The organism is Streptococcus sp. SCPM-O-B-15294 (M123), assembly GCF_058200455.1.
This window is the reverse complement of sequence record NZ_JBYQGU010000002.1, coordinates 170822-228492: the sequence shown is the minus strand read 5'-3', so window position 1 is coordinate 228492 and position 57671 is coordinate 170822. Positions and strand designations below refer to the sequence as shown.

The window sequence follows — 57671 nt, the reverse complement described above, 5'->3', positions numbered from 1 at the left end:
AGACGACATACAAGCAATTCAAAATATAATAGAAATTTATTTAAAAGGCAGATTATGAGCTTAGAAGAAATACGTGATCTGCATGGTGTCCGTATAGCCTATTTTGATAAGGAACTGTGGCATAGGCACGGCATTTATGTAGATGAGATAAAGATAGTATTCGTTAATAAGGCACTATCTAGTGAGGCCCAGAAAAGGGTCATATTACACGAATTAGGGCATCTAACTCATTCGAGGGGTGAATATACCATCAACCCGATAAAATGCGAGAATGAGGCCAATAGGACCATGATACACGCATTATTAGAGGAGAAACTGAGTCATGTAGATAAGGAGGATTTTAACTATTTACATTTTATGGAGAAACATAAATTAAAAACAACCACAGATGAACTGATGGTCATTGATGAATTTTATAGATTAGTGGGATAACTCAAAAAGGAGAAAAATATGGGATTATTTGGTGGTATTAAAGAGCCTAAAATATCAAAAGCTCAAATTTATCTTGAAGAACGTGGAGTGACAAACCTATCTGAAGAAAGTTTTGTCCAGGTAGAGAAGGTGATCAATGACCTATCTGGTAACGGTCTGATAAAAACGGGTATGGCTCTTAGTTTTGCAAAAGCCGAAGAGCAAGCAAAAGTAAGTTATCTTTCGGCGTTGGTAGAACAAAATTGGATATTGATTAGTCAAAACCAACAGATTATTGACGAACTGAAAAAGCTAAATAGCAAGTAAAAACAAAAAAGCCCCGCGCTCAGAAGTTTGGCGACCGAGAGCGTGAGGCAAGTTACAGGAAAAGATTGTCATAGAGATACCCTCTTATGATGTCTTTTCTTATACCCATTTTAACAAGAAATGAGGTAAAATTCAATGGAAATTAAATCTTACAAAAAGAAAAATGGCGAAACTGCCTACAAATTCAGAGTCTATGTTAGTAAAGAAAATGGAAAGGACAAGTATGTGAAGCGTCAGGGTTTTCAGACAAAAGCCAAGGCAAGAGCAGCACTTCTCCAGCTTCAAGACGACCTCGAGAATAGCGAGGAAAAAAGAAGGAAATCACTGTCAAGGAAGTCGCTGAAAAATGGCTCAAGGAATATGCTGACACCGTACAAGATAGTACCTACATCAAGACAGAACGGAATATATAAAATCATATTTATCCAACTTTAGGAAATCAAAAAATATCTTCTCTCACTCCTCTTCAGCTTCAGGAGCAGGTCAATGCTTGGTCCAAGAAACTTGTTTACGGACGTAAAATGAGAGGCTTGATGAACAATATTTGTAAGTATGCCATCCGACACGGATACATCTCAACCAATCCGGTTGAGAGCGTAACGACCCTTGTCAGAAAGCAAGCAGATACAGACAGCGATTTTTACGACAAAAATGAGCTAAAATCTTTCCTCAAGTTAGTATACCAAACAGATGAATTGAGAAAGAAAGTCCTCTTTCGTCTTCTAGCCTTCACAGGGGCTCGAAAAGGGGAGGTTTTAGCCCTCAAATGGGAAGACTGGAACAATAACACTCTGAGCATAAACAAAGCTATTACGAGAGGGTTTGACGGGGAATCCGTCGGTGCTACAAAAAACAAAAGTAGTAACCGATTGATTAGCTTGGATAAGAAAACAAGTGAGCTCCTCGCAGAGTGGAGAGAGATGAACCCTACTACTACTTATATCTTTGAAAATGAATTTGGAAAACCAATACCAGGATCACTACCACGGAAATGGCTACAACAAATTGTCAAAGATTCAGACATGCGCCCAATTAGGATCCATGGATTCCGGCACACACATGCCAGCCTATGTTTTGAAGCCGGAATGACACTCAAGCAGGTCCAGTACAGACTTGGGCACTCAGACCTAAAAACAACTATGAATATCTACACTCACATCACCAGAGAGGCTAAGGATGATATCGGTGAGAAATTCGCAAGCTATATTGATTTTTAAACAAATAACATATAAACAGACTCTTTGGATAAAAAAGGGTCTGTTTTTGGGTCTGTTAGTTCCAAAAAGGTTCAAAAAGAAATAGAAAGTATAAAACAAAAAACGTTGTTTTTACAACGTTTTAGAAAGTTTTAGAAAACTTTAGAAAGTATATATGGAGCCGGTGGGAGTCGAACCCACGTCCAAACATCTGCCAACATATTTGTCTACAACCATAGGTTATGTATTGCTTTAACAGCTCCTCGACACATAACTCAAGCCAAGAAACTGCGAGTCTATCAATCTCTTATCAAACTGCTAGACAAAGTTTGATCGTATCTCGCTAAAATTAAGACCTGTCATCAGACGCGAGCAATCCGAATCGGGTCACGCCTGCTGGTTTTTAGGCAGCTAGAGCGTAAGAAGTGTTATTTTTTGCAGTTATATTTAACTGAGCGTTTACGTCGCCACACGAGTCGCAAAATATGCCTCATAATGCCTGTCGAATCCGTAACGACCCCAAAATGATATACTCAAGTGTATCATTTTTTGGATAAAATGGCAAAAGAAAAAGAGGAATTCCTTCCTCTTTCATTCTTATTGTAAGTTCAATTTGAATTTTGTTACATAATGAACGGTAAAGTACATCGCTACAATTTTTACTAGTTCATAGATATAAGCCGGAATAAAGTTAACAGCCAATACATCACTAAGGGTATCATAATAGCCACTTGACAGATATGAAAGACTGGTTAACTCCACAGTAGGAAACATTCTTCCAATGATGCTAAGAACAACCCAAAGAATAAAACCAAAGACAAAGGCCATTACGACACGATGATTAATAAAAAGTTGGCCCAGTGAAATCGCACAATAGAGCATCAAAATCCCTGAAATGGTTGCTAACAATTGGAAAAACAAGGTTTGCCAAAACAGAGGGCCACCAATACGTTCAAGAAGTAGACCAAGCACCTCAAAGATATTCTGTTGTTGAGAAAGTCCAATTACACCTAGGAAAATAACCAAAGAAAGGACCAAGCTAATAAAACAGAAGATACTCCAAATCAAAGCAGAGGTAGCTTTTGCAAGTAAAACGGTATGAGAGCTAGTTGGCAAAGTCCAGGTCAAATAACCTTCTCGACCAAAAATATTATTGTAAAAACGACGAATAATAATGATATAGTTGGTCAAGGTCAAGCCAATGTAACCCGCAAAAATAACCAGAACAACAATTCCAACAATCGTATAGGTTGTATCTGCTGTATAACTTGCTGCGCCAGTAATAACACTAGAAGCTAATAAACCAGCAAAAATAGCGAGAATAGCAAGCACACCCGAAATAATGAGATACCACTTATAGGTTGCTTTTAATTCATATTTCATTAATTTCCCAAACATAAGAGCCTCCTAATACATTCTAAATTGTTCACGGAAGATCTCATCAATCGATTTACCGTATTGGTTACGTAAAACAGTTGTGTTTTCATGCAACAGAATACGACCTTGATTGATAAAGAGCGCTTCATCCAAGACTTGTTCAACGTCCGCAATCAAGTGGGTTGAAATCAATACTGATGAGTTTGGACGACGATTTTGAATGATGGTTCTAAGAATGTAGTCACGCGCAGCAGGGTCCACTCCACCAATTGGTTCATCAAGAATGTACAAATCCGCTTCACGGCTCATGACCAAAATTAATTGAACTTTTTCTTTATTCCCTTTAGAGAGTTGTTTCAATTTTTGCTCTGGGTGCAATTGTAAATCGTTCAACAATTGATAGGCACGTTGCACATTGAAATCTTTATAGAAGTCTTGGAAGAAACGGAGAGTCTCTGAAATCTTCATATTCTCATCCAAATAAGTTGTATCTGGTAAATAAGAAACGACTTGTTTGGTTCTTGCAGACGGCACTTCACCATGGATGTAAACATTTCCCGAAGTAGGTTGCAAAAGCCCATTCACTAATTTAATGATGGTTGTTTTACCACTTCCGTTTGGTCCTAACAAACCAATGATACGACCCGGTTGAATATTGACACTCACATCATATAAGGCAATGTGCTTACCATACACTTTTTGAACATGGTCTAAGTAGACCAAAGGGTACTGATTCATAATCTTCTCCTTAATTTAATAATGATTCTATTATAACCTTACTAAGAAGTGATTGCAAGATATAATCGTAAAAGAAGATATAATATTCGTACTATTTGACATCCAAACTATCTTCGCAAAAAAAGAGGAACATCCATTCCTCCTTTAAAACAATTTTATTTAATTCCTAGAGCAATTCGCGCATAGCGGCTCATCTTCTCAACTGTCCAAGCTGGATACCAGACCAATTTCACATCGACCTTGGTCACTTCTTCCATTCCTGTTAAAGCATCATAAATCTGATCCGTCAGCAAGTCTGCCAATGGACAGCCCATGGTGGTGAGGGTCATATCGATTTCTGTTTCACCAGTTTCACCATCAAACCGAATTTCGTAGACCAAACCAAGGTTGACAATATCTATACCTAATTCAGGATCGATGACCTGCTCTAGATTTTCAAGAATACGGTTTTTAATTTGTTCGATTTCTTCTGTCGTATAACTCATTCTTTACTCCTTCTTCACTCAGTTCAACCCCAGGAAGAATTATTTTGTTTACAGCAAGCCCTAGATTCAAAGGGCTCTAGAAAAGGGCACCCGGACCTAGGTTGCTTTCCCATTTCTAGGCGACCATTAAAAAGGGCCACTGGACCTGGGCCACTCTCTTTTTTTTTGGTGGCCGTTAAAAAGGTCCCCCGGACCTGGGTCGCTTCTTCATTTCTAGGCGACCGTTAAAAGGGGCCACTGGGCCTGGGTCGCTTTTTTATTTCTAGGCGACCGTTAAAAATGTCCACTGGACCTGGCCACTCTTTTGTTTTTGGGTGGCCGTTAAAAAGGTCCCCCGGACCTTTTTAATCCTCTATAAAATCACGTAATGGTTTGCTTCTGCTTGGGTGGCGGAGTTTGCGGAGGGCTTTGGCTTCGATCTGACGGATCCGTTCACGGGTCACGTTGAAGACATTCCCCACATCTTCCAAGGTCCGCATTTTTCCATCATCCAAACCGAAACGGAGACGAAGCACATTTTCTTCCCGGTCTGTCAGGGTATCGAGGACTTCATCCAATTGTTCGCGGAGAACCACTCGAGTGGTGTAGTCTACTGGATTTTCAATTACTTCGTCTTCGATGAAATCTCCCAAATGGCTATCGTCTTCTTCCCCGATTGGTGTTTCAAGAGAAACAGGCTCTTGGGCAATCTTCAAGATTTCGCGCACCTTATCAGGCGTCATATCCATGCGTTCAGCGATTTGTTCAGGCGTTGGGTCTTGTCCCAATTCTTGCAAGAGATTGCGTTGCTCCCGAACCAATTTGTTAATGGTTTCCACCATGTGGACAGGAATTCGAATGGTACGGGCTTGGTCTGCGATAGCACGAGTGATAGCCTGACGGATCCACCAAGTAGCATAGGTAGAGAACTTGAACCCTTTGGTATAGTCAAACTTATCAACGGCCTTCATCAAGCCCATATTTCCTTCTTGGATCAAATCCAAAAATTGCATTCCACGACCAACGTAACGTTTCGCAATGGATACAACCAAACGAAGGTTGGCTTCTGCCAAACGTTGCTTGGCTTCCAAGTCTCCTTGTTCCACTAAGATAGCCAATTCTTGCTCTTCTTCATTGGTCAAAAGAGGAACGACCCCAATTTCTTTCAAGTACATCCGTACTGGGTCATTGACCTTGGCAGAGTTGCTTCCAAGCAATTCCTCATCCGTCAACTCTGGTTCTTCCTCTTCATTGTTCAGGACACGCGCACTTGGATTTCCTTCCTTATCCGTGATGGAAATCCCTGCATCTTGAATCCGTTGCAACAAATCATCAATCCCATCGGCATCCAAGGTAAAAGGAATGACCAATTGATCATTGATTTCATCATCTGTTGCAGTACCACTTTTCTTATGACTACGAATAAACTCTGCAATTTGGACATCTAAAGTTGTGATATCTTTTTGTTCTTTCGCCATTCCTACTCCATTCTTCTTTTTTGAGCGATTAAGCGCTCGAGTTCCAATAAAGCCTGATCCGCATCTCCGCTGTGAGAGGCTTCTCGGACTTTCTTTCCTATTTGTTGACTTTCTTTGCGAAGAAGCTCCCGTTTTCTCGTTTCTTCCACTTCTTCCAACTCATTCTCCGCTATTTCATCCGGTAAATTTTCTTCTAACATCAGATACCAGGCCCGTTGCACTTCCTCTGTCTGCTCTGACAAATCCTGCGATGTCACTTCTCCATTTTGACAAAGAAGTTGGTACAAGGTCTGTAAGGCAGGGGTATCAAATGAAAAATCTGTCCGAAGACGATATTCATTCAAAACATAAGGAAAAGCATTCATCCGATGAAGGAGATGATTCTCCGCCCGGACCAGACGAGGCAGTTGCTTTTGGACAACAGTTGGACTAGCAACTGGATCCTGGGCCTGAACTTGTCCTTGCTCCTGACGTTGGCTACGCATCTGAAGGCGACTAGCATTAACCGTCTGTTCTACCTGCATATAATCAAAGTCGACCAAGAGATCGGCTAATTTATAAATATAGGTATTCTGTGCCGTTACAGATGGCGTCTGAGCAATTAAGGGAGCCATTTTTTCGACAAATTCAATCTGCGCCTGCAAATTTTCAATATTATCTGGCTTCCAATAATCCATGAGAAACTCTACGCGACTGAGACGTGTTTTTTCCAATAAATCCGCCAAAGCCTGAGGAGAATTCTTATTGAGATACTCGTCTGGGTCCATCTGATCAGGAATTTGAACAACCTCTACCTCCTGTTTTTCCAGGACCTCCAAAGCTTTTGCTGTCGCCAGCCTTCCCGCCTTATCCCCATCATAGGCCAAGATAACCTTTTTGGTAAATTTGCTCAGATGAGCCACATGTTCCTGCGTGAGGGCTGTCCCCATAGAAGCAACGGCATTCTCAATCCCAGCTCGGTAGGCTGCGATGACATCCATGAATCCTTCCATCAGATAAAGCTCATGGTTCTTCTTAGCGACCTGCTTGGCCTTGTCCAAATGGTAGAGCTCATAACTCTTGTTAAAAAGGAGCGTACCGCGGCTGTTCTTGTATTTCCCCTGAGGCTTTGCTCCCTCAGCTGATTCACGCCAGAGTCGACCAGAAAAGGCAATGACTCGGCCAGTATCATCCGACAAGGGAAACATGATGCGATCTTGAAACGCATCATACATGATCCCCCTATCACTAATATGAAATAAACCTGAGTCGGCCAGAATATTTTCTGAAAACTTCCCTGAAACACTCTGAAGCAGATAATTTCCTTCTGCTGGTGCAAGCCCTATTTGAAAATGCCGAAGAACCTCATCATCAAGGCCTCGATCATACAAGTATTGCCGAGCCTCTTCACCCATCTTTGTCGTCATCAGGATGGCATGATAGAACTTGGCAGCCTCTTGATGGATTTCATAGAAGGGCTGTTTCTCATCTGCTTGTTGGGGCCTAGACTGACTTGGAGGAAGAGTCTGGACACGAATGCCCACCTGATCTCCGACAATTTGAACAGCTTCCATGAAGGAGACACCACGATAGTCTTCGATAAACTTAAAAACATCGCCTGAGCGACCACAACCAAAACAATGATAGAATTGTTTATCCTCGACCACATTGAAAGAAGGCGTCTTTTCACCATGAAAAGGGCAGAGACCTAAAAAGTTTCGTCCTGCCTTTGTCAATTGAACGACTTCTCCGATTACATCTACAATATTCACACTGTTTTTTATTTCTGAAATCAGTTGTTTGTCAACCATAAACAGTGCCTCCATTTTACCATAGAATATCATTAACTATTTTAAACTAATTTTTGTCAATTGTAAATCATCCGCATTGATTTTCACCCGATTTTTCCACATTTTTCCTGAGTTTTGAAAGCCTCCATTTTTCTTAAATCAACTTTTTAAAAAAATTTGAGCATATTTATTGAATACGAAAAAAATTTTAGTTATACTATGCTCTGTAAAATTTATTATGAAAGGACATATTTAGGATATGTTAAAAGATTTGAAAGCTTTTCTCCTTCGTGGGAATATTGTTGACCTTGCTGTCGCAGTCGTTATCGGAGCTGCATTTGGAGCTATCGTAACATCATTTGTTAACGATATCATCACTCCACTTATTTTGAACCCAGCTATGAAAGCTGCTGGTGTTGAAAAGATTGCACAATTGTCATGGAACGGTGTTGCTTACGGTAGCTTCTTGAGCGCTGTTATCAACTTCCTTGTTGTTGGTACTGTTCTTTTCTTCGTAGTAAAAGCTGCTGAGAAAGCTCAAAACCTTGGTAAAAAAGAGGAAGCTGCTGAAGAAGAAGCTGCTCCTACTCAAGAAGAGTTGCTTGCTGAAATCCGCGACTTGCTTGCAAACAAATAATCAGATAAAAAGATCCGATCTTCTAGCTAGAAGGTCGGGTTTTTTATCTTCAATTTTTCTAGAGAAACAAAAAACAGACCGAAGTCTGTTCTTGTATTCAATTAGAATTTTTTACGTTTACGAGCTGCTTCTGATTTACGTTTACGTTTTACAGAAGGTTTTTCATAGAATTCACGTTTGCGTGTTTCTTGAAGAGTACCAGCTTTAGTAACCGCGCGTTTGAAACGACGAAGAGCATCGTCAAGAGATTCATTCTTACGTACTACTGTTTTTGACATGTTTTTCACTCCCTTCAAGTTCAAGATCTATTCTATTCTACACGGAATTCTGTAGATTGTCAAGAAAAAGTTAAAGGAAGTATGCGGTAGAATTTTTTAGAATGTTCATCCATGGCTTATGAGAAGAACTTGTAACCGAGTTGTAAACAAAAAGACCGAACAATTTTTCTTGCTCAGTCTTGACAGTGATACATTTATCCTGTATCATTAATTAAAGACTGAGTAAGAAGGTGAGGTTCTTACTCGGTAAGGCGGAGGTGTTGACGCACCTTCGTCTTTTTTTATTCGATTAAGTTAGTTAAATTATAACACACCTAAACCCACTAAGCAAGTATTTTCTTCAATTTTGTAGCACAAAAAGCCTTTCTTTTGAAAGGTTGTTTTTATATAACTTGTTATATATCTTTTTATCTATTTATTTGTCCAATAAGCTCGTAGACTTTCCTTTTTACTCAACTTATGAAGGCTATATTCTCGCTCAATTTGATTTAATTTTATCTTGAAAGCTCCAGCTGACAATGATTCTAACTCAACTAATTTTTTATAATCTTCTCTCCAGGAACCAAAAAATAAGTCTCGTAGTTTATCCTCGTAGCTAAGTACAATGATTTGGCTCATGGTTTCAGCTCCCCAAACTGTCCAGTACATACCACGTTTCTTCATTCGGTACGTAATCTTTCTATGTTGACTTTCCATAATGCCTATACCTGCATGACTGAAGCCTCGTAGCTCTGCTGGTTTAGTGTACTGAAAATTATTAAGCAGCTTTCTTTTAAAATCTTCAAAAGCTTCCAGTTCTTCTTCAGTCAAAACCAATGCTTCAGTTGTATCAAGAACTGTACGAAGCTTCCCTTTGTCATGTTGCTTAATCGCTTGAAAAGCTCTATCAAGAAGCTCCTCTGAATAGGGCTTGAAGAACTTTTTTAGTTTCTGGTTTACGTGATACTCGTCCCAAAAATGCTCATGTAGTTTGATTTTTAGCGCCTTAGCAATCTCTTTAAAAATATAGGGTGTATAACCGTGACCACCATCAGAATTAGTGATCAGCAATGTTTGGTCAGTTATCTCATAAGTATTGTAAAGGTAATCCAAGACTTGTTCCCTAACTAAGCGATTATCCAGGGCTACAAATTCCTTTTTATCCTTCAGTTCAAAGCGGTTACTCCCAACTTTATGACTTCCTGTATGCACTACGAAATGAGACAAATCATAATGACGATTATCTGTATCGACATCACGTGCCTTTACCATAACACCATCACCTTCAATATAGATAACATCGACTTTTTGTTTGTCTCGATTAATAGACTCCTCATAGAAACGATAAGCTGCACGTTCTTCAAGCAGCTTATCACAAAGCTTAACGGCTTGAACTACTGTAGGCTTAGTGATCGTAATGTGATAAGTCAGTTGAATAACCTGCGTGACTTTATCATAAGGCATCATCGTAGATAATCTAGCAATCTGATACATAAATTCCCAGGAGAATCGAACATTCTTCTTTAGTCCTAGTTTTTCATCTACTGGAACTACCCATTTATCCCCCTTCTTCCATCGACGGCGACGGAAGGTAAATTCCCCAAACGTAAAAGCAACTGTACGTTCCATAGAATGTACACACGTGTATCCTCTAGCTTTCATAACTGGGACCATCTGATCGTCATACTTGGTCACAAAGTCATAAAAGTTAATCGCATTTTGCTCAGATAGCTGCTCCTTCAGTTCTCTTTCATCAAAGGTCGTCATTTGCCCTCTTCCTCTCCTTTAATTTTGAAATAACGAGCCTTATTTTATAGATTCAGCATTTTCTTTTCAAATATATTTTAATTCTGAATTAAAAAAGCCCTTCCAGCAGATGATGGAAGGACTCCTACGTTGAACCATTATTTAGTTTTTAGCTTTTTAGCATCTTTAATGGCTCTTATCTGTTCATCAATAAACAGCCCAGTGATGAGGGCAAAAGGGAGACCTATTAGCATAAGAATCCCTGTTTCTAAAAAGTCTGCAATGAACGAAAAGCCGCCTGAGAAATGGACTCCTATAGCAATGATGATAATTGGCAATACTAGAACAGGAACAAACTTCAGTGCTAGCAATCCAATAACTAGCAAGAAGAACATATTTAAACCAATAGACTGATAGAAGATATACAGCGCTATTGCTGCTATCAACCACCAGAAAGTTTGAACAAATTTTTTGATGGAAATAAAAATAATCATAGTCTTTCTCCTTGGGTCATATATGGAATAAGCCTTATCTTTCCTGATTCTTGAGCTTCCGCTGCATCTTCTCCCATTCCTGGACAATTACTTTTTCCAGATAATCTGAAGCTGACTTAGCTCCATGGAATGCGACAAGCTCTTCAAGCTTCTCATAACGGACATCATAATGCAGCGAAAATGGATAACGCCCTTTTTTATTATAGCTCTCAGGAGCCTTTTGAGCTGCCGTTGTGCGAGGCGTTGGAACACGTCGCTTAGGTGGTTCTTTTTCAAAATTATCCCTTAATTGAGCAAAGCGATTATCAGACATTAGGCAACCTCTCTTTCTAGTACTGTTAAAATGTTTTCATAGACATACTCTATATTATCATAAAATTTCTGGTGATCTTGTTTTTGTTTAGCAGTCATTTGTTCACGTTGTTCAAAAACACTTTGGTTAATGACTAAACTTTTGGCCACCAGTTCTTTTTTCTGAATGGAGCCCAGATAGGCTTCATCTTCCTGGACAACATCCAAAAATTGTTTGCAGGTATCTGTCACATTATTACCGTAGTACTCGATTTTATTACCAATGAGATAAGCATCAGCTTTCACATAGCTTTTCTTTGTGATAACTTCAACAGCTTCACTCTTGATGTAATCGACAAACTTCTTAAGAGCCAACCAAGCACGAAAACCATTTGTGGACGCATCCGTTACTCCTAAAACAATATCTGAAACAGCAATAAAGTTTGCAGTCACTAGGCTTTCATCATTGTGAGTATCAATCAAGATAATATCAAATTGTTCAGCTAACTCTTCATAATGTTCACTGAACCACATAAACAACTGAAGGTATTTGTTATTTCGACTGGCTAAATCTAACTGTTCATCTGTTAGTCGTTCATCTCCACGAATCAAACTAAGGTTATCATTGATCCGACAAATTTCATATTCCCCGGTTGTAAAAATATCATAGATTGTCTTTTCACTCGTTACATCAAAGGAATGCGTTAAGTTACATTCTCTAGCTCCATCAATTAACAAGGTACGCTTATTTTTGACACGTGACAACCAGTCTCCCTCATTGTACGTGTGGCTACTTTTTCCACCGCCCCCTTTATCGAGGTTCGTTGTTTGAATCTTCATAAAAACACTCCCTTTACTTGCGATTAGTTATATAAATTGTTATATAACTTCTTATATCTCTATTTCATCTTATACGCTAACCTTTGTCAATAAAAAATACACAAAAAGTTATATAACTTTTTGTGTATTTTTTATTCCCTATCCATAGGTACCACCAATATTGCCGCCAACATAGGATTTCAGCTGAATTTGATTAACTGTTGTATTGAAATTTCCTACGAAATAGCAATTATCTTCTCCATCCTTTGTCAGAACAATCAGAAATTGAACAACATCTTCATTTTCAGATGGCATCACTTCTAGTTTAGATGATTGGTATTCATAATCATTTATCAGAAGAACCATTGCAAGGGTTTGAACCATTCCTGCTTGACTCATTGAAAGATGATTTTCTAAAGTACCTTTGACTTTTGACAGATGACCTAATTTCTTAATATCACCAATAGCTTCATCAAAGGCTTTAAGGACTTGTTGCTTCTTTTCCTCGCTACTCTCTGAGTAAGGGTGTTCTAACTTCAATTTAGCTGTTCGATAGTTCTTTTCGTCCGCTGTTTCTTCTTTAGGAGGATCTGAATCCTCTTTCTTTGGTTTATTTGAGACTTGCTCTGTCTGAGGAGGTCTATGAGTACTTTCTTTAAACTTAGAAAATATACCGAATCCTGCCAAGGCAACTAATAGAATAACAACAAAAACCATAATGATGTTCTCCTTAATCCAATTAAACATGATATTCCTTCTTTTCTTTATTTGATTTTAGGTTCTTTATTATCAGGGTAGGCGTAATGAAAACCATCTGACTTTTGTGTTGATGGACTAACAACACGATAGTTCCAAGTATCAATTACTCCATATTTATTGATTCCTGATAAAGGAGTGTTCTGTTCGACAATCAAGATGGAACCATCTTCAAACACATGACAGACAATCCCTGTGTGATTAGCTGCTGCGTTAGTCGAGAAGATCGCACCACGTTTAGGACTCGTTTTCGTACTATTTCCAAATCGAGTACTTGCCCAGGAGCTTGCCTGTCTATCACCATTACCAATAACAGTTCCTGAACCACCCCATATCTGATTTCCAAGACTAACCGTGAGATCCACACATTGGCCTGAATGTTCAACCCAACCAGTTGGCCCTTTATAGGTTAGTCCATTCTTCGATGGATCAATAATATACTGCTTCAAACTATCTGGAAGATCATCTGGTTTATAACCCCAAGCTGTTGCATCAGCTGGAACTGTTCCTGTCCCATCTGTTGCGCTTTCTGAAGAGGAAGAATCACTACAATCTGAAGAAATATCGCTGTCGGTAGAAGTATCAGATGGGGCGTTGCTACTGTCTCCAGGTGAAGATGCTGTCGCTTTGTAAGGCTTTTCTCCATGAGCACTAATCGCTTCCTTATCCAGCCACTCATACTGTTTTCCAAGCGTATTATACATATCAACAAGCTTGGTTTTATAGGTGCCATCAGTAGCCCAGCCACCATCTGCGATAGCACTTAAAGTTGCCACACCATCTGTATTGTTAATAGCCTTCGTATAAAGGGATTGGTGAGCCATAAACTCAGCCTTACCGACAATACCAGCATCATAACTTGCAAACCAGGTATATGCGCCACCTGTTCCATCTCCGACGTTGGCCCCAGGCTTCGTTCCTGAAAGGTCAACACTATTTTCACCATAAGTTGCAAGCGTGACAGGGAAATTATCCTTGCTAGAGGTTTTAACCCCTCCCATATTATGGGCTTGCCAGAAAGATGTTCCGTTAGGGTTAGAGAAGTTAAAGCCATTCTCAATCATCGTCTGCGTTATCGATGCAGATGGTAGAAAGCCTCCAGCTTTCCAGGAGAGGATATAAGCTTCTTTATGTTCCTTAACAAAAGAATCAATTGAACCATCACCTGAGGAGACAGATGTGGTCGTTGACGTTGACGTAGAAACTTCTGTTGAACAATCTGAATTAGAGCTACTAACAGCCCCTAAAATTCCTGCTAGTATCGATACACTTACGCTGATGACAAAGACTAGGGAGACAAGAGGAAGTAGTATTTTTAAGTAAACTGCTTTTTTCATGTCTTACCTCGTACTACCATAAGCCAAGAATCGTTTTTAAGATGGCATAAACAATTAAGAAAATAACAAAGCCAATTCCAATTTTTTTCAAACTTCTTAGAAATTCTTGATCACGTGCTTTCTGTTCTGCTAAACGATCTGGATCAGGTTCTTCTTCAGAAGCAAAATAGTCCCTAATTTCCTGATTCCTTACCTTTCGGATAGTGATGTAATTATTTATAGCCTGCTTTCGTCTTGCGATTGGTCCTAGTTTTTGTGGATCCTTTTTTGACATGTCATTCCCCTTTCTATTGGATACCGCCATAGCGTTGTACTTCAGGAGCTAGAAGCTGCTGGTTGAAGACCAAGTTCCCGACACCTGCGATATTCATAAACAGTTGTCCTTTCGTCAAACGTGGCAGCGTCTCTAACTCTGACTGATTCATAGACCCAGCCAAGGCATTGGTAAGTAATGGAATACTTGTTTCATCTGTCTGAGCAAAAACACGGTATTGCATCAGTCCGAAAATACGTTGAACAGCTGTCACGTATGGATCTTTATGGTTTCCTACTCCAGATTCAAAGAGAATCCCCCTCAGAGAGTTAACTGATAGAACAACACCTGCAAAGTTTTCTCCCATGGAATCAATCATATCTGCCAGTAATTCAACGCTGCTTTCATACTTAGGATTGATCAATGTTTGCGCCTCACTGATATTAACGACATAGTGTTCCATATCCATCTCAGTAAGATGAGAATTAGATTTTAGGAGCTGCTTACAGCGTTTACCATTGTTGACAATATCGGCTGAAACTAAGGACAATACTGAAAAGATTTGAGCATTGAGCAAGTGAGGGGTGCCTTTAAGTCCTGAAAAATCAAAGGTTACTACTTGCTCTGAAGAAATATCTTGAAATTCTGTTGTTCCTTCAAACATCTCCGCATTCGTTGTGAGAAGCTCATTAAAGGTATTATAGATACGATTAACAGATTTAATTGCGATTTCATCAGGCTTCCCTTGGCTCATTAGACTACGCTTATAGTCTTCCGCATACAGAATAAAATCAGATAGAATAGGATATTCTTCATTTACTAAGTCCGTAGCCTTTAGCTTTTCTGGATTCAGCTTAGGATTACGTGCCCATAAGCCTTCTTCAATATAAAATTCATTCAGCATACTACCGAAAGTTGTTAGGTCATCACCTGTTACTTCACTGTTTAGTAGCTTGAAGATGCTCTTGAGTTTCTGGATATGAAGGTTATAAGATTTCTTCTTATCGATCTCTGTTCCTTCCTCGTTGGTAACCGTTGGAAAAACTTGGAAAATGTTGATACGGTTAGCTTCACCTGATAAATCCAAGATAACCCCATGTTGCTGTCTTGTTTGCTCCAGGAAAGCACCGTTAGCATCAAAGTTACGAATATAGTTCCCTTTGGCATAAAGACCGTCCGTATGCTTCAAAAGGAATGAGCGTTGGCCCATCTTAGGGTTCCCTGAAATGATCATAAATGAGCGAGTTCGGCGTTCATCACGTTCTAGGAAGTTGAAATTGACAGCTCCCTTCGTCGGTGTCCAGCCCATATAAACGCCTCTTTGATCCTCTAGCTTAGTGTGATTAAAGAAATAACCACCTGCTAGATCATGTGCTCTAATAGGAATCCCACGTCTGCGATTAGGCAAATCTATTTGATACTGTGCTGGGATAAAAGGGGCATGATATTCAAAATCCAACTCCCCTGAGAGAATCGTTGACTTAAAATTTGACGTCTTATCTTTAATATCCTCAACTTTTTTAAACAAATCTTCTTTAGTTGAGGCAGAGGAATAGTTTCGGACGTACATTCCTAGCATCGCAATATTTTTCTTCGTAATATCACGATCCAGCTGAGTCAGATCCTTGATTTCATCTAATTCTTGTTGGTTATCAACGATTTTACTGTTACCTGTAATACGAGTTGATTTTTCTTCAATGGCATCTTTAATTTCTTGCTTCAGTTCTTTATTATTTGCTCGATAGAGGGACAAGAAAGAACGTGTCCCAGGAATCAACATCAAGTCAGATAACCAGAAACGATCTAAATCTTCTGACGGGTACTCGTAAAAATGAAGGGCGGTATGATAACCGTCACCACTCATCCAGGAGCGGTCATCTTTTTTAAAGTCAATATTTCCTTGTGGTTGAATGCGACTGAGAAAAGCAAGATCATAGCCTTGTGCTTTCAGCTGTCGTTGTCTGCGCTTTGATAGTTCTGGCATGTTCTCCTCCTATACTTTTTCATTCATGTTGTTAAACTGCTTGATAATTTGTTCTTTCTTAACCCTGGTTATTTCTTGAGGAACAAAATCATTATTTCCATAAGACTTAGCCTTACGCACCAAATCATCTAATTCTGTAGTCGTCGGTGCAAAGAGCCATAGAATGAACTCAGTGTTATAGATCTCCTGTTGGATGCTCTCTTCTACCTGAATTTCATTTCTCAGCAGCAACTCCCGATCATGCAGCTGCATATAGCGACGTGAATCAGGCAAGAGCTTGGCCATTTCCTGACGAACCAGACTTAAATGGTGACGTAGATCCATAATCTGAGTATCTGTATTAGTTGGCAAAGTGGTTGTCTCAATCTGAATATCAGTATTAAAGTCAGTCAACCATTTTTCAAAATTATCAATCGTACGTCGGATCTCGTTATATGAAAGTGAACCTAAGTCTTTTCCTGGTATCTCCATCAGTTGAAGATAGCCATAATCGACCAATTGAATGTAGGCTTGACGATTATCAATAATTGATTTGACATCCAGCAACTCTACACAAGAATGGAGATCAAAATATTCTTGACTTTGCTTTTTTTCTTGCTTACGTCCCAATTGTCGCTTGACTTCAGGCTGGGATTGATTTTGTTTAATCGCCATTAACGTTTAACTCCTCTCTGGTAATTTAGGCTGATATAACGTTTGCGTCGTCTCCTAAAAAAGAGAAACATGCTTTGCCAATTCTTCTTCCCACCATTGGTTGGCAAAACCAGATAAAGACACATCAGCGGTGTTAATAGTATGAAGGCTATTAATTGTGGCCATTGGCTTGTAGGAAAAATCTTTGTTCCTACTGAAAGAGCAGCAACCGCAGAACCTCCTACAAACACAATATCAGCCATGAAAAGACCTATGATTTTTACTTTGGCATAGATGTCACGTGGGACCCCATATTTTTCATCCATCTATCCATCTCCTTTCTCTTAATAGTTCCATCTTAAGAGATAATGAAAATTCTTGCGTTAAGGGGACAAACCATCTCCAGCTGAGAGTTTCGAATAGTTTTTATATAAAAAGTTATATATCTTTGTATATAAAAAAGAAGCCTCAAGACTGAGACTTCTTCACGAAATTGAAAAATTCTTCTTCTGAAAAAATAGTAATCACTTGTCCTTCAGCTATTCGTGATAATGCTGCTTCATACTTCTTAGACCTCCTGTCTGGCTCAAAGAGATCTAATTGTTTGTGGCCAGCAAGTAAGACATCCGTTTGACTGGAGACATAGTTCTGAACGACAGCTCCTCTTTCTTCTAAAAAGGATATGACATCTTGTCTTGTCATTGGACGTAGACTTCCTGTAACCACAACAACCTTTCCCCTAAAATCAAGCATAGACGTTATTCGTCACTTTCATCGATTTCTGCACCTTTAATGTGACTTTGACCCTGCATCCGCTGACCTGCTTGCTGCATTTGTTGGTTCATATAACTCATTTGGTGCATTGATTTTTGAAAGTTCTGCTTGTGTGAAGGGGTTCCTTCAAACTTTTTCGGCGTATCTCCTGTAGCGTTTGGAAACGGCGGATTATCTACTGAAGGTGTGGGATCACTAACCCCACTAAACACTTCACCAGATGGTTCTGAAGAAGGTAATGTAGGATCTGTAATGCCACCGCCAGCTGGGCCAGCATCTGAAAGTGATTCAAAGCCAGCCGAAGCATCTGGATCAAATGGTGATACAGGTTTGACTTCTTCTGGATAGCTATGATCTTTCAGACCTCTATAGACAGCATCATGAGCAGCCTGTTCTTTTTGACCTAAGTTATCAGCTACGCCACCTGCAAAGTCTTTTACTTTACCGACAGCTTCTTTACCTGCAAGGTCAGCAGCACTGAACATATTACTCAAACCGCCTTTAGCAGCATTCACAACACCTTGATCTTTGACAGCATTCCATGCTCCTCGAATACCGCCTCCAGTTGTGGCTAGACTATTTCCAATAACTTTACTTCCTGCTGTAACAGCTCCAGGGGCTTTTTTAGCCATATCTATACCAAAGCCACCAATACCCATCATACCATGACCGATAGCTCCTGCTCCAGTCGCAAAGGCATTACCCATCATCATAGCTCCGAGTAATTGTTGAGCTGTATCACTGTGGCCAGTTGATACACCAAGCCAACGTTCAATCATCGTTACCCCTTGCATAGCTGCAAAGAAGATACCGATGTAAACAAGCGAAGCTGCAAGACATTGTTCCCACATATTAAGACCATCAAAGAAGCCACCTGATAGCTTCGTAACCGCTGATACAGACAAGGTTGGTAAATCACGACAGATTTCAAGAGTGACACGCATAATCACTACTTCAAAGAAAATACCTGCAAGCGCTCCTCCCATGGTACGGAGAAGCTCTTTATATTTCTTAGAATTGGATAAAGACGAATATCCCTGAATAGGAGAAATCAGACCTTCAATGAGAATATCAAAGACTGACTTAACAAATTTGATGGACATAGCAATCAACAAGACAATCAGGATAATGTATTGCATGAACATTCCTATCCAGTTGACATGATAACGCATGTAGACGTGCTCAAAAGCGTTCAATTGTCCCACGATACGGTGTTCAGTTATAGTTTCAACTCCATTTTGATTAGCATTCAATTTATGCAAAAACAGACCTTTCATCCCACTATGCTTATCTTCAAACTCATCAAGCAGCTTTGTATTAGTTGTCCCATAAGTTGCTCCAAAATCAATTCGTGTCGCAAAGTCGGTTGTATCTCGCTTATCTGGACTATCCGTAATATTATTGACAGGTGTTGACCCCTCTCTAGGAGGCTTTATATAACCATAGTCATCCAGCGGAAAAAGTTCCGTTGAAAAGTCGTTGTCAATCAATACTTTGAGATCAACGATATTATTCTTCATCGGCTGGATAGCTAAAGAAGAATACTGCTTACTACCATCTGGTGCCTCACTGGATACCGTTTGGATATTCATAGCATCCTGCGCAATGGTAGTAGAAATGGTTGTTAAAGCTAAAGGCAAGACTGACGTTACCATGGTTACCAAAAGGAAATTGGTAATCACACCCTTGTACTTCACGGGTTTAGTGAAGACTCCAGTTATCGCCGAAACAACGAGAATCAGGCTAAAGAGGGTGGTCCCAAGAACCTGAAACCAGAAGAAGAATTTGCCTATAACCGTGTTACTATCCCCTAAATAGCCAAATAATCCAAAGAGCTTAAACATATTATTAAAGACATGTTCAAGGCTAGCTGTAATCGAGTATAAGGCTTTAGCGATAGCGCCAGGGATATAAGCTAGAAAGGAAAGAAATGCTGGGGTAGAGTCCAGGTAGTTACTCCAGTACGAGTAAAACTGAGCCACTTTCTCACCATTTTCGCCTGTAATATCACCATTCATATTCTTGACCTCATTAACGAGGTCAGAAAAGGTTTGATATGACAATAAAGATACCTACTTTCTATATAAGATACCTTCATCGTAAGGGATAATAAAAATTCTTGCGTTAAGGGGACAAGTCACAGGAAAAGAAAAAAGCCTCGAAATGAGACTTTTAAAATTTTATTCACTTTCTCCTGCAAAATCGAAATATCCACCCTCTACTGCGTAATCTCTACGTAGTTCTATGATTCTTATTTTTTTCCCACCTTCAGATAAAACAATCTGATAAAAAGAATCAGAATTATCCAGGTTATCTTTTTGATAGCTTATAACAATTGTAAAATTATTTTTACCATCTAGTTCTTTCTCTAATTCCTTTAGAGCAACTTTAGGCTCAGTAGGTAGTGATTTATCCGAAACCACCTTGTAATAAATTTCTTTGTCACCACTCTTTATTGTTTTATTCTTTTTATCAAAAATAAGTTCTTGTCTACCACCTGAAAAAACTAGACCATCATAAGCAGATACTGAAGATGAACCCAAATAGCTATCCTTTAATTCAGTTTTGATGATATCCTCAGTCGATTTCTTGCCACATGCTGCCAGTGCAATAATAGCAATAGCTAATACTAAAAAACTTAATATTTTTTTCAACTTCATAATAATTTTCTCCCAGCTTTTTCTTGCCTCCATTATAACAGAAATACAACTTCTGTTCAATAGTTTATATACATTGTTATATAACTTTTTATCCATCTTGTTATATCATATCGTCTACAAAGAATCCAGCGTTATCGTCGTCCTCATCGAAAACTTCCGCGATCACAGCTTGAGTTAAGTCTGCTGGAGAAGTAAATTGGGCTTGACTTAGCGGTTTAACTGCTTGTTTCCTTGGAGCTAATTGAGGTGTTTCCTCATTAGTCCTCATACGGTCTGTTAAGGCCATCCGCCAGTCAATAATCTTGCTGAAGGTGTTTTGTGCTCCTACTGCTATATCTTGCAGGTCAAGCTCCCTATGGTCACTTTCTACTGGAATATCAGCAAAGGTCATAGAGTGGTCAAACTCATCCTGAAGGAACATATAGCGATATGGGAAAGCTGTCTTTTCATGTAGGAAAATCGGATCTGTCGTAACCTTGCGACCTGCATTATCTCGGCCTTTAACCCCCCGTAGGATAACCGCTTCTCCTTCTTGGAGTTTGGCTAACTGGGTAGGTGTCAGTAATTCTTGTTTAGGATTCTCAATAGACACGTTAGGGTTAGCTTCGTCTAGGATATTGCTGGAACGTCTGCGACGTGTGATCGTACGTGTTCCCAAGTCCTTACTAAAGGCAGTATTCGTATCTCCAGACGTTGACTTAATATAAATCTGAACAGAACAATTTTCCCTGATAGTTTTGGCTGTATGCTCTCCATATTTATCCGTTAACTGCTCTAGGTTTTGAATCCAGAGATAGTATAAAATATTTTGGCCAAGACCAATTGAAATCTTAGTATCCATGTGAGGAATTGCAGGAATGTTGGTAAACTCATCAAGAATATGAAGAATCCTGTTAACACACTTGCGACCATTTGAAAGAGCTAACTCATAATTGGCATTAAATAACTGATCCAAGAACAGTGAAACTAAGCTGTTATATTCTGTTCGGTTTGGAGGAGTTACTAGGTAAATCACCTTAGGATTATCTGAATAAACTAAGTCAATGTCTTCTTCTTGAAGAAGGTTATCTTCCTGCTTGTTCAAAACAATCACTTTGATATGGTCTAGCACGGGCTTCTTGGTGTATTCATCCAGAGCAATGACCTTACTATGCTTCTTGTAGACTTTCTCAGCTGAAAATTGGAAGATTTTATTACGAACACTTGAATCGCCATTATTATGATGATTAAAGTCAATCGTTACAAAGAACTGATCAGGAAGCTTAGGTTCAATCACATAAGTAAGATAGCCCTCCCCATCGATAAGAGCCGTTGCTTCTTTCACGTGGGTAACTTGTCGTGTAGCTTTACCCCAAGCAGTCTGGCTGGTAATGGTGACTTTAGCTGTCTTATGAGCGTATTCATTACGCATGGCAACGTTTGAACTGGAACGGAACTTAATGGACAGGCGACGTGGAAAAGCAACTGACTCTAAGTCAATGGAATTTTTAGAGGTGAGCTTGGCAATATTATCTTGCAAGAAGAGGTTAATGCCTGACATCATGCTTGAGAAGACATTCCCTTTTGTTTCTTCAGAGGCAAAATCAGATGATCTGAAGTTGAGATCAGCCATATCTCTAAATTTAGAAAATTGTTCCTGGTTAATTTTCCGTAAGTTGTCAAAGTAAACCGTGATTTTAGACTTCTTTTTGACCTGTTGCTCACGGTCTGGATTCTCAATAATATCCCCATAATCATTGACAAAGACTTCTTCTGACCCTAAATCGGTCAAGAATTTGGCAATATTACGGACTGTGACCGTATCCCAGGCATCTGCTTCACCATTCTTGAAAGTTTCATTAGCTCGGTCAATCAAAGCCATAGCAATCGCATTAAAGAGGGAAATAGAGGTATCTTCCCAATACTTGGCGTTCCCATTGCCAACACCTGGCTTAGTTTTACGATAAATGGCTTCCGCAACCGCATTGACACGTGTCTGTGTCTTCTCATAGTAACCCTTTTTAGCGGCGTCAATCGCAAGCGCTAAAGGATTATAAGACATTGACCAGTCCATATTTTGGAAGGAAAGGACGTTAACATCATAGCCACGTCGTCGCATGGTCTTGTAAGAAGATTGATAATGCTCTCCTTTAGGGTCGGCGATAACCATAGATGGTTGGATTTCAGCACGGCTATTAATATCAATCGTTGTTGTGATATGTCCTTCACCTTTACCAGAACGAGTCATACCAACACCAAGCATATTCGTAGTGCTGTCCTCAATGTAATAATCTCCTGAAGCCTTTGCATAGATACCTAAAATTCTTTCTGCGTTTGTTAGATAACGGCTAAACGTGCGATTTTGCCAAAGCATTTGAGAGCCAAGAGTTAATCCTGTTAGGTTCTTTCTTGCCTCATGAAGCACAGGAATACCACCTTCACCTGGATAGATTTCTGTCTTATTGGGGACTTTTTTATACTGCTGATGAATCTCCTTGACTGTTGCAAAGCGATCATCCCCCTCTTCGTTGTGGTTATAATCACGGTACTGCTCAAAGTTAACCCAAGCAGACTTCCAGGCAACTATTAACCCAATAATAAAGATAGGAACGGCCAGAATAGGAGCAATAACAAATACCTTAATATTAAACAGATTTTGAATCAACAAGCTATCAACATTAAACGTAACTGTCTGGCTATTATCTCTCATAGTAACGACTGAGAAATAAAGGAAGCGGATAGCTGCCCTTAAAACAGTTACTAGATAGTTTGCCAGGATTAAAGCAATAAAGCTGAAACCTAGCCCCATAAAAACAAAACTACGATAGTTTTTAAAGTAGAGCAAGGGTTTCATTTCCTTGTCAAACCGTTTCCTATCCTGTTTAACAAAAGGCAACGTGTAAACCAGACGAAAAATAAGGTTTCCAAACAGCAGGAATACAAAAGCTGGGATCACTGTGGCAAGTCGCTTGACCAACGACCAAATCATTTTCCCTTTATCTTTGCCAGATGATTTCCAGTCAATATCTTGAAGATGTTTCCAAAGGTTCATAAGTTCTTCTTTTTTGTGTCGGATACGCTTCTTAATGTTATCCCTATCATCGATCCATCCTTTAATCAACTGAAAAAAGGTCATCAGCGGTTGACGGACTAGTTTATATCCCTGGTAACAAAGATAAGCTAAAAAGCTAATCAATAATAAAGCATTAAGTCGATTCACCCTTGCCAGTTGGACCAAAGTATAAAAAACAGCTTCTAACCAACTAAACATATTGCTTACCTCGAATTTCTTCTAAAAATCGCTGGATCTTCTGACCATAGAAAGTAGAAAAAAGAAAAATCTTAAATTTCTGTTGAGGCGAAGCGAGTTGGTAGCGTTCCAGATAGGAACTAATACCATCTTCAATTCCCAGATGAACCGTACATAAGTGGCAGCTTCTTCCTTGCTTCAGATAATTTTCTATCTGAAGGGAATCAGCCATTAAATCATCGGATTGATAATCCGTTTGTTGTTTTACCATAAGCAAATTTTCCCTTCTAGTTTTTAATTCACTCCTAGAATAAGGGATAATGGAAATTCCTGCGTTAAGGGGACAAGTCAAAATAGTGTACAAAAAGTTATATAACTTTTTATAGCTCATTTTAAGAGGTTTTCAGGGATAATCCCCTATGAAATCACCTGAAAATGGCTCAGAATTGTCTTCTCAGCACGCCTTATGATATACTTGCAGAGGCGCAAGTCCTAACCAGAAATAGCACGTGAGATTATTCCACGTGCTATTTTTGAATTGATGATGAGTCTATAAAAATAAGGCATGATGTTTTCCCTCATGCCTTATTCTGTTATTTAGAAGGGTTCATCAGCATCTATCGGTGTTGGATAAGAATCATTTGGTAAAGTGTTTTGATTTTCGTCTCCACTAAATAGACTTTTCTGATTCTCTGATGGTTGTTGCTGCATGTTGAATTGCTCCTGTTTTCGTCTATTGGTAGCATCTTTACTTTCTAAGAAAGTAATACCACCTTGCAAAGCTGGAGCAATAAATTGATAGGTCCTCCGTTGTCCTTGGTTGTTAGTATAACGACGTTGAATAATCTCACCCTTAATTAAGACAGGAGAACCCTTAACAAGACTCTGAGCCATCACTTCAGCCTGTTTGCCGTACACTTGAACATGAAAGAAAGCTGGTAAAGTCTTTCCTTCTTGATCTTGTTGACTGGTATCACATACAAATTCAAATTTAAAACTGACATGACCATTAGAAGTTTTTCCGACAGCATCTGATGGAATATCTGAAACACGTCCGTTCGCAATAAAACTCTGCATTTTCTTTCCTTTCTAAGAGTAGGTAAACCTGCTCAATTAATTAAACAATTGATTAGTTCTCTTTACATTTACGAATACCTACCAAACTTAATCCAGCAAGTAAAGTTCCTCCTAGCACAGCAAGTAAACTGCTTTTTTCACCTGTTGAAGGGAGGACTGGGGTTTTTGGTGCAGGTGCTTCTGGAGTTGGTGTTGTCTTCATCTCATAGTAATGCACACTAACTTCAACCGGTGCAGGTGCCTCAGAAGCATCAGGGGCATCTACTGTTACTTTCTGAACTGCTACAGCAATTGGTTTTGGTGCTTCTGGAACTTCTGGAACTGTCACATCTTGGTTAGTAACTTCTAGTTCTGGTATCTTTGGCTCTTTTGGCACTTCAGATGCAACACCAAAGATACCAGCTACAATTGAAGTATTGATGTAACCAGGAAGGAAGTGACTACCGCTAAAGGTTACTGTTTTAGCATCTGCCAAATTAAACTGAATACCGTTTGAGTCAATGACACCGCCTGATGCTTGTGAGACATCTCCAGCACCTGATGAATAGCGGTTGTCTGATTGCGTTACATTACGTCCTTTAACAAGCTTAGCTCCATCAAGACCATTCAAGATTACTGTTTGGTTGTTGTCAATATCATTAAATGTAACAGTTGAAACAGGCTTGCTAGTGGATACTTCATAATCATACGATTTTACATTAGCCAAGATAGCTCCAGAAGCACCAATATTCCCACCAGTTGCACCTTCACCAGCTCCGCTTGTAACAGTTCCATGAGTTGTTGCAAAGACACCCCAAGCAATACCGCCATCTTTAGCTCCCCACACAGCTAAGTAGGTATTTTCAGCTGTCCAAGCTTGAATGTTACTGATTTTAAGAGTGACATCACCATTAGTTGTGTTTTTGATAATGACGGTACCCGAACCATTGATCTTGAAAAGATTCTCAAATTTAGCATCCGTATTCTGATTACGGTCAAGTGACTGGATAGCATCAGCTGCAGCTGTTTTGAGATTCCCCCACGAAACAGCAGGCTCATTACCAGTCATTCTTTCTGCTGTCCCAGCTTCAACTGTTGTATTACCAGCCCATTTAACACCAGATGCAACCCCTTTACCAGCTTTAAAATCAGCATAAGCTTTTAGGTAAGCATCAAGTTTTGCTTTAGCATCTTTAGTTGATCCATCCTGCTTAGCAACGCTATCTGACACAGCTTTTTGATACTTAGCAATGTTACTTTCAATAGCTTTAAGAAGTCCATCACCAGTCAAACCTTTTACATCGATATAATCAGGAGTAACTGTTTCAGACTTAACATCGATTGGAACATTATTCTTCTTAGCCAAATCAACGACTTCATTTTGACGGCCATCAGCTAATTCAAGATCAGCAGTTCCTGCTGACTTAGCATCTTTCAGCTGAGTATTAGCTTGATTGTAAGCCTTTTGATTAGCTTGATAGAGTGCCAACTCATTCTTCAAATCTTCAACATATTTTCCTTGGATGACTAATCCAGAAGCAACCGCAGCCTTATATAATTCAAGATTTTCAGTCATTGCTTGACGTAGGGCATCACCTGTTAGACCTTTAGTGTCTTTGTAATCTGGTGTTTTATCCGTTGTTGTTTCAGTCACCAGTAATCCAGCTTTTTTAGCTTGTTCCATGAGTTTATCAACTTCAGCTGTTGATTGTTCTAGGGAAGCTTGACCTTCTTTTACGACTGTTTCACGTTCAGCTTTTGTCTCTTCATAAGCTTTCACATTATCACGTTGTTTTTCTGTAGCTGCCTTGACTGCTTGATCCTGTTTATTCAAATCAGTCAATACTTCATTTGTTTTTTCAGCTGCATTGTTGTCATTGATAACGACTTCTTGAGTGTCACCTTCAGCTACGACAACACCAGCATCTTTAGCAGTGTTCACATTATCTTTTAAAGTTGCTTGAGCATCATCAACTGCCTTCACAGCTTGTTCTTGTGTTGTATTGCTAGGAACGCTAGTTGCAATATCACTTGTAACAGCTGGTTGTTCTTGTACTGGAGCTTGTGCTTGTTTAGTAGCTGGAGTGACCTGTTCCGTGGCAGGCTGAGTTTGAAGAGTTGTTACCTCATCAGCTGAAACTGTTGCGACTCCCATAAGGACAGCACTAGCTACCAAGGCAATTCCATATTTAGCTAACAAAGCTGAATGAGTTCCTGTTTTGAATTTACGAATTGAAAAAATTTGTTTTGTTTGCATTATTATTTTTCTCCTTTATATAAAATTTTGTAATAAAATCATTCTGAAAATCAGCTTCTCGGCTGAAAAAATTAATCTGCTTGTAAGTGATTAGTTTATTTGTTTCTTTTTCCAAAAGGCGAGACCTGCCAATAGTCCAATACCAAGAATAGACATAAAAATACTTGCCTTTTCACCTGTTGAGGGAAGTGTTTCCATTTTACCTTCCTTGGTTTTGACGGTAACAGTACCATCACTGTTTTTCTTAGCCCCAATAGTTTCTGGTGCGACATACTGAGTTGTTCCGTCAGGTGTACGGACGATAACTTTACTGTCCTGAGTTCCAATAATTTCTTGACCTTGATCTGTTACAATCGGTTTCTTAGAAGAAACATCCGGAACAGTAATTGCAGGTGGAGTTGCTGGTTCTGTCGGTTCATCTTTTTTACCAGCTGATGGGGCGGTCGGTTGAGATGGAGTTTTCGGTTCTTCCTTTGGCTGTTCCGGCGTACTTGGTTTAGACGGTTCCTCAGCTGGTTTGCTTGGGTATGTTGGAGTAGACGGTTGACTAGGATCCGTAGGAACTACTGGATCGGTCGGTTGAGATGGCTCTGTTGGCTTCTCAGGTTCAACCGGTTTAGAGGGTTCTGTCGGTTTCGCAGGATCTGCGGGTTGTACAGGTTCCGTAAGTTCAGTTGGGTTAGGTACTACTGGAGTTGTTAGTGCTGGTGCAGTAGGATCTACAGGAGTTACTTCGTCAGCTGAGACAAACCCAGCTTGAGCTAAAACGATGATTGACAAAGAAAGTGCAGATAATAATTGTTTCTTTTTCATATTGTTTTATTCCTTTTCTTTATTTGATATAGTCTGTTTCTTTAGGTTCTGTCGTTACGACAAAACCATATTTAGCAGAATCAAAGCCCTTAACAGTAAAACTCAATCGAATACTTGAAGCCTTATCTCCTTTTTTTACGGATAGAACATAGGTCACTATGTATTCTTTCGTTTTTGAGTCATAAGTCAGTTTTTCAAGGATAACTGACTGTAAGATTCCTTCTTTTGGAACTGTGTACTTGGCATCTCCATCTGAAAGGAAGTCTGTTAAGTTTTCCTTTTTACCAGAATAATAATTAGGTAAGAAATGACGACTGAAGACATCTACCTGATGTTCCTTATCAATCAGAGAATTTGTGTCCTTTAACTCTTGATAGAGATAAGTGACCTGCTCAGATTGCTTTGATAGCTGAGAAAATGCCATCATAGATGAGATGATACCGCCTGCTGCTAGAACACCTAAAAGACCTAATAGAATATAAACTTTCTTCAAAGAAGATTCTTTAATGCTTGATGCTGCAACTGGTTGAGCAGGGGGTACAGACATTTTAGAGACTTGCTTTTGAGTCGGTGCTACAGTTGATACTTGTTCACCTTCTACTGGAAATAGGGGTAAGCTTGATTCTTGGATTCCTAAGCTTACTTTGTAAGCTGGATAGATCTGATTCACAAAGTACTCACGCTTTTCGGTGTAAGTATATGATTGAAATTCAGGATCTATTAGAATGGCTTGAATCAGAGGCAATAGAAGATTTTGATAGTTTCTGTCAATAACAAATGGACTAGCAAATACTTCTCCTTCTGAAACAGCTTCTTTACCTTCTAAATGACAGATAGCAACCCTGTTCAATTGCAACTGTCCATAGGCATCTTGTAATGCTTGAAAAAGCAACTCCGCTTGACTAAACGTCACATAAGGCAGCGATTCTTCAATTGGATGCTGGAAGGTATCCAGATACTGCTGATCCAGTCCTTCTATAATTCCTAGAAGTTCACTATCATATTCTGGAGATTTTCCTTCTTCCCAAGTTATCTCTATAAAAAGATCATCAGTCACCAAACATTTATTACTTTTCTTGAAAGGGATAAATGCCATAGTAACCACCTTATCCTTTCACGAAGTTAAAGCCCCATTCAATAATACTTGGACCAGCAGATACGGCAATGATTGCTACTGCAATAGCTACCCAGTGTTTTTTGATAGCAGCTTTGACTTCACGTCCACCAAAACCATAAACTAAACCAGTCACAACAACTGCAAGTCCCAAAGTAACCACTCCAATCCCTTGTACTTTAGAAATACCTTGTTGCGCTAATGCATCGGTTTTAGCGAAAGGATCATCTGCATAGACAGTGTTGGTCAAGACCCCCGATAAAAAGAGTGACAAACTTAGTAAGTATCCTTTACCTTTTGCCGTCACTTTGTTGATAAAATTTGTCAATTTACTTTTCATAAAAGTCCTCCTTTAATTTATTGACATTCTTAATATAAGGGATAATTAAATTTTGTGCGTTAAGGGGACAAATCACAGGAAAAACTTTTTTCAGCTGAAAAAGGCATCCATTTCTCCTTCAATATCTAACTGAATTTGTCTTAAATCTTTTCTGTGTCGATCATCTGGTGCTTCCCCATCAACCCATAAATGAACATTATAGGTTTGTTTACTTTTATCCAAGGTTAAGCTTTTAGCAGAAATAGGTGCTAATACTTTTCGCTTAATTAAACGCTCTAAAGGACGTGCACCATTTTTCACGTCGGTACCAACATCTGAGAGATACTGAATCAAACTAGGCTCATACGACAACGTTAGATTTTGTCGCTTCATCCGATCTGAAATTTTAGAGAGGTTCTTTTCTGCAATTTCTTCAATGACATTTCTCTCTAAGAGGTTGAAGATAATTTTATTTTCGATACGATTAAGAAACTCTGGACGAAACTCATTCTGTAGCTCGCTTTCCATAGACTTTTCAAATTGCTGCCTATCACGATCAGTCAAATCTTTAAAATTACCCTTCAACTCCCACTTATTGATAATCTTCTTAGCACCAATGTTAGTCGTCATAATGACAATAACGTTCTTAAAGCTAATTAAACGACCAGAGCTATCTGTTAAGCGACCATCGTCTAACACTTGCAAGAATAAGTCCATCACTTCGCTATGGGCTTTTTCGACTTCATCTAGCAACAAAACAGAATAAGGTTTTCGTTTCACACCTTCGGTCAACTGTCCTTTGGTTCGTGTCTCACGATTACCAATTAGCTTAGCCACATCTTCTTTTTTCTTGAACTCAGACATATCAAAGCGAATCATCGCATCTTCATCATCAAAGAGTGCTTCTGCAACTGCCTTAGATAATTCTGTTTTACCAACTCCAGTTGGGCCCAGGAAGAGAAATGAAGAGATCGGCTTATTTTCATCTTGTAACCCTGCCTGAGCAATGGTTACCGCATCTACAATAGCTTCAATGGCATCTTCCTGTCCTTTGACTCGAGCCATCAACTTTTCTTTGAAGCCCTCTAAACGATCCTGGTCTCCTTTTAGAATTGTCGTCACAGGAATCCCTGTCTTATCTTTTAAGACCTGGGCTATATCTTCATCAGTAACAGTTGCTTTTCCTTCAGCCACTGCAATCGTAGAAGCTTCATCGATTAGGTCAAAAGCTTTATCTGGTAAAAAACGATCTGTAATATAGCGGACAGATAGACGAACTGCTTGACGAACTGCTTCTGAGGAAATTTGAATCCCATGGAACTTTTCATAAATCATTTTTGCCTGATCAATAATGGTTATAGCTTGTGGAATCGTTGGCTCTTCAACCATAACAGGCTGCATCCGACGTTCCAGGGCCCTATCGGTTTCGATGTAATCATGGAACTCATCTAAAGTAGTTGCGCCAATCAGCTGAATATCCCCACGTGCCAAAACTGGTTTAATAACATTTCCCGCATCGAGGGCTTGACCGTCCTGGCTGCCTGCACCAACTATGGTATGAAATTCATCTACAAAGAGAAGATTATGTCCGCGTGTGGCAACCATCTCTTCGATGATTTTCTTAAACTTAGCAATAAAGCCACCGTCATCTTCACTCATCAAACTAGAAAGTTCCAGGGAACGAACCGTTAATCCTTTTAAAGCTTCAGGAACTTGTCCACGCATAATAGCAAGCGTTAGACCTTCCACTATGGCTGTTTTACCAACCCCTGCTTCTCCCACTAGAATAGGATTATTTTTAGTTCTTCTGAGAAGTGAGATAATGACCGCTTGTACTTCTTTTTCACGACCATAAACTTGGTAGTCATCTGATTTTTTAGCAACCTTAGCTGACAAATTATCAGTGTACTTATCAAGATAGGGGGTCTTCAATTCGTCTTCCACTTCAATCACTCCTTCCTTTAGCAGCTGCAATCTGATCTGTTAACTTTTCTTTGATAGCATCGACAAACTCACGGGGATTAATTTCTCCCTCTCCAATCTGGGAAAGGAATAGCTCCCAACCACCCGTGGTTTCAGGACTTGCAAACTCATTATCATAAAGGTAATGAGTTAAGAGATAAGCCTTATCAGTTGGAAATAGTTGACCAGACTTCTTATTCTTAGTGATATAGCCACGGTCTTGAATCGTTTTTAGCATTGCTGCTCTCGTTGCCTGTGTTCCCAAACCATACTTCGGTAAAATCTCACTAATCAATTGAGACTCGGTAATCCTCTTAGGTGGTTTTGTAATATCTTCAAGAATCAACGTTTTTGTTTCCAATTGATCTCCTACACGATAATGTGGTAGTGTAACATCACCTTTTAACTTTTGCTTACTGAAGGAGACCCAACCAAAATCGATCATCTGTCTGCCTGCTGCCTTAAAAATCAAGCCTTTATTTTCTACTTCAACAGTTGTGGTATTATAGCGACAATCAGCCGCAAACATCAAAAGTGTTCTGCGAACAATAGCTTCATAAATTAGCCGTTCATCTGGTTTTAAAGTCACTAGGTTAGGTATATTTTCTGTAGGAATAAGGGCGTAGTGACTTGTTTTAGCCACTTTTTCAGGATTAACGTATTTTTCCCTTGGCTCTAAATGAACTGGCTCAAAATGGCAACTAATAGCATCTTGATAACTTTTGATGTACGTCTTAAGATAATCAAATTCCTCTCCAGTAATGAATCGAGTATCTGTTCGAGGGTAGGATAAGTATTTTTTCAAATAAAGACTTTCTACTATCCTTTCTGTTTTGAGAGGTTCAAAGTCCCACCATTTAGCAGCAAGTCCTTGAATATCCGAGAGATTAAATAACTCAGGTGCTGCCCTCTGATGCTCTGTCATTTCAACTGAAGAAACCATCGAGGTAGGACTTAATTGTCGTGAATTGGCCAGAACCACATCACTATCTGAATACTTTTCCTTATTGGAAAATGTCACTCCTGTTTCTTTATCTTCTAGCCGTAATTTCCAATACGTTTGAGGCCTAAAATTCTGGATAGCTAAATCATTTTCACAAATTAAACGAACCGCTGGAGTTTGCACACGACCAACAGATAAGCTATTACCTTTTCCTCTGGGAAGTCGTCCTTTATTTTGTAAGGTCAGAGTTGCTAGAGGAGATAAATTCATTCCTACTAACCAATCTGATTGTGCACGTGCTTCAGCTTCTAAATAGTAGTTATAGGTTTCCATCGGTTCCCTAAGTGTCTGAAATGCTTTTTGAAGTGATCGAGTAGTAACCGAATTAACCCAAAGACGCTTAGTTACCTTACTTTTTCCTTCAGGAATGTGGGATAAAATTGAGTAACCAATCCGCTCACCTTCTCTATCAGAATCCGTACCAATAATCACCTGATCAGCTGCCATCACTTCCTGATAAATCTGTTTAAAGGTATCTTTGGAAACTTTGTCTTGCTTTAGTGTTTGTTTAAACGATACATCGACCAAAGGCAATTTATCCAAATCCCAATTATCCTTTGGTAAGCCATACTCAAATAAATGCCCTTCCGCAGCAATCACATGAACCTCATCTGAAAAATATGGGGTATGTTTGATAATATGAACTTTTCCTTTTTTACTAGCTGGTCCCAAACTTTCTGCATAAGCAGCAGCTTGTGTTTCTTTTTCAGCTAGAATGACTGTTACCATATAGCTCTTCTCCTTTGTTATTAATAGTTTCAGTTTAAGAGATAATGAAGATTCCTGCATTAAGGGGACAAAGCCGTATAACTAAAACAGTCTTGATACTATTTGTTATATAACTTCTTATATCACTTTTTGCACACAAAAAAGGTACTCTCAATTGAGAATACCTTCTGTCTTAACGACTTGGCCCTTTTGTCGGGGCTTTAGGAAAATTTGGTGTCTGTCCTTGACTTTTTCCTAATTGATAAGGTTTTGTGTGATGCTCAATTTGTTTGTGCATCTTAGAAACTGTTTTATGGATTCGTTTCAAAGAGTCAGCTAATTGTTTATCATCTAATCCTTGTAAATTATCTGTCCACTTAGCCATATAATCAATAGCCTTTTCAGACGTATCTAATCCAAAATGTTTTGACAGTAAATGACTAGTCATTTCAGCTTCAAGCTCTTTTTGGACTTTTGGAAGTTCTTTATACTGATCTGATAGGCTAGGATTATGAAGAGTTGCGTGAGCTAGCTCATGAATGGTTGTAGCAATCTTTTCTCCAGGCGTATTATCTGGATTAATAAGAATCAACTGTTCTTGTGGGAAAAAGGCACCCTTAGTATTTCCTAGCACATGAGCCTCATCTTTCATGATAGAAACACCAATGCTTTCAGCATAATCACAAAGACCTTCCAGCACCTCTTTCGTTTTTACCTTATCAACATCAAAGTTATAATGACGGTTTGGCATCGCTTTTGGATAGCTTTCTGGTTTTAAAGTGGTTTGTGACAACTCAAAAACCTTGTAAGTTGTAAACCTTGGTTGACCAGTTTTAGGATTTTTCTCCTGGAATTGACGAACAGGGAGCTTGCCTGCTTTCACCAATTCCTTTTCCTGTGGCGTTGCATCTGAAAACTTTTTATATTTTGGATTCCCTTTATCATTTTTGACGTGATTTCCATTCTCATCTATGACAGGAATCATCCGAACCATCAACGGTCTAAACAATGTGATCTGAGACTTTTCGCCTGTTTTAACAGATAAACCTCGATGAACTACTTCCTTAGTTTCACCAGTTCTCTTGTTAACGTACGTTGCTTTTGTTTGGATAACGTCCTCTGGTTTAATTCCAAGGGCTTCTCCCATCGATTGCCACTGATCATAAGTAGCGACTGCATTTGCACCTCTCCATTGTTCCTGGATCAAAGCTACGTTACGAGGAGATAGTTGAGGGAACTTACTCATAAATTCCACGTACTCCATTAAGTCTTCAGGGGATTGTGTATACTCACGAATTTTCTGGAAGGCTCTTTCACTAATTTCATAAGCTGAGGCTGACTTATAATCAAATGGTTCCGCTGAAGAGATATTTTCCTGAATCCGCTGACTAGGTTCTTGTCCTCCATTGTTAGTTAAAAAGGCATCTATTTCTTCTTGCTTATAAAGCCCTTCAGGGGAGTTCCCAGTTCCAATTTGTGAAGCTAGTTTCTCTAGCTCCTTCTTAACTTGAAAATCATTTCCCCAATCTCCACCGTAGGCTAAATAACCAAGTTTTTGGTCTCCATGGATAAGTTCTAACGTCCAAGGGGCTTGAATATCCGATAATTGATCAATTTTTACTGGGCTATGCACAGCTAATTCTAATCGATAATCACGACCAAAATTTTCTTGGTTGGTGTAAAGCATCTGGCCATCTGCTTGAGGGGTTCCAATTAAATCACCTTCCACTGATAAATTCTCTTGAACTTGAGTAATGGAAGCAACTAAAATCTTAGTAGCATCTTCAGCCATGATTTCTTCGACTCGTTGAGCTAATCCTGTTCTTATGCCTTGTTTAGGAGACTGAAAATCTTCACTTGAGATACTTTCTGGTATTTCTTGTGAAGCTACTGATTGCTCATTAGCTTCGGTTGCAATATTTTGATTAACTTCTTGATTTTCCAGCTGAGAAAGAACCATCTCATCGATGGCAGCCAATTCTGGTTGTCCTTCTAAACGACGGTAACCTAACCCAAGCAAACGTGAAATAGGTTCTGTTTCATCACCAATATCATAGCGAACATCTGATTTAATTAGTGTTCCCCCAGGAGCATAGACATCAAATTTTACCTTAGTGAATGGAATGTAAGCTTCTTGATTTCCTGTTGCGTTTACCTCTGCTACACTGCCATGATGACGCTCATAGAAGGCCTTATTTTCCTTATACAGCGTTTCAGCAAATATTTGGTAGTCTACAAGCTCTGTTTCCTTAAACGGAATCTGAGGGCCATCTGGCCATGTTTCTGCCCACTGGAGACGTACATGGTAGGTTTCACTAAAAATTCGATCCTGATTCCATTCTTGATAGAAATTAGAATTTTTATCAACGAGACCCAACTGGTCAGCAGCATCTACCACAGCGCTAAAGTTTCCTTCATGACTATCAGAAAGTTCATAGTAACGTTCCCAAGCTCCCTTAGATTCTTCAGGAACTTGTAAACCTAACTTTCTAGGATCTCCTACATTATATGCAGAATCTAATACTTTAGTGAAAAGTTCAGCTGAAAAAGTATCTGTTGGGAGTGCTTTTTCTGGACTAAATTCTTGTTCAGTAATTTCGGATATGACGTTCTGATCAAGAAATAGTGCATCATCACTCAACGCTTCAGAATAACCTAAGCCAGCGACAATATCATACCCATTAACCTGAATGTTACCAAACTCACTCATCACCTCTAATTTTTGTTTAGGGGTGGCAGTTGCGGATTCAAAAATATCTAATAATTCTTGATGATACTCTGGATCTCTAGCCAGCCATTCTTGACCTTCTGTAGTTTGTACATAAGCAGAACCAGCTGCCAACAAACTATCAATATCTGAATAGTCTTGATGATTGAAGCTATAAGAGGAAACATTTATTGATCGATCATCTATATCACGAGATTCTTCATATTGTTTATTCTTTAAAATAGAAAGCATCTCCTCACCGTCGTCTTTTACATAGTTTTTATTTATGTCAATCTGTTCTATCAAGCCACCTCTCTCTCGAAAAATACCTAAAATTTCATTTTTTCTAGCTTCTTGTAGCTCTACCTTCAAAACTTGTCTTGCTTTAAATACCGACACAGGAACTATTCCATCCTCGGTATTCATACGGAATAAAAGCATCAAATCACTATCGTCTGACTTGATTAGACTATCAAAACGTCCTTGATATCTAGGAATATCTTGTAGATCATCAAAATAAAATGAATCTGTCTGTAAAACAGTCTCTAAATCAGGAAGAACTTTAATTTTATCAAATGGAGATTCTGTATTTTTTAAACGAATATCATCATAACTAAGTTCCCCACCATTAGCAAAATCATGCAATACTTTCTCAGGTGTTGCAGCATCACCAATAATTTTTAGACCAGTTAGATGCAGAAAATTCTCTTCTAAAAAGTTTACCTGTACTAAACTACCATCTGATGTAAAGTAATGGACGGTACTATTTGCCAACTCGTTTAAATAGAATTGAGCCGCTTCTTGAATATCTACCCCTCTTCTATTTAATTTGCCCAAATTATAAGCGTCAATAGACTTTTCATACTTTGTTTTTCTTGACTTAAAGCCATCTTTTATGCTAAAATTTAGATACTGAGAGGATACAGTAGGACGACTGGTAACAGAGCGTTCAAAGGTACTTGTTTCAAGTACGGGTGAGGTGCTACCTTCAGCTTCGGGCTGTAAATAACCCTTGCGTTGATACATCCTCTCGTTTTTTTGTTGCTCTGAAACATCCTGCCCTTGATGAACCTCAAGAGGCTTTTCTGTTTCTTCATCTGAAGAAATGGTCTGTTCTGATGACACAGCGACTTCTTCAGCCGCTTCAGGAGTAATAATAACCTCTTCATTTCTCAACTGCTGGAGAATATGGTCATAGGTTTCTGGAGATATTTCGACCGTCCCAGTTTTACCGTTAAGATAGTCTAATAAGTGGTATGGGACTAGCTGGTAATAATAATCAACATTCCCAGTCACAATCTCATTAGCTGGATAACTGATAATATTCCATGTATCACGGCCCAAGGCTCCAAGTGGATCCACGATGCTCTTACCCCAGTTTTCAGCTGTCAAGCTATCTAACTGACGATTGAGATTATAGGCACTGATAGCGACTTCTTCTGAAAATACTGTAGAAGTATTTGAACGACCTAATTCTTTTTGAATACTCTTCAAAATATCGTACATTTGATTTTGTTCAGGTGTACCTTTTTCTTTAAAACGATCAATATTAGTATCATTGATAGACTCAAAGAAAGTCCGATATTCTTTCAAATTCTCAAGTGCTTTTGGTTTCAACTGCTGCATCGGATGACTCCATCCAGTATAGTTGACCAAGGTATAGAAATAAGCTTCATCTGAAAGTGTAATCCGCAAAGCTCCAGCTTGAATTTGACTTTGAACCGCCTCAGATAATCTTTCTTGATTAGCTTTAAAAGTATCATAAGATACTTGAGCACGATAGTCGTGATCTGCTTTTTGAGCTAACTCCAAATAAGGTGCAGGCAAATCCTGATTCAATTGTTCAGAAAGATCTTCACGTTCACTACCAATATCATAACGAATAGACGATATTAAAGAATTTCCTGACTCATCTTGCAAAGCAAAATAAGTCTTATCATACCCTGAATCTGGAATGATAAGCTGCCAGTCATTCTCTTCATAGAGTTTGGCTATGAAGTCATTATAAGGAATAACCTCTCCTGAAGAATACTGTTTAGATAATTTTGGATTCTCCGAGAAATCAAAAACAACTTGTAGTTCTGGTTCCATTGCATGATCTGAAGATGGAGTAACATCAGCAAGGTTTTCAAACAAAACCCCTTGTTCACCTTCTGTTTGTCCTGGGATTGATTCCTCTTTTTGTTCTGGTTCGACTGAAGAAATCCCTGGAAGATCCACATCATTTTGTCTATTTAACAAGTCATCCATCACAGTCTTTTCCTCGTCTGTTTTAGGACGATACTTGGTAGATGGAACAAACGTCCCTTCTTCAGTGAGTTCCACCGCTACTCGTCTAAGCCCCTTTACAAAGTAAAGATTAGGTTGCTTAGCCCACTGATTGACACTGCCATCATCAATCAACGCTTGGGTACTCGGTTGGATTGTCACAGACGACATCTGCTCAGATATACTTTCCAGACGTTTCAGTTCTTCTCGATAGCGTTTAATAGTCTCCCTAGTATAATGGCTTTCCCCTCGTTCAGCCTTCTCAAGTTCTTCACGGATTCTAGGAATGTTTTGTACACTCATATCAAGACCGTTTCCTTTACGGTTTAATCCTTCTTCTTTAAAACGCTGTTGTTGCTCTAATCTTTCAACTCGTTCTTCTTGTTTTTTAATCTCATCCAATTTATTAAAGACCTTATTTTCCAGTTGTTCTTGTCGTTTAAAGAAGGCAGCACCGTTGCGTTTATCATTCATCGGTTGGCCATTTGCCATTGCAGAATGGCTGTAAACCGCATCGGTAGCATCCATAAATTCATTATTAATGCGTTCTAACTTACGCTTTGCTTGGCCAAGACGACTATTATCAACTGGAGGGTTTTTTAAGGCATCGTTCCAGTCTGTTTTATCTTGTCCTGGTTGTAAATCGGGTAAATCCTCGTTAATAGTAGCCCCTTTTTCTCTCAGAGTGTCAATAAAAGTTCTACCTGCTTCATCATTATCTACTGCAAGAGTAATCCAGTCTGCGTGTTTTCCATCCGCAAAGAAATTATTATCAATGGCTGTTTGTAATCCTTCAGCTAATTGTTCATAACTCCAGCGCAACGGTCGTCCTGAAATATCCGACTGAAGCTGGGCTAAATGTCTTCCAATAACCGCTTCTTTTATTCCATCCATCGATACTAGACGCACATCCTGAAGACTGTCTTTATGTAACTCATAATAAGACATTAAATCAATAGCACTTTCTGCAAAGATAAGACGATTAGGTTGACCAATATCCACATGCAAACCAGTAATACCATCTGAATTTCGGACAATGTTCTTAGCATAACCACGTTCTGGCCATTTCTCCCAATTCTCTTCAATTCCTTGCAGAGTCGCCCCTACAATCTCACCTGAAAAATCAAGCGATTTGAAGACAACAACGGGTTCAATACTTCCATTTACCTTGGCATTAGCTTGGGCAAGTACTCCTTTATCAAGAAAGAAATCAATGGTTTCATCTGATAGGCCACGCTGTTCTTTTAGATAGGTTCTAGCTGCATCGAATGGCTGCTCATAAGGATCAAGATAATATGAAAACGGATCTTGTACCCTCTCAACAGCTGTATATTCCTTAAAACTGCCATCATTTAAGTAGTCAATCGCCTGATTAAAGTTCACCTCTTTCATCGTTTCAACAAGTGAAATGACATCGCCGCCTTGGTGTCGTGAAAACCAGTTCCACATATTCTTATCAGGCGAAATAACCATAGAATCATGTTCTTTCCAGCGGTAATCTCGTCCTGAACGTACCAATTCCATGCTCAGCTCACTAGCAACGTCTAAAATATCACGAGATCTAGCATATTCTACTCTCTCTCGACGGCCTTTTCCACGTGTCGTAGGCTGTTGTGTGTGTTCTTCTGCCATAAAAACTCCTTTCATTCACTAGAAACACTCATATTTTGGCCGATATGGTGCCGTTTCAGGCACAATAAACAGTTCTCTTGGCAATGAAACTAGATCACCTACTGAAAAATGCTCAAATTCTTCTGGATTATTTTGGTAGTCCAATTCCAACTCCAAATCCCCATTTTTTCCTTGACCAGCAAAAAGAATTCGTTTTTGAGTATCATCAATTGCTTTAACCAACCAGTCAGTCTCAAAGTCAAATTCTTCTTCATAAACGCTTGGAAATTGTAGCATTATCACCACCTCCTTCCTGTATCTACAGTTACTTCTAGTCTAAGAGATAATGGCAATTCTTGCGTTAAGGGGACAAATCATAGGAGATTTTTAAACAAAAAAAGCCATTGATAATCCATCAATGACTTATTAACGCTGGGCTTGCCTGCGTTCTTCTTGTTCTTCACGTTCATCACTTCTAGCACGTTCCATAAGTGCTTTTTTATTTGCCAGCTGAGAACGATTCAGGGAGGAAGACAATTGACGCATGAAGTCCGTATTCAACTTTACAGGTCCTTGAGACTGTTGCAACTGTGCTTTTTTGATAACTTTACGCTCTTGTAATTGCTTAGAAACTGTTTGAGCAATCTGACTTTGACTATCATTTGTTGGTTGCAGTTTCTCATATAAACGTTTTAATTCAGAGAATCCTTTAGCATTAGCCACCTTCATCTCCCTGATAGCTGCTTCATCCGATGACTGGCTCATCTGTTGATTTCTATTATTGATCTGGTATTTCAACTGGAAAATAGAAATATAAGTCTGAAGCTCCTCAACATAGTCTCTCTTTGTCGTTGGCCTACCTTTTAGAAGCGTTAAAATATTATCATCCTGAATCTGATCAACTAATCCCAACTCAGTCCTAAGCTGCCTAATAGGAAGTTGTATGGCTCCAGGAAGGGCCTTTGAAACAGGAAGGGCAACACTATCTTCAAACTGACTCTTCAACCGCTCTTTCAAGGCTTTATCATCTTCTGAAAGCTTAAAATTAGGAGTCAATTGTAGTTCAATTGATCTTAATTCTTGCGTTAAGGATTGCTTTTTAAAGTCCACAAATGGCTGATCAGAGGCTAAAGGCTGTATCTGTTCCAGGAGCTTTTGACGCACTTGCAATTCTTTCTGACTAGCCTCTAGCATATTAAGTTTTAAAGCATAGCGGAAGGTACCTAATTCACGACGTTCTTTTTCAGAAAGCGTTGGTTTTGACTTAGCAGCATCTACTAACTCTTTCAACTCACTAGAAGAAAACAGAGAGAGGTCTTTCAAGGTTAGACTTTTCAGCTGAATATTTTCTGTTAGCTGACTAATATCATAAACAGTATCTTGTACAAATTCTGGCTGTCCTATTCCTTTACCATTCTTATCATAAGCTTCATAAATAGGCTTGATAATACTAATTGGCTGTTCTCCAGTTTTAACAGAATAACCCAATTTTTTCCAGCTTTCTAAACTTTTTACAACACTTGCTTCAGGAAGTTGTTCTAAAATTTTCTTCTGATTCAAAACAGAAAAATTCTCCAAATTTTTTTCCAGCTGAACGTCCTGTATTTGTGGGGCAGCCTCTTTAAACGATCGTAAGATATTATTGGCCAATCGTTCTCTTAAATCCATAATACGACGTGCCAAATGATGCTCTAAATCATATCCTTTTGACTCTGCCAGCGTTCTGATGGTTTGACCATCGACTTTACGTAGTTTTTCATAGACTTGATTTTTTTCAGCTGAATAGACACCTTCATAAGCCAATAGAAATTCTCTAGTCTCTTTGAGAAATTCTTGATAGGCAGCACTACCTTCATTCTGTAAATAAGAATCGAGGTAACGATCAAGAAAAAACTTACTAACCGTAAAATCTCTAGCATTTGATCCATAGCGCCACTTTTTATTAAGGGGTAAGTGATTGTAAGCTTGTTCCAAAAAATTTTTTTCAGCTGAAGAAGTAATCTTATCTTCCTGGTAAACAGAAGTCATCAAATCTGCTTTGAGATTAGCTAGAATCTGTTCTTTTCTAAGAAGATTTGATCGTGTTTCCTCTTTAAGCAAGCCGTGATAAACACCGCTTTTGAAACGGTTAATTGTTTTTTGAGAGAAGTTTCCCTTATACTCCATCCGTCCACGGGGCCGATAGAATATTTTTTCACGGTTAGATTCTACTTCAGATAACCCAAAGTGAATATGCACATTGTCTGTATTGAGATGGATGTTTCCCCACCAAAACGCAGAATCTGAAAGACCTTCTTTCTGAATCAGGGTTGGCATCATGTCACGCATAGCAGCCTTAATCGCTTTTTGATCAACTTGGCCAGTCGCAACATCATATAATCCCTGCTCAGCAAGAAAAGCATTATCAAACGAAATAACACCCTGCCAAAGAAGAGAACCATTTTGATAAGCTGATTCCAACTTATTTTTTAGGTCATTTAATCGACGTTTCTGGAGATAATCTGCCTCCTGAGTAAAGACAGCTGTTAGTTCTTCAGATTGATTTTCTGTTGCATACGAACGGTTCATGTAATCGATGTATTCTCTGAAGTTCAATTGTGTTTCAGGAACTGCTTCCTGAATCTTATCCATTTCATCTTCAGTCAATCCTTCCACTATTTGCCTGTTTGTCTCTAAGGACAATTCTTCATCAATTTTGACAGCCTCATCTCTATTAGTATAATCCACATATTGACTATTAGCCTCTGTGTATTGCAGCATAAATGTAATATTAGGACTAGACGATACATTCATCTCTTATGCTCCTCTCCTAATCAAAATAGCCCGTCTTTTCTTAATTGAACATAATCTTTCAGTAGTGGTTGGAGTTCTTCAGGTTCAACCTTAAAGTCTTGAAACCATGGCCCAGATTGAGATATATGCAACTCTTTTTTGGCTTCAATAAATTGCATAGGGATTAACAAAATATTTGGTCTATCCAATTCTAAACCACTTTCTCGTTCAAGAAAAGCTACAATAAAATCTTGGCTGCCATTTGTTCTAAATTGCCAATGTTGAGAGTTCCCATTTTTCTTTTTATGTAAGGAACTATACTTAACATCAATCGTCAAGCCATCAAACCAAAAATCATAGACAGGATTATTTTTCTTGAAATATTTATTAGCATCTGTTGCTTCTGGAACATATTTTTGAAAGAGTTCTTCTGCCATTCCTCCCAGTTTAGCCGTCCGAGAACCGTACTGAATTTTATCTTGGATTTTCAAGCAGCCACTCTTTATTAATTTCAAGTGAGCAATATGAGTCGGTAACCCTGATTGCTTTACTGCTTCATGAAAGTCTCCTGTTTCTAAATATATATCAACAATATCAGTCATTTTGAAAATCCTCAATGTGAGTTCTTAATGGTTTGGCCACGTGCTACATCTTCTTTAATAATGTCATCAATTCTAGCCATCAATTCATGTTGAGCTGGATCAAAACGAGAATGAACAGACTCTAAATCTTGAATATCAAAGTCACTGCCTTTTGTGATGGCATGGAAATTAGTCAATTCTAAATAAAGCAGCTGATCCAATTGACGACGGATAGATTTTAAAGTCCGCTCTTCATCTGAGTTGGCCAAATTTTTTTCCAGCCGAGATAATCTTTCTGAAAAATTTTGTTTATCTTCTGTTTCTAAAAAAAGTTTATAGAAAACGTCAATCAACTTAACAACAGTCGCTGACTGTTTCTGACCTGGACGCTCCAAACTCTCTCCTACATCTGCTAATAAATAGGCTTTGATTTCAGAAAACTTTTGTAGTGTTTCTTCGTTAAAATAGATGTTAATTCTAGTTGCCATTATTTCCCCTTTACTATAATTTTTTGGAAGTTCCTGTTAAATAATTAATCTCATATTCTGGTTGAACGTTAAAAATATAAACATCAAAAGATACAGTATCATCTTCTATACTTTGTGCTTCCAGACGAACACCACGAGCAACTAATTCTACGTTTTTAAAAATAGGTGTTACTCGATAACGAACATGATGACCTGTCTCTTTTATATAATTTGCGACTAAATTTTCATAGTAGACCATTGATGATTTTTCATCTTTAAAGTTAGCATTAAGCGCACGTGTACCTGTAAATAGATTTTTCACGTTTGCATTCTCACCAGTGAGTTGAAAACCAATTAGATGAGAACGATTATATAGATAATCTTGCTTTCCATTGAAGTTGATTTTTTTATTTTTCCAGCCAGTTGGTTCCACCGATGAAATGTCTTCACGCTCACTTGTTGGCATTAAGTCTTTACCCAACATTGCTTCAGCAACCCCAACACGATTCAAAAGATCAAGGTTACTATATTTTTCCCATGAACCATTTTTCAAGCTCAATTCATCTATCGTAAATTGCGCTTTCTCATTAATGACTATGACTTGATGTTGGCCATCAAACACTTTTGATTTTAGTTCTTCATTTTGGGTCTGATGAGCATTTCCTAAGTCACTATTTTTTTCTTCAGGTGAATCTGATATGTTCAATTGAGTAGCTATATCATTTTGAGTAAAAGCACTTTTTAAAGATTGAAAATTTTGTGGCTGCACTAAAAAAATAGCGATGAACAAAACACTGACTAGCAAAAATTTATTCTTCTTCATTATCGTCCTCCTGCTCTTCTTTCAGCAGCCAGCGCATCAACATCATCCATAAATTGTAACCAATCTGTCGTTAACTCTTCGACAATATCTTGTTTAGCATGATAGGCTAATAACTTAATTTCATTTTTGAGAAGTTGATCCAAAATTTGAGCTTGTTGTTCTTTAATATCTGCCAACGTCGCTGCAAACTTATTATCATACAAATCAAGACCATCATTTTCGACAATACGATACAACTGAGACATCAAAAAATCGGCAAGATTAGGATACTGAAATTTTTCAGACATCATCTCTAATTGCACAAATAGTTCATCAGGAACTTTGCGTAATCTAATTTCCTTAGTCATCCCTTTCTACCTCACCTTCGTATTCCAACCATCGTGAAATGTGATCAGCATACCGACCCATTTTCGTTTCAAAGTCCGATAAAATTTCTGTCTGTTTTTGCGTTAATCGTAAAACATGATCTGACGTTAATTTCATATTTTCTAAATGAGCAAGATAGTTTGCTTCAGCAAAATTAAATTGATCCTTTTCAATCTTTTCACGCAAGACACGAACTAAAAAATCATTAAATGATTTCGATTTTGTTCTCTTTGATTGAGCTTTTAAATAATCAATTTCTTTTTCAGTTAAGCCACGTATTTTTAACTCTGTTCTTTTCATTACCATACAAAAATGATTATCTCCTTTCAAAAAACAGCGCCCTTCTTTTTTCTTTTGACGAGGCAAAAGCTAAAAGAAGCAAAAAAGAAAACCTCAACCTCGCAACGTCACGAAAATAAATTTTCTACTTTTGCGGTTTTTCAAGACCTAGCCCACTTAATGTGTTCTAGCCCATGAAAAGAGCATAAGGGAAACTGTCCCATCGTACCGCTGGGAGTTGATAGTATCAACGTTTCCCGTGTCCCCAATTCTCTCGGCTACGCCTACTAAACACACACATGCCAGACGCACTTAAACACACGAGGTACTCTATCATGTACAATATCCCCCACACCTAAACACACTGTAGAGGTGTACAAATACACACTCCGTTAAATAGCGTGATAAGATGCTTCTTCAGCTGAAAAATGAAGGTTATTGTTCCACGTTTTCACGTTCTTTTTTAGCTGCCTCACGTTGTGCTTTTTCTTCTTCTCGAATAAGAGTAAGCTCCGTTTTGAGATCATCTAAAATCATTTCATAGGTCTGAGTTTTATCTTTTTTGAGTTGAATTTGAACGTAGATTTTACCAATTTGTTTTTGAATATTTTCTTCTGCTAGCTTCCGTTCATTTTCCAAAGAAGCAACTTTTTTCTTTGCCTCTTCAAGTTCTAAATCAATTTTTGTAAGATCTTTTTTTGCCATTTAATAGCCTCCTTTATTTAATGATTTTAGTGTAAGGGATAATGAGGTTTCTTGCATTAAGGGGACAAAGTAAAAACTCCCTAATTAAAACTAGGGAGCATCACATGTTAAAAATCTTTCTTCAGTACGCTTTCACCTGTTACAGTAAAAGCTGATTTTCGGCTGAGTTTGAGTTTAATTAGTTCGTGATAAAAGCCTGATTCCCCTTCCGAAATTCCGAAAGGGTGAACCGTAAAGACTGGATAATAGATGGTATCATCGTCTATAAAAGTACGTTCAGCTTCTTTTCCAAATGAAGCTGCTTTACAACCAATAGCTGTTATCACTTCTCTGTTCAAAAAGCTCAATTCGACAATATCTTGATACGGTTGTTTGATCACTTTTTGATTAATTTGTCGCATTCGTTTATCTGCATCTGCTTCAGCTGCATCCGTGTAAAAATTAATTTCTGGTGGCAAATCATCCGTTAGCTTTCGAATGCCCAAGTATTCTTTGTTGATGATATTTTTAAAGATATATCTCTTAAACAATATCGGCTGAAGAAATGTCACTAGAGTTTGAAAAATGGCACTCATAATCATGAATTTACATAAGTCAGTAACCAACTCCTCTGTAACTGTGTATTGTGCCGCATATTTAGTTCCTGCTACGAAAAATACCAATAATACACAAATATTTAGCACTGATTGAAAGCGTCTAGACTCTCGTGACCAAACCATCTGAATAAAATAAATAATAACTTTTGCCATGACAAAAAACTCTACAAGATTAACAGTCATAATGCGATAATCTTGTGGTAAATAATATGTCAGCGTTCCCGAAAACATAACTAAGAAGATAAAAAATTGAGCTTTAGCAATAAATACAATAAGCCAATTTAGAGCACAAAATAGTGAAAGTTTTAGACCTTTTTTGTTAAGTGATTTCCATTTTGAAGTGAGTTTTTTCATGTTGATTTCCTTTCTTTATTTCATCTCGACTGTTTCAATTGGGTTAGAAAATTCAAAGGTTCCATCTTTAATAGCAGTCTCTTTTTTCTCTAGGCTTTTAATCTTGACTTGAACCTTTTCAATATTTTGATTAGCTGTTTCGATGGACCTATTCTTAGTTTCAATGTTACTATCAATGGTAGCAATATCTTTCTGACTAGCTTCTAAATCATCACCAGATAGATATTCTGCTTCTTTGAGAAGACCCTCTTTACGAGAATTATCATCTTCGATTGAAGCCTTAAGCTGTTTGATTGAGTTATTTAATTTTTTGATCTGACTTGCTTGGAAGGTCTTCTCTTCTTTGATCTCTGATAAGGCAAATTCCTCACGAGAAACTGTCCTTATTTTTCTCTTCTTAAGCTGACTGTTTTGAGTCGTCACATAGAATTGAACAACATTAGCATCTCCCCTATCTTTTGTTTTAAATGGCTTCTTTTGATCATTTGAAGTACTGGAAACATCATTATCAATTGAGCTAGTGGAAACCGTCTTGTTCGTAATATCAATCGCATAGGCACCAAAATCCTTAGGTACGTTGCGAATAATGACTGAGATTTTATTGTCTACGATGGGGACAATCTCCATCGTGGTTTGACTGGTTTTCTTTTTAGCATAGAGGTTCCATTTGAGACGTTTTGTATCAATCCCACGATCGACTGGAGAGGTAGAATCTTTTGTCTCAAATTGAAGAACAATGATACCTGTTTCAGCAGAATAAGTCTGACTAGTCAGTTTAATTTCCCCTGTTCCATTTTCAAACGTCTGTTTTGTTTTTAGTTGTTCATCAGTATATGTTTGCCTCTGTGGAGAGTAAAAAGCCCCAAGTAATAAACTGATCCAAGCTGTAAAAATCACTGAAAATATGACCAGCTTTCGCTTAATAACATTCTCTTGAAACCACCTCTTCGTCCCTATAAATGGTTTAACAAAAGAGCTGGATTTTATCTTTTCAATCAAATTCTTCATAGTATCAATCATCAGTTGTACTTCCTTTCTATCATGCTTCTTCGTTAGCTGCCAACACCTTTTCTAAGTCAGTATTAGCCTCAATAAATTCCTGAGTCTTATGCCCTTTTTTACCAATATCATAATCATCTACTACCACCTCATATCTTTTTTCAAAAGATTTTTTAGTCATTTAAAGCCTCCTTGATACTACTCAGATCAGCGACTATCTGGCCATCTTTATCTTTAGTTGCATAATGATAAAGCTTAGATTTACCATCCCGTATTGTGACGAGAGTCGCTGCTTTGTCAACGTGGTATTTTTCAACCAATAACTGGCCATCTTTTGATTCGACATCAACGTAAAATGTCGGATAAGAACTCTTCTCAGTCACAGCAATAACTGCTTTCTTCCCTGCCTTACAATAAGGACAGCCATTACGATAAAAGACCAGATTAACATTTTGATTGACCGCAGCATCCACATAGACTTGTCCTGTAAGATGCTTATTATAATCTTTGACGACGTAAGTACTCCAGGTAGTCTGTATCCCAATAACTGTAAAAAGAATCACTACAACAGCAGCTAAGGTCCCCAAAAACAGTTTAGAAAACTCAAACCTATCAGTCATTATCCTTCACCTCCTAAAAACTCAAATAAATCACCTTGAACATAACTAACCTTGGCCAAGCGTTTCATCTCAGACCTTAATTTCTCAAAAGTAGTCATAACCAATTTAAAATGTAGGGGATCAAAGGCTTCATAAACACTAACCAGTGGCAACATAGGAAGATGGTCCTTCTTTTCACTCTGAAGAAACTCAAGAACCTGTTTCTCAGCTTCAATTACCCCATCTACTCTAATCAGTGCTGGTAGGCTTGTAATAGCTTCTAAATTCTGATAGAACGTTAGAGCAATATCACCCGCCTTCAGTGTTTCAAATTCAGGAAAAGTATCTGTGATTTTAAAATAATGAGCAGAAGGTTCTTGTCCTACTCCTGTTAAATAATAACCACGTACAATCTTAAAATTCTCCGTCATGTTCATCCTCCTCATCATCAATAAAGACACATTCAATTCTTTTCCTTTTTGTGGACATCAAGGCTGTTGCTTCCAGCCAATCTCTTTTAGTCTTTTTCACTTTCCATAGAGGAATACCAAATAGATATAGTCTTCCAACGTAAAGAATTTCATCCTTTTGTTTCATTACTACTTCCTTTCTAACAAACCTTATGAATCTTGAAAGGTGCCTGATAGAAATTTGGATAGTTCATCACCCTCTTAGTCTTCTGAAGAGGTAAAGGAATATGATAATGAACCTGCATGTACTGACAAGCTAATCCTCTACTCTTAAACACCAATATTTGTCCTTGATTATCATAAAGATAATCTCCATCTTCAAAGCTAAAAATAACGTATCCCATATAGTACCTCACTTTCTAAGCTGTTCCATAAGTGCTTAATAATCACTCTCTAACTCTCTATCATATTCATCTCTATAACGAATTTGATGGTTAGCATATAGCATTCCTATAAAATTAGCAAAGTGGAACTCCCCAATATACTAACTCCTAAAATAATTAAGATCATTTCCATTTCCGTACCCTCGATCTATTTTTCTTTCTAGTCGAATAGCTGCTAGTTTTATCTAGTCACTTTTTTAGCCCTACGTATCCTAGATATAAATGTAATGGCAATTTGCGGGTTTTATTTATTATCCAATGTCAACCTCAAATAAAGATAGTTGTTTAGCTTGTTTAAGCCCATTTTTAACACCCCCTATTACCTGTTTAGTAAATCCTAAGCTCTCTTCAAAGAAAGCAGCTATATTGGAAAAATAAGCCTCTTGATGCTCCTTTTTCACCTGAATAAGAGAAAGAACAATCGCTTTGACTGAAGCTAATCTAATGCCTCCACCTCGTCCAGATTTAACTACAAGGAAGATCTTACGATCAGCTTTTAGAGCTTTTAAGACTTTATCCAATGATCGCTCAGGAATGTTCAATTCTTCTCTGATAGCCTTCTTAGTAGTTTGGATGAATGGATCTTCTGACTGAAAGTAACCTTCCAAGTAAGCCATGATGTCTGCTTTCCACTCGTGAAGATGACTATTTTTGCGATCAGCACGTTTCTTTTTGAATTTGTACCAGCGCTGTTTGATAAATAAATCTGAATCCTTCAGACTCTCATTAACCCAAGCCTTACATAGTAATTTGATATAATCTCGACTGGCAGCTTCATATTTTTCTGAATAAGCCGAATGAATGACTTTCAGGAACTCGTCCTGAGAGAGCGGTTCGGCCAAGTGTTCATTGAAATCAGCTAAAACAGCCTCACAATCGCTCTGAGAGACACCACTTGAAAAGTTAGCCAATGCTAATGTGAAGAGAACATTGTTTCTTCCCATCAATGCTTTAGCACCTCTAATATTGGCTTCTCTCAGCAGCAAACCATACCAGGGTTCATCTACCTGTTTAACTCCTTCAGAACCTGAAATCACCGTTAGATTTGGCTTCTTACTTGGAAATGGTAGATCAGACTGTTTCATAGACCAATCTAACCACTCCTGGAATGAATAGATGTACTCTTCATGATAGAACTCAATGTTATCTGTCCGTGGCATACGAGCTATTCCAAAATGGTTGCACGTCATATCAACTGGCAAAGTTTGACCAAAATAGTTGCGTAAATTTTGAGAGATTGCCTTGGCCACTTTTACAACTTTATATTGAGAATGTGCCGTAACATAAGCTGGTTCTGTCAATACAAAGTAAGCCTGAAAACCTTTGTCTGATTTTAAAATCAGAGTTGGCATAAATCCCAGATCAATGGCAGCTGTTAAAATATCTCCAGAGGTCATCTCTTCAGCTGAAGAGGTAATATCAAAGTCGATATAAAAGGTGTTAATCTGTCTGAGATTATCTTCAGAGTGGCCACGTGTCACTCGACGTTTATCATCGCTATAGGTACCGAAACGATAGACGTTAGGTGTCCAGTGAGTGAAATGATCTTGATTTTCTTCAATAGCTTCTATCGATGTCAATACAAGGCCACGTGCCTTAATCATATTTGCTTTAGAACGATATCCGAAAATAGCCCCACGTTTTCCTTCCTCAGCTGAAGAGACTAGCTTTAAATGGCTATTCTTAAATTTGGTTTGTCTTAATCCGTCTTTGAGGATTAAACTATAAATATTAGTTAAATTCATCTTTTTCCTTTAATAGCTCCTCAGACATCAATTTTGATGTTTTTGCATGTGTGAGGCCTTGATAGAATGCCTCCACATCCATTTTAGCTCTCATACTTTTGGGAAGTGAGGAATTAGGTAAACAATAACCATATTGCAAGTCTTTTTTTAAGTAAAACTCAGGATTTGACGTTGTTACATAGTCGCTTCTCTTCCAATTCCTACGAAGACGAGTATTGAATAGGGATACCCTTGCTTCAATCTTTTTAAATCTGAAACCTAACTTCAAATATGTTGTAACGATTTCATGAACATGTTCTTTAGACTCTTTGTTTCTAACTCTGTTATGAACCGCTTGTTCCTCATCTTCTAATTTCAAGCTTTTCTGGTACTGAATATACAGCACTCTCATCTGTTCAATCTTATTTTGCCAATTAAGATTATAAGGTTTACCAGAGTACTTATTTACCAGGCTTTTAACAGATTTTTTGAACTTCATCTGAATAGAATCAAATTCTCCTAAGTCAGTTAAAGGATCAATAAAACCCATTGGCTCACTATTGATTAACTGATCATAAAATTCATTTCTAATCATTCTAGCCTCCTAGTTTTATTTTGTCTTAAGTACTATTTAAGATGTATTTACAAAGTTTATCTCATCAAATAAATTCATTTGATAAAATGTTACTTCTGGCTCCTGTTGAAGAGAAATAGAATCAGCAGTTTCTTCTGTTACATCTGAACTCGTTTCCTGATCATGGTCAATGACTTCATAAACTTCTAAAGTGTCTATATTCATCACAATTTCCAAACCCTTCATGGCAAGACTCCCTTCTTCATGAGATTTTAAACGAACAAAAAAGGAGAACAGATTTCTCCGTTCTCCTCATAAATACAGGATTATTTATTATTCTAAAAACTCTTACCACTTACTTAAAGGAATTCATCTCTCACCATCATCTTAGCTTCAAAACTGTGCTAGAATTTCAGATTTTGGAAAATCCTTTCATTCATAACGATCATAAAGCTTTGACACTACTTGTTCGAATGCTTCCAATTCCTCCCAATAATTCGTTGGGAGATTGCGAATTCTACTTAGATCATTTGGATCAAAATGATAGACCATATGGCGCAAAATTTGACATTCAATCCAGCGCACATCTTTTAGCTGTTCGATACTGACTGATTCCAGCCTTTCTAGATACTGACATAAATCCTCGAGTGCTTCCACACGAAAATCCTTCTCCTCATGCAAATAATATAAAAAACTCAAATGATCCGCTCTTCTATTCTCTTCTATTAGATTCCTTTCTTTCATCCCTACTCCTTTTATAAAAACGATTTACTCTGCAAAAGATAAAAACACTTTCCGTAGTGCTACGAAAAGTGTTCTGGTCTTACTTATAAAGGTAGCTAAAGAGAGCAATGGCAGCGATAGCAGCCAAGATTGGTGCTACAACTGGTACCCAAGCGTACCACCATTTTGAATCTCCCTTGTGTTCTCCTAGGACAGATTTTGGAAGGAAGGCGTGAAGCAAACGTGGACCAAGGTCACGAGCAGGGTTCAAACCAGGTCCTGTAGGACCACCAAGTGATGTCACCAAAGCCATAACGAGGAATCCAAGCGCCAAGTGAGCCACTCCTAAACCAGGAGCATCTGCTTGAGCCAAGGCCAATTTTGCTGCTGTTGAATTCGCATCAAAAATTCCACCTTGCTCAGTAGCAGCTCTTTGAGCTAAGCCAACAATCTCTGCACCGAAGAAGTGTTTTGTTAGACCAAGTGCACCGAAGAAAAGGACGAATGATCCAGCAAACTCGTTGATGAAACCGTTGATAGTTGCTGCTTTACGTGATTCTGGAGTTCCTTTATCCAAGCTAGAAATCGTTGAGAATGTTCCCAAGATATTGTTTGGATTCTCCGTTTGAAGGTAGTAAGGACGGTGAGTCGCAACGACAACCAATTGTCCAAACATGGCTCCAAGAATTTGAGCAACGACGTAGTATATAACATTTTCCCATGGGAAGAGTCCGCTAACTGCAAGACCAATCGTGAAAGCAGGGTTAATGTGGTTACCAGAAACGTTACCAAACATCAAAGCTGGAATCATAACACCCATTCCATACCCGATTGCAATCACAAGCCATCCACTCTGATGCCCCTTGGTACCCTTCAATTCAACGTTTGCAACAGCACCATTTCCTAAAATAATCAAGAAAGCTGTTGCAATAAATTCGGTCGCAACTTTAACCCAAAAATCAAATTGCATTTTTGAATAATCTCCTTATAAATAAAAATAATAATAATTTATTCTAACAGATTATTGAGGACTTGTAAATAAACCGAACATTATTTTTAAAAAATATATCTCAATCCCCTGATTCATCCTTTTCTATCCTTGTACTTTCTACACTTTCTATTTATCCCCGAATTATGATACAATAGGACTAGTTACACATCACAAAGGAGATCTCATGTCTGAAATCTATGACATTACCATTATTGGTGGTGGCCCTGTTGGGCTCTTTGCTGCCTTCTATGGCCATATGCGTCAAGTAAAAGTGAAATTGATTGATTCCCTTCCTCAACTAGGTGGTCAACCCGCTATTCTCTATCCTGAAAAACGAATCCTGGATGTCCCTGGTTTTACGAACTTAACCGGAGAAGAATTATCCCAACGGTTGATCGATCAATTAGAATCATTCGAGACCGACATTTGTCTGAACGAAACCGTTTTGGACATTCTTAAAAACGAGGATCACTTCCTCATTGAAACCAATAAAGACCAGCATTTCAGCCGTGCTGTCATTATTGCGATGGGTGGTGGTGCCTTTAAACCTCGTCCTTTAGAAGTGGATGGGGCTGAGGAATTTGAGAACGTTCACTACCATGTTTCAAATATCCAACAATATGCCGGCAAACAAGTTGCTATTCTAGGAGGAGGAGATTCAGCTGTCGATTGGGCCCTAGCCTTTGAAAAAATCGCACCGACAACTTTAGTCCATCGTCGTGATAATTTCCGTGCACTCGAACACAGCGTTGAAGAATTAAAGGCTTCTTCTGTCTCTATTCAAACTCCTTATGTTCCTAGCCGTTTAATTGGAGAAAATGGCCGTGCTAGCCATCTGGAAATTACCAAGGTTAAATCAGATGAAACCCAATTACTCCCCATCGATGAACTCTTTGTCAACTATGGCTTTAAATCATCCGTTGGGAAGTTGAAAGAATGGGGCTTGGACCTCCAACGCCATAAAATCCTCGTGAACCGCAAACAAGAGACCAGCCGAGAAGGCATTTACGCTTGCGGCGACTGTTGCTTCTACGAAGGAAAAATCGATTTGATTGCTACTGGTCTGGGCGAAGCTCCGACTGCAGTAAATAATGCCATTAATTACATTTATCCAGACAAGAAAGTTCAACCAGTCCATTCGACTAGTTTGTAAGAAAAAACCTTCGAATCAATGATTCAAAGGTTTTTTTCTTATAGTTCATCTAGCTCGTCTGCTATCTTATTGATTTTTCGCAAGCGATGGTTGACGCCACTTTTGGTTAAGGGAGTTTTCAGAGCATCCGCAATTTGCTGGATGGAATAGTCGGGATTCTGGATTCGAACATAGGCAACTTCCTGAAGCTCGACCGGAAGACCACCTAATCCAATGGTATCCATGATTTTAACGATATTGTTAATTGTCTTCATACTAGCTGTAACCGTACGTGCGATATTGGCCATTTCAGCATTATTGGCTCGATTGAGATCATTGCGTGCTTCTCGCATGACCTTGACAGACTCAAATTCTTCCAAAGCCTGCTTGGCTTCTACCAAGATGAGAAAATCAATAATATCCTCTGCCCGTTGCAAATAGGTGACGACTCCTTTTTTGCGTTCGATGGTCTTGGCATCTAACAAAAAGTGTTGCATGAGGTTGGCCAAGTCCTGGGCATGGTCAGAATAAACAGAGCTAATTTCTAATTGATAGCGACCAGACTCTGGATCCTTGATGGTCCCACTTGCTAGGAAAGCGCCTCTCAGATAAGCTCGACTCGCTTCATCTTCTTCTAAAATTCTTGGGTCAATCCCCGTCTCAATACCAAAGAAAGAATCTGCTAAGTGCAGGTCTGCAAGAATCTCTTCGACCTTTTCATCAATAGAAACGGTATAAACGCGATTCTTTTTCAAATTGGTTTTTTGGTGGTGACGAATGTCCGATTTGACCTGATAAAATTCTACAATCAATTCGTAGATATGGCGGGCAATCTTAGCATTCTCTGTGGTCAAAGACAAACTTAAGCCCCCCATACTTAGACCCAAACTACCTGACATCTTAATCAGAGCAGATAACTCACTTTTCTCAAAGCGGTGAAGGGTCAAGAGCTCTTCTTTTACTTTAATTGTAAAACTCATTTAATCACCTGTACAATTTGCATCAGTTCATCTACCACAGCTCCTCCATCATGGAAGGCGCCACCATTTTCCAGACGAAGGAAATTAGAGGAAATGACCCGGGGAACCTGCGATTTTAGACCTGCAAAATCGTGTTCTACCTGAACCAGGTATTCATCAAAGCGATTCGTGTCCATATATTCTTGAGGGACTTTTTCAATATTGACCAAAACAGTATCAATAAACGGCTTCTTCAAGTGTTTATGAAGGACGGATACATGGTCACTATCGGTAAAGTGTTCTGTCTCCCCACGTTGGGTCATGATATTGCAGACATAAGCGACCTCTGCTTTTGTTTCAAGCAAGGCCTGACCAATTTCTTCGATCACTAGATTAGGAAGAATCGATGTAAAGAGTGATCCTGGTCCTAAAATCACCATATCACTTTCTAAAATCGCATCTACTACTTTTCGACTCGCTTTCGGCGTCTCATCATTATAGGTATTGGTGACATAAACATAATCGATCATGCCCTCATGATGGGCGATTTCACTCTCACCAGCCACCTCTGACCCATCCGTAAAGACAGCATGAAGGGTTAATGGTGTATCACTAGAAGGATAGATTTTTCCTGTCGTATGGAAAAACTTGGTCAGTAGTTGCATGGCATTGTAGGTTGACCCCTGCATTTCAGAAATCCCTGCAATAATCAAATTCCCTAGAGGGTGCCCAGCTAGTGGTCCATCGTCTTCCGCAAAACGATATTGAAAGACTTTTTCATAAAAGCGAGGCATGTCTGACATCGCTACTAGCACATTTCGCAAGTCGCCCGGTGGTGTCAATTGATGAATATTTTTTCGAAGTTCACCAGAACTACCACCATCATCCGCTACTGTTACGATAGCTGTAATTTCAACATCTTTTTTTCGAAGGCTGTCCAAAATGACGGAAATCCCTGTACCGCCTCCGATGACGGTCATCTTTGGTTTTCTCATGAGCGATTCACCGTTTCTTTCCGTCGGTCTTTGTCGCGATGACTCATATTCACCGTCCAATCTTTCGCTAGATCCCGTCCAAGACGAGCTGCAAAGGCTACTGAACGGTGTTGACCACCTGTACAGCCCACTGCAATCGTCAAAACAGATTTCCCTTCTCGCTTGTATGCAGGCAAGATAGGAGCAATCAAATCGTAGAGATGGCGATAAAACTCCTCTGATTCTTGATGGTCCATGACATAGTTATAGACATCATCATCCAAGCCCGTTTGATTCCGTAGCTCTGGTTTGTAATAAGGATTTGGTAGGAAACGAACATCAAAGACCAAGTCCGCATCTAAAGGTAAACCATACTTAAAACCAAAGGACATGACTTCAATCCGAAACTCAGGCTGACTATCTTGTCTGGAGAACTGTTCAGCAATCACTTTTCGAAGATTACGAGGAGTTAATTCCGTCGTATCAATGACATTTTGGCTCATGTTTTTGAGCGGAGCCAAAAGTTCCCGTTCCAACGTAATCCCATCCAAGACACGCCCATCCGCAGCCAGTGGGTGACTCCGACGAGTCTCTTTATAGCGCGCAACCAATTCACTGTCGGTCGCATCCAAAAAGAGAATTTTAAAATCAATTCCTTCGTGGTTCTCTAATTCGTCCAAAATGGAGCGAATTTCTGCGAAGAAAGACCGGCTCCGCATATCCACAACGAGAGCCAACTTATTGTTGTCCATCGACAATTGAATCAGCTCAATAAATTTCGGCAAGAGAGCTGGTGGCATATTGTCGATGGTGAAATAGCCCATATCTTCAAAGGATTGAATGGCTACAGTCTTTCCTGCACCACTCATTCCTGTCACAATGACCAGTTGAATTGTTTTATCTGTATCTGTCATCCTAATCACCTTTTCCTTACAAAAAAGGAGGAGACCATCATCTTTCCAGTTGGTCAGTCGATGGCTCTCACTCCAGCATTCTTATTTCCCGAATGCATTCCTCTATTCAGACTATACTTCTGCAATGACTTCAATTTCAACTTTGACGTCGCGTGGCAACCGAGCCACTTCTACTGCAGAACGTGCTGGAAATTCACTTGAAAATGCTGTTTTGTAGACCTCGTTAAAAGGTACAAAATCATTCATATCACTTAAGAAACAGGTTGTTTTAACCACGTGATCAAAGTCCGTTCCAGCTTCCTCAAGGATAGCAGCAATATTCCTCAATACTTGTTGGGTTTGTTCTTGGATGGTTTCTCCAACAATTTCACCTGTTTCTGGTGAAAGCGGAACTTGCCCACTTGCAAATAAGAGATTGCCCACAATTTTTCCTTGAACATAAGGTCCAATTGCTGCTGGTGCTTTGTCTGTGTGAATTGTTTTTGCCATTTTTTTCTCCTGATTCCTAATTTTCACTGGATGTTGCTAATTTTTCCCGTTCTAACCGTAACTTACGATTGGGATTCAGCTTATTAAAGAGTTCTTCCAATTTTTCTGCATTCCAAACGTCTGCAGCAGAGACAAAATTTCCATCTTTATCACGAAAGGATATAGGTTTATCTCCCATCTTCTTCTCCTCTTTACATCTAACTAGTCAACAAATTCAAATTCAAATTTACCGATCCGAACGATATCTCCGTCTTTGGCTCCACGCGCACGAAGGGCTTCATCGACACCCATTCCACGCAATTGACGCGCAAATTTCATGACAGACTCGTCGCGATCAAAATTGGTCATA

60 protein-coding genes, 1 other RNA gene and 1 pseudogene (2 of these 62 running past the window's edge) are annotated in these 57671 nt (G+C 38.8%); 6 read left to right on the top strand and 56 right to left on the bottom strand.

The annotated features are described in order from the left end of the window. From AC3E8G_RS02735 to AC3E8G_RS02720, 4 genes and pseudogenes are all read left to right on the top strand, one after another. Positions 1-58, top strand: the 3' portion of a protein-coding gene (locus AC3E8G_RS02735; protein ID WP_490676957.1) for a helix-turn-helix domain-containing protein. The gene continues 290 nt to the left of window position 1, outside the view; only the last 58 of its 348 coding nucleotides appear in the window; its start codon lies off the left edge, out of view; it ends in the stop codon at positions 56-58. Further along, entirely contained in the window at positions 55-432 is a 378-nt protein-coding gene (locus tag AC3E8G_RS02730) for an ImmA/IrrE family metallo-endopeptidase (RefSeq protein WP_490676956.1), read from the top strand. The genes AC3E8G_RS02735 and AC3E8G_RS02730 overlap by 4 nt, the downstream gene beginning before the upstream one ends. A gap of 18 nt (positions 433-450) precedes the next feature. After that, positions 451-738 carry a hypothetical protein gene (locus AC3E8G_RS02725; RefSeq protein ID WP_490676955.1) on the top strand — a complete coding sequence of 96 codons (288 nt, stop codon included), beginning with the start codon at positions 451-453 and terminating at the stop codon, positions 736-738. A 135-nt stretch (positions 739-873) separates the two neighbouring features. Next, positions 874-1955, top strand: a pseudogene (locus tag AC3E8G_RS02720) (tyrosine-type recombinase/integrase). A gap of 152 nt (positions 1956-2107) precedes the next feature. Here the strand turns inward: AC3E8G_RS02720 and ssrA are convergent. The 6 genes from ssrA to dnaG form a co-directional block, all read right to left on the bottom strand. Next, positions 2108-2455, bottom strand: a transfer-messenger RNA (tmRNA) gene (ssrA, locus tag AC3E8G_RS02715). Between the two features lie 76 nt (positions 2456-2531). Then, positions 2532-3332: a hypothetical protein gene (locus AC3E8G_RS02710; protein ID WP_048691012.1), complete on the bottom strand. Its 801-nt coding sequence runs from the start codon at positions 3330-3332 to the stop codon at positions 2532-2534. Between the two features lie 9 nt (positions 3333-3341). Continuing rightward, positions 3342-4049 (bottom strand): ABC transporter ATP-binding protein, encoded by a 708-nt coding sequence (locus tag AC3E8G_RS02705; RefSeq protein WP_048691014.1) that lies wholly within the window; start codon positions 4047-4049, stop codon positions 3342-3344. A 155-nt stretch (positions 4050-4204) separates the two neighbouring features. Then, complete coding sequence (locus AC3E8G_RS02700; RefSeq protein WP_006596590.1) at positions 4205-4534, bottom strand: metal-sulfur cluster assembly factor; 330 nt, start codon at positions 4532-4534, stop codon at positions 4205-4207. A gap of 344 nt (positions 4535-4878) precedes the next feature. Beyond that, positions 4879-5991, bottom strand: coding sequence for an RNA polymerase sigma factor RpoD (gene rpoD, locus AC3E8G_RS02695; protein ID WP_490676954.1), 1113 nt, complete (start codon positions 5989-5991; stop codon positions 4879-4881). 2 nt (positions 5992-5993) lie between these two features. After that, on the bottom strand, positions 5994-7781 hold the full coding sequence (dnaG, locus tag AC3E8G_RS02690; RefSeq protein WP_048789665.1) for a DNA primase: 1788 nt from the start codon (positions 7779-7781) through the stop codon (positions 5994-5996). Positions 7782-8019: 238 nt separating this feature from the next. On the opposite strand from dnaG, the gene mscL reads away from it, so the two are divergent. Next, positions 8020-8397: a large conductance mechanosensitive channel protein MscL gene (mscL, locus tag AC3E8G_RS02685; RefSeq protein WP_048689389.1), complete on the top strand. Its 378-nt coding sequence runs from the start codon at positions 8020-8022 to the stop codon at positions 8395-8397. A 101-nt stretch (positions 8398-8498) separates the two neighbouring features. Here the strand turns inward: mscL and rpsU are convergent, their stop codons facing one another. From rpsU to gla, 44 genes are all read right to left on the bottom strand, one after another. Then, positions 8499-8675 carry a 30S ribosomal protein S21 gene (gene rpsU, locus AC3E8G_RS02680; protein WP_000048054.1) on the bottom strand — a complete coding sequence of 59 codons (177 nt, stop codon included), beginning with the start codon at positions 8673-8675 and terminating at the stop codon, positions 8499-8501. Positions 8676-9086: 411 nt separating this feature from the next. Then, positions 9087-10421 (bottom strand): ISLre2 family transposase, encoded by a 1335-nt coding sequence (locus AC3E8G_RS02675; RefSeq protein WP_490676953.1) that lies wholly within the window; start codon positions 10419-10421, stop codon positions 9087-9089. A 137-nt stretch (positions 10422-10558) separates the two neighbouring features. Beyond that, positions 10559-10894 carry a hypothetical protein gene (locus AC3E8G_RS02670; RefSeq protein WP_017646922.1) on the bottom strand — a complete coding sequence of 112 codons (336 nt, stop codon included), beginning with the start codon at positions 10892-10894 and terminating at the stop codon, positions 10559-10561. A 34-nt stretch (positions 10895-10928) separates the two neighbouring features. Then, on the bottom strand, positions 10929-11207 hold the full coding sequence (locus AC3E8G_RS02665) for a hypothetical protein (protein WP_017646921.1): 279 nt from the start codon (positions 11205-11207) through the stop codon (positions 10929-10931). Further along, complete coding sequence (locus AC3E8G_RS02660) at positions 11207-12025, bottom strand: ParA family protein (RefSeq protein ID WP_017650617.1); 819 nt, start codon at positions 12023-12025, stop codon at positions 11207-11209. Before AC3E8G_RS02660 ends, AC3E8G_RS02665 begins: the two co-directional genes overlap by 1 nt. Positions 12026-12163: 138 nt before the next feature. Next, on the bottom strand, positions 12164-12751 hold the full coding sequence (locus AC3E8G_RS02655; protein WP_241526323.1) for a hypothetical protein: 588 nt from the start codon (positions 12749-12751) through the stop codon (positions 12164-12166). 17 nt (positions 12752-12768) lie between these two features. Next, positions 12769-14097 carry a glucosaminidase domain-containing protein gene (locus AC3E8G_RS02650; RefSeq protein WP_490676952.1) on the bottom strand — a complete coding sequence of 443 codons (1329 nt, stop codon included), beginning with the start codon at positions 14095-14097 and terminating at the stop codon, positions 12769-12771. A gap of 13 nt (positions 14098-14110) precedes the next feature. Further along, positions 14111-14371 carry a hypothetical protein gene (locus AC3E8G_RS02645; RefSeq protein ID WP_017646918.1) on the bottom strand — a complete coding sequence of 87 codons (261 nt, stop codon included), beginning with the start codon at positions 14369-14371 and terminating at the stop codon, positions 14111-14113. A 13-nt stretch (positions 14372-14384) separates the two neighbouring features. Then, positions 14385-16334 carry a virulence factor gene (locus tag AC3E8G_RS02640; RefSeq protein ID WP_017646917.1) on the bottom strand — a complete coding sequence of 650 codons (1950 nt, stop codon included), beginning with the start codon at positions 16332-16334 and terminating at the stop codon, positions 14385-14387. A gap of 9 nt (positions 16335-16343) precedes the next feature. After that, the gene (locus AC3E8G_RS02635) at positions 16344-16988 is read right to left on the bottom strand and encodes a TraC-like domain-containing protein (RefSeq protein ID WP_000985696.1); all 645 of its coding nucleotides are present in this window, start codon (positions 16986-16988) and stop codon (positions 16344-16346) included. Then, a complete protein-coding gene (locus AC3E8G_RS02630; protein WP_000343796.1) occupies positions 16988-17293 on the bottom strand; it encodes a DUF5592 family protein in 306 nt (101 codons plus the stop codon). Before AC3E8G_RS02630 ends, AC3E8G_RS02635 begins: the two co-directional genes overlap by 1 nt. Positions 17294-17435: 142 nt before the next feature. Next, entirely contained in the window at positions 17436-17720 is a 285-nt protein-coding gene (locus tag AC3E8G_RS02625; RefSeq protein ID WP_000883908.1) for a BRCT domain-containing protein, read from the bottom strand. 5 nt (positions 17721-17725) lie between these two features. Next, positions 17726-19804, bottom strand: a complete 2079-nt coding sequence (locus AC3E8G_RS02620) for a pLS20_p028 family conjugation system transmembrane protein (protein ID WP_490676950.1) — start codon at positions 19802-19804, stop codon at positions 17726-17728. A 117-nt stretch (positions 19805-19921) separates the two neighbouring features. Beyond that, on the bottom strand, positions 19922-20401 hold the full coding sequence (locus tag AC3E8G_RS02615; RefSeq protein WP_490676977.1) for a hypothetical protein: 480 nt from the start codon (positions 20399-20401) through the stop codon (positions 19922-19924). Positions 20402-20501: 100 nt separating this feature from the next. Further along, on the bottom strand, positions 20502-23651 hold the full coding sequence (locus AC3E8G_RS02610) for a VirD4-like conjugal transfer protein, CD1115 family (RefSeq protein ID WP_490676949.1): 3150 nt from the start codon (positions 23649-23651) through the stop codon (positions 20502-20504). After that, positions 23644-23901 (bottom strand): hypothetical protein, encoded by a 258-nt coding sequence (locus AC3E8G_RS02605; protein WP_025195446.1) that lies wholly within the window; start codon positions 23899-23901, stop codon positions 23644-23646. The genes AC3E8G_RS02610 and AC3E8G_RS02605 overlap by 8 nt, the downstream gene beginning before the upstream one ends. Positions 23902-24227: 326 nt before the next feature. Next, positions 24228-24707 (bottom strand): single-stranded DNA-binding protein, encoded by a 480-nt coding sequence (locus tag AC3E8G_RS02600; RefSeq protein ID WP_061454599.1) that lies wholly within the window; start codon positions 24705-24707, stop codon positions 24228-24230. Positions 24708-24759: 52 nt separating this feature from the next. After that, a complete protein-coding gene (locus tag AC3E8G_RS02595; protein WP_341539924.1) occupies positions 24760-26949 on the bottom strand; it encodes an LPXTG cell wall anchor domain-containing protein in 2190 nt (729 codons plus the stop codon). An 84-nt stretch (positions 26950-27033) separates the two neighbouring features. Next, positions 27034-27756 (bottom strand): LPXTG cell wall anchor domain-containing protein, encoded by a 723-nt coding sequence (locus tag AC3E8G_RS02590; protein WP_241526314.1) that lies wholly within the window; start codon positions 27754-27756, stop codon positions 27034-27036. A 19-nt stretch (positions 27757-27775) separates the two neighbouring features. Then, positions 27776-28852, bottom strand: coding sequence for a hypothetical protein (locus AC3E8G_RS02585; RefSeq protein ID WP_490676948.1), 1077 nt, complete (start codon positions 28850-28852; stop codon positions 27776-27778). 10 nt (positions 28853-28862) lie between these two features. Further along, positions 28863-29210 carry a TrbC/VirB2 family protein gene (locus AC3E8G_RS02580; protein WP_490676947.1) on the bottom strand — a complete coding sequence of 116 codons (348 nt, stop codon included), beginning with the start codon at positions 29208-29210 and terminating at the stop codon, positions 28863-28865. Between the two features lie 90 nt (positions 29211-29300). Continuing rightward, a complete protein-coding gene (locus AC3E8G_RS02575; protein ID WP_490676946.1) occupies positions 29301-31133 on the bottom strand; it encodes an AAA family ATPase in 1833 nt (610 codons plus the stop codon). Position 31134: 1 nt separating this feature from the next. Continuing rightward, a complete protein-coding gene (locus AC3E8G_RS02570) occupies positions 31135-32883 on the bottom strand; it encodes a type IA DNA topoisomerase (RefSeq protein WP_490676945.1) in 1749 nt (582 codons plus the stop codon). 172 nt (positions 32884-33055) lie between these two features. After that, positions 33056-39469, bottom strand: coding sequence for a PBECR4 domain-containing protein (locus tag AC3E8G_RS02565; protein ID WP_490676944.1), 6414 nt, complete (start codon positions 39467-39469; stop codon positions 33056-33058). Between the two features lie 18 nt (positions 39470-39487). Continuing rightward, entirely contained in the window at positions 39488-39745 is a 258-nt protein-coding gene (locus AC3E8G_RS02560) for a hypothetical protein (protein ID WP_270986790.1), read from the bottom strand. A gap of 129 nt (positions 39746-39874) precedes the next feature. Further along, the gene (gene mobP2 / locus AC3E8G_RS02555; RefSeq protein ID WP_490676942.1) at positions 39875-42241 is read right to left on the bottom strand and encodes a MobP2 family relaxase; all 2367 of its coding nucleotides are present in this window, start codon (positions 42239-42241) and stop codon (positions 39875-39877) included. A gap of 20 nt (positions 42242-42261) precedes the next feature. Further along, a complete protein-coding gene (locus AC3E8G_RS02550) occupies positions 42262-42822 on the bottom strand; it encodes a hypothetical protein (RefSeq protein ID WP_062199827.1) in 561 nt (186 codons plus the stop codon). An 11-nt stretch (positions 42823-42833) separates the two neighbouring features. After that, positions 42834-43289, bottom strand: a complete 456-nt coding sequence (locus AC3E8G_RS02545) for a hypothetical protein (RefSeq protein ID WP_017650634.1) — start codon at positions 43287-43289, stop codon at positions 42834-42836. 13 nt (positions 43290-43302) lie between these two features. Then, positions 43303-44091 carry a DNA/RNA non-specific endonuclease gene (locus tag AC3E8G_RS02540; RefSeq protein ID WP_270986788.1) on the bottom strand — a complete coding sequence of 263 codons (789 nt, stop codon included), beginning with the start codon at positions 44089-44091 and terminating at the stop codon, positions 43303-43305. After that, positions 44091-44438: a hypothetical protein gene (locus AC3E8G_RS02535; protein ID WP_017650636.1), complete on the bottom strand. Its 348-nt coding sequence runs from the start codon at positions 44436-44438 to the stop codon at positions 44091-44093. Before AC3E8G_RS02535 ends, AC3E8G_RS02540 begins: the two co-directional genes overlap by 1 nt. Continuing rightward, complete coding sequence (locus tag AC3E8G_RS02530; protein ID WP_062199834.1) at positions 44431-44763, bottom strand: hypothetical protein; 333 nt, start codon at positions 44761-44763, stop codon at positions 44431-44433. Before AC3E8G_RS02530 ends, AC3E8G_RS02535 begins: the two co-directional genes overlap by 8 nt. Before the next feature lie 408 nt (positions 44764-45171). Beyond that, entirely contained in the window at positions 45172-45441 is a 270-nt protein-coding gene (locus tag AC3E8G_RS02525) for a hypothetical protein (protein ID WP_001074439.1), read from the bottom strand. A 107-nt stretch (positions 45442-45548) separates the two neighbouring features. After that, positions 45549-46391, bottom strand: a complete 843-nt coding sequence (locus tag AC3E8G_RS02520; RefSeq protein WP_490676941.1) for a hypothetical protein — start codon at positions 46389-46391, stop codon at positions 45549-45551. A 15-nt stretch (positions 46392-46406) separates the two neighbouring features. After that, on the bottom strand, positions 46407-47411 hold the full coding sequence (locus AC3E8G_RS02515; RefSeq protein WP_490676940.1) for a hypothetical protein: 1005 nt from the start codon (positions 47409-47411) through the stop codon (positions 46407-46409). 19 nt (positions 47412-47430) lie between these two features. Next, positions 47431-47571: a hypothetical protein gene (locus tag AC3E8G_RS02510; RefSeq protein WP_490676939.1), complete on the bottom strand. Its 141-nt coding sequence runs from the start codon at positions 47569-47571 to the stop codon at positions 47431-47433. Next, positions 47564-48010: a thioredoxin gene (locus AC3E8G_RS02505; protein ID WP_490676938.1), complete on the bottom strand. Its 447-nt coding sequence runs from the start codon at positions 48008-48010 to the stop codon at positions 47564-47566. The genes AC3E8G_RS02510 and AC3E8G_RS02505 overlap by 8 nt, the downstream gene beginning before the upstream one ends. Further along, on the bottom strand, positions 48010-48420 hold the full coding sequence (locus AC3E8G_RS02500; RefSeq protein ID WP_490676937.1) for a hypothetical protein: 411 nt from the start codon (positions 48418-48420) through the stop codon (positions 48010-48012). Before AC3E8G_RS02500 ends, AC3E8G_RS02505 begins: the two co-directional genes overlap by 1 nt. Continuing rightward, on the bottom strand, positions 48404-48586 hold the full coding sequence (locus tag AC3E8G_RS02495; RefSeq protein ID WP_490676936.1) for a hypothetical protein: 183 nt from the start codon (positions 48584-48586) through the stop codon (positions 48404-48406). The genes AC3E8G_RS02500 and AC3E8G_RS02495 overlap by 17 nt, the downstream gene beginning before the upstream one ends. Positions 48587-48599: 13 nt before the next feature. Beyond that, on the bottom strand, positions 48600-48803 hold the full coding sequence (locus AC3E8G_RS02490; protein WP_490676935.1) for a hypothetical protein: 204 nt from the start codon (positions 48801-48803) through the stop codon (positions 48600-48602). Positions 48804-49093: 290 nt separating this feature from the next. Then, positions 49094-50587 carry a primase C-terminal domain-containing protein gene (locus tag AC3E8G_RS02485; protein WP_490676934.1) on the bottom strand — a complete coding sequence of 498 codons (1494 nt, stop codon included), beginning with the start codon at positions 50585-50587 and terminating at the stop codon, positions 49094-49096. Continuing rightward, entirely contained in the window at positions 50574-51161 is a 588-nt protein-coding gene (locus AC3E8G_RS02480; protein ID WP_490676933.1) for a modification methylase Sau96I, read from the bottom strand. The genes AC3E8G_RS02485 and AC3E8G_RS02480 overlap by 14 nt, the downstream gene beginning before the upstream one ends. A gap of 36 nt (positions 51162-51197) precedes the next feature. Beyond that, positions 51198-51386 carry a hypothetical protein gene (locus tag AC3E8G_RS02475; RefSeq protein ID WP_490676931.1) on the bottom strand — a complete coding sequence of 63 codons (189 nt, stop codon included), beginning with the start codon at positions 51384-51386 and terminating at the stop codon, positions 51198-51200. A gap of 186 nt (positions 51387-51572) precedes the next feature. Continuing rightward, positions 51573-51884, bottom strand: coding sequence for a hypothetical protein (locus AC3E8G_RS02470; RefSeq protein WP_490676930.1), 312 nt, complete (start codon positions 51882-51884; stop codon positions 51573-51575). 79 nt (positions 51885-51963) lie between these two features. Beyond that, positions 51964-52833: an aquaglyceroporin Gla gene (gene gla, locus AC3E8G_RS02465; protein WP_490676929.1), complete on the bottom strand. Its 870-nt coding sequence runs from the start codon at positions 52831-52833 to the stop codon at positions 51964-51966. Positions 52834-53038: 205 nt separating this feature from the next. On the opposite strand from gla, the gene AC3E8G_RS02460 reads away from it, so the two are divergent. Continuing rightward, positions 53039-54007 carry an NAD(P)/FAD-dependent oxidoreductase gene (locus AC3E8G_RS02460; RefSeq protein ID WP_490676928.1) on the top strand — a complete coding sequence of 323 codons (969 nt, stop codon included), beginning with the start codon at positions 53039-53041 and terminating at the stop codon, positions 54005-54007. A gap of 38 nt (positions 54008-54045) precedes the next feature. On the opposite strand, the gene whiA is transcribed toward AC3E8G_RS02460, so the two are convergent. From whiA to obgE, 6 genes are all read right to left on the bottom strand, one after another. After that, on the bottom strand, positions 54046-54966 hold the full coding sequence (whiA, locus tag AC3E8G_RS02455) for a DNA-binding protein WhiA (protein WP_048689373.1): 921 nt from the start codon (positions 54964-54966) through the stop codon (positions 54046-54048). Next, positions 54963-55940, bottom strand: a complete 978-nt coding sequence (locus tag AC3E8G_RS02450) for a YvcK family protein (RefSeq protein WP_414286106.1) — start codon at positions 55938-55940, stop codon at positions 54963-54965. Before AC3E8G_RS02450 ends, whiA begins: the two co-directional genes overlap by 4 nt. Then, positions 55937-56833: an RNase adapter RapZ gene (gene rapZ / locus AC3E8G_RS02445; protein ID WP_272078778.1), complete on the bottom strand. Its 897-nt coding sequence runs from the start codon at positions 56831-56833 to the stop codon at positions 55937-55939. The genes AC3E8G_RS02450 and rapZ overlap by 4 nt, the downstream gene beginning before the upstream one ends. A gap of 111 nt (positions 56834-56944) precedes the next feature. Further along, on the bottom strand, positions 56945-57322 hold the full coding sequence (locus AC3E8G_RS02440) for a RidA family protein (protein ID WP_490676927.1): 378 nt from the start codon (positions 57320-57322) through the stop codon (positions 56945-56947). 16 nt (positions 57323-57338) lie between these two features. Further along, complete coding sequence (locus AC3E8G_RS02435; protein WP_048717230.1) at positions 57339-57500, bottom strand: hypothetical protein; 162 nt, start codon at positions 57498-57500, stop codon at positions 57339-57341. A 23-nt stretch (positions 57501-57523) separates the two neighbouring features. Continuing rightward, positions 57524-57671 carry the end of a GTPase ObgE gene (obgE, locus tag AC3E8G_RS02430; protein WP_129268828.1) on the bottom strand. The gene runs 1166 nt beyond the window's last position, so only the last 148 of its 1314 coding nucleotides appear in the window; its start codon lies off the right edge, out of view; its stop codon occupies positions 57524-57526.

What these genes read in the sequence shown, in the direction of transcription:
- AC3E8G_RS02730 (WP_490676956.1), top strand. Translation starts at nt 55, where the DNA reads ATGAGCTTAGAAGAAATACGTGATCTGCATGGTGTCCGTATAGCCTAT.
- AC3E8G_RS02725 (WP_490676955.1), top strand. Translation starts at nt 451, where the DNA reads ATGGGATTATTTGGTGGTATTAAAGAGCCTAAAATATCAAAAGCTCAA.
- AC3E8G_RS02710 (WP_048691012.1), bottom strand. Translation starts at nt 3,332, where the DNA reads ATGTTTGGGAAATTAATGAAATATGAATTAAAAGCAACCTATAAGTGG.
- AC3E8G_RS02705 (WP_048691014.1), bottom strand. Translation starts at nt 4,049, where the DNA reads ATGAATCAGTACCCTTTGGTCTACTTAGACCATGTTCAAAAAGTGTAT.
- AC3E8G_RS02700 (WP_006596590.1), bottom strand. Translation starts at nt 4,534, where the DNA reads ATGAGTTATACGACAGAAGAAATCGAACAAATTAAAAACCGTATTCTT.
- rpoD (WP_490676954.1), bottom strand. Translation starts at nt 5,991, where the DNA reads ATGGCGAAAGAACAAAAAGATATCACAACTTTAGATGTCCAAATTGCA.
- dnaG (WP_048789665.1), bottom strand. Translation starts at nt 7,781, where the DNA reads ATGGTTGACAAACAACTGATTTCAGAAATAAAAAACAGTGTGAATATT.
- mscL (WP_048689389.1), top strand. Translation starts at nt 8,020, where the DNA reads ATGTTAAAAGATTTGAAAGCTTTTCTCCTTCGTGGGAATATTGTTGAC.
- rpsU (WP_000048054.1), bottom strand. Translation starts at nt 8,675, where the DNA reads ATGTCAAAAACAGTAGTACGTAAGAATGAATCTCTTGACGATGCTCTT.
- AC3E8G_RS02675 (WP_490676953.1), bottom strand. Translation starts at nt 10,421, where the DNA reads ATGACGACCTTTGATGAAAGAGAACTGAAGGAGCAGCTATCTGAGCAA.
- AC3E8G_RS02670 (WP_017646922.1), bottom strand. Translation starts at nt 10,894, where the DNA reads ATGATTATTTTTATTTCCATCAAAAAATTTGTTCAAACTTTCTGGTGG.
- AC3E8G_RS02665 (WP_017646921.1), bottom strand. Translation starts at nt 11,207, where the DNA reads ATGTCTGATAATCGCTTTGCTCAATTAAGGGATAATTTTGAAAAAGAA.
- AC3E8G_RS02660 (WP_017650617.1), bottom strand. Translation starts at nt 12,025, where the DNA reads ATGAAGATTCAAACAACGAACCTCGATAAAGGGGGCGGTGGAAAAAGT.
- AC3E8G_RS02655 (WP_241526323.1), bottom strand. Translation starts at nt 12,751, where the DNA reads ATGTTTAATTGGATTAAGGAGAACATCATTATGGTTTTTGTTGTTATT.
- AC3E8G_RS02650 (WP_490676952.1), bottom strand. Translation starts at nt 14,097, where the DNA reads ATGAAAAAAGCAGTTTACTTAAAAATACTACTTCCTCTTGTCTCCCTA.
- AC3E8G_RS02645 (WP_017646918.1), bottom strand. Translation starts at nt 14,371, where the DNA reads ATGTCAAAAAAGGATCCACAAAAACTAGGACCAATCGCAAGACGAAAG.
- AC3E8G_RS02640 (WP_017646917.1), bottom strand. Translation starts at nt 16,334, where the DNA reads ATGCCAGAACTATCAAAGCGCAGACAACGACAGCTGAAAGCACAAGGC.
- AC3E8G_RS02635 (WP_000985696.1), bottom strand. Translation starts at nt 16,988, where the DNA reads ATGGCGATTAAACAAAATCAATCCCAGCCTGAAGTCAAGCGACAATTG.
- AC3E8G_RS02630 (WP_000343796.1), bottom strand. Translation starts at nt 17,293, where the DNA reads ATGGATGAAAAATATGGGGTCCCACGTGACATCTATGCCAAAGTAAAA.
- AC3E8G_RS02625 (WP_000883908.1), bottom strand. Translation starts at nt 17,720, where the DNA reads ATGCTTGATTTTAGGGGAAAGGTTGTTGTGGTTACAGGAAGTCTACGT.
- AC3E8G_RS02615 (WP_490676977.1), bottom strand. Translation starts at nt 20,401, where the DNA reads ATGAAGTTGAAAAAAATATTAAGTTTTTTAGTATTAGCTATTGCTATT.
- AC3E8G_RS02610 (WP_490676949.1), bottom strand. Translation starts at nt 23,651, where the DNA reads ATGTTTAGTTGGTTAGAAGCTGTTTTTTATACTTTGGTCCAACTGGCA.
- AC3E8G_RS02605 (WP_025195446.1), bottom strand. Translation starts at nt 23,901, where the DNA reads ATGGTAAAACAACAAACGGATTATCAATCCGATGATTTAATGGCTGAT.
- AC3E8G_RS02600 (WP_061454599.1), bottom strand. Translation starts at nt 24,707, where the DNA reads ATGCAGAGTTTTATTGCGAACGGACGTGTTTCAGATATTCCATCAGAT.
- AC3E8G_RS02590 (WP_241526314.1), bottom strand. Translation starts at nt 27,756, where the DNA reads ATGAAAAAGAAACAATTATTATCTGCACTTTCTTTGTCAATCATCGTT.
- AC3E8G_RS02585 (WP_490676948.1), bottom strand. Translation starts at nt 28,852, where the DNA reads ATGGCATTTATCCCTTTCAAGAAAAGTAATAAATGTTTGGTGACTGAT.
- AC3E8G_RS02580 (WP_490676947.1), bottom strand. Translation starts at nt 29,210, where the DNA reads ATGAAAAGTAAATTGACAAATTTTATCAACAAAGTGACGGCAAAAGGT.
- AC3E8G_RS02570 (WP_490676945.1), bottom strand. Translation starts at nt 32,883, where the DNA reads ATGGTAACAGTCATTCTAGCTGAAAAAGAAACACAAGCTGCTGCTTAT.
- AC3E8G_RS02565 (WP_490676944.1), bottom strand. Translation starts at nt 39,469, where the DNA reads ATGGCAGAAGAACACACACAACAGCCTACGACACGTGGAAAAGGCCGT.
- AC3E8G_RS02560 (WP_270986790.1), bottom strand. Translation starts at nt 39,745, where the DNA reads ATGCTACAATTTCCAAGCGTTTATGAAGAAGAATTTGACTTTGAGACT.
- mobP2 (WP_490676942.1), bottom strand. Translation starts at nt 42,241, where the DNA reads ATGAATGTATCGTCTAGTCCTAATATTACATTTATGCTGCAATACACA.
- AC3E8G_RS02550 (WP_062199827.1), bottom strand. Translation starts at nt 42,822, where the DNA reads ATGACTGATATTGTTGATATATATTTAGAAACAGGAGACTTTCATGAA.
- AC3E8G_RS02545 (WP_017650634.1), bottom strand. Translation starts at nt 43,289, where the DNA reads ATGGCAACTAGAATTAACATCTATTTTAACGAAGAAACACTACAAAAG.
- AC3E8G_RS02540 (WP_270986788.1), bottom strand. Translation starts at nt 44,091, where the DNA reads ATGAAGAAGAATAAATTTTTGCTAGTCAGTGTTTTGTTCATCGCTATT.
- AC3E8G_RS02535 (WP_017650636.1), bottom strand. Translation starts at nt 44,438, where the DNA reads ATGACTAAGGAAATTAGATTACGCAAAGTTCCTGATGAACTATTTGTG.
- AC3E8G_RS02530 (WP_062199834.1), bottom strand. Translation starts at nt 44,763, where the DNA reads ATGGTAATGAAAAGAACAGAGTTAAAAATACGTGGCTTAACTGAAAAA.
- AC3E8G_RS02525 (WP_001074439.1), bottom strand. Translation starts at nt 45,441, where the DNA reads ATGGCAAAAAAAGATCTTACAAAAATTGATTTAGAACTTGAAGAGGCA.
- AC3E8G_RS02520 (WP_490676941.1), bottom strand. Translation starts at nt 46,391, where the DNA reads ATGAAAAAACTCACTTCAAAATGGAAATCACTTAACAAAAAAGGTCTA.
- AC3E8G_RS02515 (WP_490676940.1), bottom strand. Translation starts at nt 47,411, where the DNA reads ATGATTGATACTATGAAGAATTTGATTGAAAAGATAAAATCCAGCTCT.
- AC3E8G_RS02510 (WP_490676939.1), bottom strand. Translation starts at nt 47,571, where the DNA reads ATGACTAAAAAATCTTTTGAAAAAAGATATGAGGTGGTAGTAGATGAT.
- AC3E8G_RS02505 (WP_490676938.1), bottom strand. Translation starts at nt 48,010, where the DNA reads ATGACTGATAGGTTTGAGTTTTCTAAACTGTTTTTGGGGACCTTAGCT.
- AC3E8G_RS02500 (WP_490676937.1), bottom strand. Translation starts at nt 48,420, where the DNA reads ATGACGGAGAATTTTAAGATTGTACGTGGTTATTATTTAACAGGAGTA.
- AC3E8G_RS02495 (WP_490676936.1), bottom strand. Translation starts at nt 48,586, where the DNA reads ATGAAACAAAAGGATGAAATTCTTTACGTTGGAAGACTATATCTATTT.
- AC3E8G_RS02490 (WP_490676935.1), bottom strand. Translation starts at nt 48,803, where the DNA reads ATGGGATACGTTATTTTTAGCTTTGAAGATGGAGATTATCTTTATGAT.
- AC3E8G_RS02485 (WP_490676934.1), bottom strand. Translation starts at nt 50,587, where the DNA reads ATGAATTTAACTAATATTTATAGTTTAATCCTCAAAGACGGATTAAGA.
- AC3E8G_RS02480 (WP_490676933.1), bottom strand. Translation starts at nt 51,161, where the DNA reads ATGATTAGAAATGAATTTTATGATCAGTTAATCAATAGTGAGCCAATG.
- AC3E8G_RS02475 (WP_490676931.1), bottom strand. Translation starts at nt 51,386, where the DNA reads ATGAAGGGTTTGGAAATTGTGATGAATATAGACACTTTAGAAGTTTAT.
- AC3E8G_RS02470 (WP_490676930.1), bottom strand. Translation starts at nt 51,884, where the DNA reads ATGAAAGAAAGGAATCTAATAGAAGAGAATAGAAGAGCGGATCATTTG.
- gla (WP_490676929.1), bottom strand. Translation starts at nt 52,833, where the DNA reads ATGCAATTTGATTTTTGGGTTAAAGTTGCGACCGAATTTATTGCAACA.
- AC3E8G_RS02460 (WP_490676928.1), top strand. Translation starts at nt 53,039, where the DNA reads ATGTCTGAAATCTATGACATTACCATTATTGGTGGTGGCCCTGTTGGG.
- whiA (WP_048689373.1), bottom strand. Translation starts at nt 54,966, where the DNA reads ATGAGTTTTACAATTAAAGTAAAAGAAGAGCTCTTGACCCTTCACCGC.
- AC3E8G_RS02450 (WP_414286106.1), bottom strand. Translation starts at nt 55,940, where the DNA reads ATGAGAAAACCAAAGATGACCGTCATCGGAGGCGGTACAGGGATTTCC.
- rapZ (WP_272078778.1), bottom strand. Translation starts at nt 56,833, where the DNA reads ATGACAGATACAGATAAAACAATTCAACTGGTCATTGTGACAGGAATG.
- AC3E8G_RS02440 (WP_490676927.1), bottom strand. Translation starts at nt 57,322, where the DNA reads ATGGCAAAAACAATTCACACAGACAAAGCACCAGCAGCAATTGGACCT.
- AC3E8G_RS02435 (WP_048717230.1), bottom strand. Translation starts at nt 57,500, where the DNA reads ATGGGAGATAAACCTATATCCTTTCGTGATAAAGATGGAAATTTTGTC.